42 protein-coding genes and 1 pseudogene are annotated in these 45,819 nt (G+C 61.0%); 10 read left to right on the plus strand and 33 right to left on the minus strand.

Features of this window, described 5'->3' with window-relative positions; translation table 11 throughout:
- From PM2_RS26445 to tssB, 13 genes are all read right to left on the minus strand, one after another.
- Window positions 1-184 (minus strand): hypothetical protein (locus PM2_RS26445; RefSeq protein WP_042132608.1); only part of this gene is annotated, 184 nt, incomplete at its 3' end.
- Window positions 177-1,109: a DUF4123 domain-containing protein gene (locus PM2_RS26450; RefSeq protein WP_028699982.1), complete on the minus strand. Its 933-nt coding sequence runs from the start codon at window positions 1,107-1,109 to the stop codon at window positions 177-179. The genes PM2_RS26450 and PM2_RS26445, both read right to left, overlap by 8 nt.
- Window positions 1,106-3,274 (minus strand): type VI secretion system Vgr family protein, encoded by a 2,169-nt coding sequence (locus PM2_RS26455; protein ID WP_028699983.1) that lies wholly within the window; start codon window positions 3,272-3,274, stop codon window positions 1,106-1,108. The genes PM2_RS26450 and PM2_RS26455 overlap by 4 nt, the downstream gene beginning before the upstream one ends.
- A 74-nt stretch (window positions 3,275-3,348) precedes the next feature.
- Window positions 3,349-3,864 (minus strand): Hcp family type VI secretion system effector, encoded by a 516-nt coding sequence (locus tag PM2_RS26460; protein ID WP_016714374.1) that lies wholly within the window; start codon window positions 3,862-3,864, stop codon window positions 3,349-3,351.
- Window positions 3,865-3,996: 132 nt separating this feature from the next.
- Entirely contained in the window at window positions 3,997-4,860 is an 864-nt protein-coding gene (gene icmH / locus PM2_RS26465) for a type IVB secretion system protein IcmH/DotU (RefSeq protein WP_016714373.1), read from the minus strand.
- A gap of 1 nt (window position 4,861) precedes the next feature.
- Entirely contained in the window at window positions 4,862-6,199 is a 1,338-nt protein-coding gene (tssK, locus tag PM2_RS26470) for a type VI secretion system baseplate subunit TssK (protein WP_016714372.1), read from the minus strand.
- A gap of 56 nt (window positions 6,200-6,255) precedes the next feature.
- A complete protein-coding gene (tssJ, locus tag PM2_RS26475) occupies window positions 6,256-7,056 on the minus strand; it encodes a type VI secretion system lipoprotein TssJ (RefSeq protein ID WP_028699984.1) in 801 nt (266 codons plus the stop codon).
- Window positions 7,053-7,622 carry an FHA domain-containing protein gene (locus tag PM2_RS26480; protein ID WP_028699985.1) on the minus strand — a complete coding sequence of 190 codons (570 nt, stop codon included), beginning with the start codon at window positions 7,620-7,622 and terminating at the stop codon, window positions 7,053-7,055. The genes tssJ and PM2_RS26480 overlap by 4 nt, the downstream gene beginning before the upstream one ends.
- Entirely contained in the window at window positions 7,619-8,635 is a 1,017-nt protein-coding gene (tssG, locus tag PM2_RS26485; RefSeq protein ID WP_016714369.1) for a type VI secretion system baseplate subunit TssG, read from the minus strand. The genes PM2_RS26480 and tssG overlap by 4 nt, the downstream gene beginning before the upstream one ends.
- Entirely contained in the window at window positions 8,599-10,365 is a 1,767-nt protein-coding gene (tssF, locus tag PM2_RS26490; RefSeq protein ID WP_016714368.1) for a type VI secretion system baseplate subunit TssF, read from the minus strand. Before tssF ends, tssG begins: the two co-directional genes overlap by 37 nt.
- A 3-nt stretch (window positions 10,366-10,368) precedes the next feature.
- A complete protein-coding gene (gene tssE, locus PM2_RS26495; RefSeq protein ID WP_016714367.1) occupies window positions 10,369-10,779 on the minus strand; it encodes a type VI secretion system baseplate subunit TssE in 411 nt (136 codons plus the stop codon).
- Window positions 10,776-12,266 carry a type VI secretion system contractile sheath large subunit gene (gene tssC, locus PM2_RS26500; RefSeq protein WP_016714366.1) on the minus strand — a complete coding sequence of 497 codons (1,491 nt, stop codon included), beginning with the start codon at window positions 12,264-12,266 and terminating at the stop codon, window positions 10,776-10,778. The genes tssE and tssC overlap by 4 nt, the downstream gene beginning before the upstream one ends.
- A 17-nt stretch (window positions 12,267-12,283) precedes the next feature.
- On the minus strand, window positions 12,284-12,787 hold the full coding sequence (gene tssB / locus PM2_RS26505; RefSeq protein WP_028699986.1) for a type VI secretion system contractile sheath small subunit: 504 nt from the start codon (window positions 12,785-12,787) through the stop codon (window positions 12,284-12,286).
- A gap of 327 nt (window positions 12,788-13,114) precedes the next feature.
- On the opposite strand from tssB, the gene vasI reads away from it, so the two are divergent.
- The 3 genes from vasI to tssM are packed head-to-tail and all read left to right on the plus strand — an operon-like array spanning window position 13,115 to window position 18,839.
- Window positions 13,115-13,765, plus strand: a complete 651-nt coding sequence (vasI, locus tag PM2_RS26510) for a type VI secretion system-associated protein VasI (RefSeq protein WP_028699987.1) — start codon at window positions 13,115-13,117, stop codon at window positions 13,763-13,765.
- A complete protein-coding gene (gene tssA / locus PM2_RS26515) occupies window positions 13,753-15,216 on the plus strand; it encodes a type VI secretion system protein TssA (protein ID WP_028699988.1) in 1,464 nt (487 codons plus the stop codon). Before vasI ends, tssA begins: the two co-directional genes overlap by 13 nt.
- Window positions 15,213-18,839: a type VI secretion system membrane subunit TssM gene (gene tssM / locus PM2_RS26520; protein WP_016714362.1), complete on the plus strand. Its 3,627-nt coding sequence runs from the start codon at window positions 15,213-15,215 to the stop codon at window positions 18,837-18,839. The genes tssA and tssM overlap by 4 nt, the downstream gene beginning before the upstream one ends.
- Window positions 18,840-18,857: 18 nt before the next feature.
- On the opposite strand, the gene PM2_RS26525 is transcribed toward tssM, so the two are convergent.
- Genes PM2_RS26525 through PM2_RS26540 form a run of 4 tightly spaced genes read right to left on the minus strand, consistent with a single transcriptional unit; the run spans window position 18,858 to window position 23,432 of the window.
- A complete protein-coding gene (locus tag PM2_RS26525) occupies window positions 18,858-20,540 on the minus strand; it encodes an FAD-dependent oxidoreductase (protein WP_028699989.1) in 1,683 nt (560 codons plus the stop codon).
- Between the two features lie 39 nt (window positions 20,541-20,579).
- Window positions 20,580-20,900 (minus strand): NIPSNAP family protein, encoded by a 321-nt coding sequence (locus tag PM2_RS26530; protein ID WP_025753224.1) that lies wholly within the window; start codon window positions 20,898-20,900, stop codon window positions 20,580-20,582.
- Entirely contained in the window at window positions 20,885-22,618 is a 1,734-nt protein-coding gene (locus tag PM2_RS26535) for an FAD-dependent oxidoreductase (RefSeq protein ID WP_028699990.1), read from the minus strand. The genes PM2_RS26530 and PM2_RS26535 overlap by 16 nt, the downstream gene beginning before the upstream one ends.
- Window positions 22,619-22,622: 4 nt before the next feature.
- Window positions 22,623-23,432, minus strand: coding sequence for a shikimate dehydrogenase family protein (locus tag PM2_RS26540; RefSeq protein WP_028699991.1), 810 nt, complete (start codon window positions 23,430-23,432; stop codon window positions 22,623-22,625).
- Between the two features lie 155 nt (window positions 23,433-23,587).
- Here PM2_RS26540 and PM2_RS26545 point away from each other — a divergent pair, with 155 nt between their 5' ends.
- Window positions 23,588-24,358 carry an IclR family transcriptional regulator gene (locus tag PM2_RS26545; protein WP_028699992.1) on the plus strand — a complete coding sequence of 257 codons (771 nt, stop codon included), beginning with the start codon at window positions 23,588-23,590 and terminating at the stop codon, window positions 24,356-24,358.
- A gap of 115 nt (window positions 24,359-24,473) precedes the next feature.
- On the opposite strand, the gene PM2_RS26550 is transcribed toward PM2_RS26545, so the two are convergent.
- From PM2_RS26550 to PM2_RS26585, 8 genes are all read right to left on the minus strand, one after another.
- Window positions 24,474-25,718, minus strand: a complete 1,245-nt coding sequence (locus PM2_RS26550; protein WP_028699993.1) for an OprD family porin — start codon at window positions 25,716-25,718, stop codon at window positions 24,474-24,476.
- 194 nt (window positions 25,719-25,912) lie between these two features.
- Complete coding sequence (locus PM2_RS26555) at window positions 25,913-26,956, minus strand: polyamine ABC transporter substrate-binding protein (RefSeq protein WP_019099336.1); 1,044 nt, start codon at window positions 26,954-26,956, stop codon at window positions 25,913-25,915.
- Entirely contained in the window at window positions 26,953-28,089 is a 1,137-nt protein-coding gene (locus PM2_RS26560; RefSeq protein ID WP_016714354.1) for an NAD(P)/FAD-dependent oxidoreductase, read from the minus strand. Before PM2_RS26560 ends, PM2_RS26555 begins: the two co-directional genes overlap by 4 nt.
- Window positions 28,086-29,444 carry an FAD/NAD(P)-dependent oxidoreductase gene (locus tag PM2_RS26565; RefSeq protein ID WP_016714353.1) on the minus strand — a complete coding sequence of 453 codons (1,359 nt, stop codon included), beginning with the start codon at window positions 29,442-29,444 and terminating at the stop codon, window positions 28,086-28,088. Before PM2_RS26565 ends, PM2_RS26560 begins: the two co-directional genes overlap by 4 nt.
- A complete protein-coding gene (locus tag PM2_RS26570) occupies window positions 29,441-29,731 on the minus strand; it encodes a (2Fe-2S)-binding protein (RefSeq protein ID WP_016714352.1) in 291 nt (96 codons plus the stop codon). Before PM2_RS26570 ends, PM2_RS26565 begins: the two co-directional genes overlap by 4 nt.
- 14 nt (window positions 29,732-29,745) lie before the next feature.
- Window positions 29,746-30,540, minus strand: coding sequence for an ABC transporter permease (locus PM2_RS26575; RefSeq protein WP_016714351.1), 795 nt, complete (start codon window positions 30,538-30,540; stop codon window positions 29,746-29,748).
- Window positions 30,541-30,544: 4 nt separating this feature from the next.
- Window positions 30,545-31,414 (minus strand): ABC transporter permease, encoded by an 870-nt coding sequence (locus PM2_RS26580; protein ID WP_016714350.1) that lies wholly within the window; start codon window positions 31,412-31,414, stop codon window positions 30,545-30,547.
- The gene (locus PM2_RS26585) at window positions 31,411-32,430 is read right to left on the minus strand and encodes an ABC transporter ATP-binding protein (RefSeq protein ID WP_016714349.1); all 1,020 of its coding nucleotides are present in this window, start codon (window positions 32,428-32,430) and stop codon (window positions 31,411-31,413) included. Before PM2_RS26585 ends, PM2_RS26580 begins: the two co-directional genes overlap by 4 nt.
- A 249-nt stretch (window positions 32,431-32,679) precedes the next feature.
- Between PM2_RS26585 and PM2_RS26590 the strand changes: the two genes are divergently transcribed.
- Window positions 32,680-33,507, plus strand: a complete 828-nt coding sequence (locus PM2_RS26590) for an IclR family transcriptional regulator (protein WP_028699994.1) — start codon at window positions 32,680-32,682, stop codon at window positions 33,505-33,507.
- 3 nt (window positions 33,508-33,510) lie between these two features.
- Here PM2_RS26590 and PM2_RS26595 read toward each other — a convergent pair whose 3' ends face one another.
- Window positions 33,511-35,364 (minus strand): ABC transporter ATP-binding protein, encoded by a 1,854-nt coding sequence (locus tag PM2_RS26595; protein ID WP_016714347.1) that lies wholly within the window; start codon window positions 35,362-35,364, stop codon window positions 33,511-33,513.
- Between the two features lie 470 nt (window positions 35,365-35,834).
- Here PM2_RS26595 and dapA point away from each other — a divergent pair, with 470 nt between their 5' ends.
- On the plus strand, window positions 35,835-36,701 hold the full coding sequence (dapA, locus tag PM2_RS26605) for a 4-hydroxy-tetrahydrodipicolinate synthase (RefSeq protein ID WP_016714345.1): 867 nt from the start codon (window positions 35,835-35,837) through the stop codon (window positions 36,699-36,701).
- A 23-nt stretch (window positions 36,702-36,724) separates the two neighbouring features.
- Window positions 36,725-37,518, plus strand: a pseudogene (locus PM2_RS31665) (transporter substrate-binding protein); the annotation flags it as partial.
- 35 nt (window positions 37,519-37,553) lie between these two features.
- Here the strand turns inward: PM2_RS31665 and PM2_RS26615 are convergent.
- The 4 genes from PM2_RS26615 to PM2_RS26630 form a co-directional block, all read right to left on the minus strand.
- A complete protein-coding gene (locus tag PM2_RS26615; RefSeq protein WP_016714343.1) occupies window positions 37,554-38,468 on the minus strand; it encodes an AraC family transcriptional regulator in 915 nt (304 codons plus the stop codon).
- Window positions 38,469-38,597: 129 nt separating this feature from the next.
- Window positions 38,598-38,921 carry a hypothetical protein gene (locus tag PM2_RS26620; RefSeq protein WP_028699996.1) on the minus strand — a complete coding sequence of 108 codons (324 nt, stop codon included), beginning with the start codon at window positions 38,919-38,921 and terminating at the stop codon, window positions 38,598-38,600.
- 247 nt (window positions 38,922-39,168) lie between these two features.
- Window positions 39,169-40,092 (minus strand): NADP-dependent oxidoreductase, encoded by a 924-nt coding sequence (locus tag PM2_RS26625; RefSeq protein ID WP_028699997.1) that lies wholly within the window; start codon window positions 40,090-40,092, stop codon window positions 39,169-39,171.
- Window positions 40,093-40,150: 58 nt separating this feature from the next.
- A complete protein-coding gene (locus PM2_RS26630; protein WP_016714340.1) occupies window positions 40,151-40,582 on the minus strand; it encodes a DoxX family protein in 432 nt (143 codons plus the stop codon).
- A gap of 295 nt (window positions 40,583-40,877) precedes the next feature.
- Here PM2_RS26630 and PM2_RS26635 point away from each other — a divergent pair, with 295 nt between their 5' ends.
- The 3 genes from PM2_RS26635 (at window position 40,878) to PM2_RS26645 (ending at window position 43,005) form a co-directional block, all read left to right on the plus strand.
- The gene (locus tag PM2_RS26635; protein ID WP_016714339.1) at window positions 40,878-41,615 is read left to right on the plus strand and encodes an SDR family oxidoreductase; all 738 of its coding nucleotides are present in this window, start codon (window positions 40,878-40,880) and stop codon (window positions 41,613-41,615) included.
- Window positions 41,616-41,642: 27 nt separating this feature from the next.
- Window positions 41,643-41,897, plus strand: a complete 255-nt coding sequence (locus PM2_RS26640; protein ID WP_016714338.1) for an Atu4866 domain-containing protein — start codon at window positions 41,643-41,645, stop codon at window positions 41,895-41,897.
- A gap of 208 nt (window positions 41,898-42,105) precedes the next feature.
- Window positions 42,106-43,005, plus strand: a complete 900-nt coding sequence (locus PM2_RS26645) for an AraC family transcriptional regulator (protein ID WP_016714337.1) — start codon at window positions 42,106-42,108, stop codon at window positions 43,003-43,005.
- Between the two features lie 17 nt (window positions 43,006-43,022).
- Here PM2_RS26645 and PM2_RS26650 read toward each other — a convergent pair whose 3' ends face one another.
- The 3 genes from PM2_RS26650 to PM2_RS26660 all read right to left on the minus strand — a co-directional run bounded on the left by PM2_RS26650 (window position 43,023) and on the right by PM2_RS26660 (window position 45,767).
- Window positions 43,023-43,580 (minus strand): flavin reductase family protein, encoded by a 558-nt coding sequence (locus PM2_RS26650; protein ID WP_016714336.1) that lies wholly within the window; start codon window positions 43,578-43,580, stop codon window positions 43,023-43,025.
- A gap of 79 nt (window positions 43,581-43,659) precedes the next feature.
- A complete protein-coding gene (locus tag PM2_RS26655) occupies window positions 43,660-44,421 on the minus strand; it encodes an SDR family NAD(P)-dependent oxidoreductase (RefSeq protein ID WP_016714335.1) in 762 nt (253 codons plus the stop codon).
- A 440-nt stretch (window positions 44,422-44,861) separates the two neighbouring features.
- On the minus strand, window positions 44,862-45,767 hold the full coding sequence (locus PM2_RS26660) for a LysR family transcriptional regulator (protein WP_028699998.1): 906 nt from the start codon (window positions 45,765-45,767) through the stop codon (window positions 44,862-44,864).
- Between the last annotated feature and the right edge of the window lie 52 nt (window positions 45,768-45,819).

The following is a 45,819-nucleotide window of genomic DNA, read 5'->3' on the forward strand; positions in this document are numbered from 1 at the left end:
GGAGGGTATAGGCGCAGTGCTGCAGCGGGGCGAAGCCTTGTTCCAGGTTGAAGCCTGAGTCGGCGTAACGGCAGGCGGGTGCGTCAGCGGTGCGCGGCACGATGGCATAGCGGATGGGCAGAATGGGGACGCGTGCGCTGCAGGCAGGGCCGGAGGTGGCGCTGCTGACACTGTTGTCATTCATGGTTGGATTCCTTGCTTTTGACCAAGGCGTGCAGTTCGTACAGTCGGCCCTGTGGAGACTCCTCGAGGTTGGTGTAGATCTTCCCGGCCTGGTCATCGGTCATGAGCCACATGTGCCTGGCAATCAGCCTGATGAATTCCCCAGCGACTTCCTCATCGCGAAAGTTGAGGGCTTTCAGTTGCGGCAGCAGGCTTTCAATCCATTGCCTGATGTCGGCCAATGTGTGGGTGGCGTGCTGTGGCAGGGTTACCACCTCGTGTGCCAGCGTGAGCACGAAGTGCTCGTGCATGCCTGCTTGCAGTCGCTCAAGTTCAGGCCTGCGAAGTGAGAGCGGGGCTTGCGAAAAGGAACGTGCATGTGTCGGGCTACGCTCAAGCGACTTCCACGCGTGAGCTGGCCCCCAGTTGACTCGCCAGGCCAGCGAAGTCACAGGCCCGAGCCATGCATCCCGATGGTCTTCATCCAGTGCATCCAGCCAGGCCGCCAGGTGGTCCGGGTTGAACTGGAAAGTGGCCAGCCCCTGATCCGGAAGCGAAATTTGCACAAGGCTGGTGAAATGGTCTGCCAACTGGGCAAGGTCAATCTCGGCATCCAGCGCAATCACGCCGCCAATAGGCATCCAGGTGGAGATTGCATGGGCAAGCAATTCTGGTGCATCTGACACGGCTACCAGCAACGGCCCGAAGTCATGGCGTTCGTCCAGAGCGCTGCGCCTCCACAACCACGCATGCTGGCTGTTCAGGCTGACATCATTGATAAGCTCAAGCACCGAAGGGGCATAGGCGGGTACCAGCTCACCATTGGCAAGTATTCGGGTTATAGGCCGGTAGGCCCAGTGCTCGATCACGCGGCTTTCGAGCAGCAGAAAGCGAGCGTTCTTCCCGAAGTGCTCACTCGGTTGTGAGATTGTGGTTGTTGTACTCATTGGCCTGGCCCTCGCATACAGCGGCAGTCGGGCATGGCGCAGGTGCCATCGGCGCGGCGCCCGCACTGGCGCTCCAGAGGTTTGCCGGTGACCGGCGTGCCGCTGATTGAAAAGGGGTTGGTTGCCCCGTCTGCAGACTTGAGCATCTGACCGTTGATGCGAATCGTCGGGCTGTCCAGCGTGATGCCTGTCTCGTCGATCCGGATGGCGCCCCCAGGGCCCTGGATGATCACCGCTTCCGCTGTGCGAAGCTCATAGCGGCGTGTACGCCTGCGGATTTCTCCACGGGCTTCAAGCTCGGCAAGCCCTTCGACCTGCTGATTGAGGTTACCGCCGATATGGGTGTGGTGATTGGCGGTGATCCGGTCGTGGCGGTGATTACCGATGGTTTCAACGCGGTCCTTGGCAATATTGATGGTCTGATTGCGACCTATATCGAGCGCGGCGTCCTGGCCAATGGTGACGCGTTCATCATTGCCAACCGTTTCCGTGCGGTCACGGCCAATCAGAATGGTTTCGTCGTTACTGACCTGTTCATGGCGATCATTGCCCACCTGTGTCGTCTCGTCGTGCTTGACCACATTGTTCTGGTCTTTCTGGGCATGGATGAACACCTCTTCCTGGCCCAGTTCATCTTCAAAACGCAGTTCATTGAAGCCATCACCCTTGTGGGTCTGGCTTTTGATGGTCATGCGGGTCTTGTGCCGGGGCAGGTCGTAAGGCGGTAGCTGGTCACCGCAGTAGGTGCGGCCGGTGATCATCGGCTGGTCAGGGTCGCCGTTGACGTAATGGATGATCACGTCCTGGCCGATACGCGGGATAGCCATCGAGCCCCAGCTACCCCCGGCCCAGCCTTGAGATACCCGTACCCAGCATGAACTGAACGCGTTGTCCTGGCTTTCGCGGTCCCAGGGGAAGCTGACCTTCACCCGGCCCCATTCATCGCAATAGATTTCCTCACCTGGCGGCCCGACAACGGTCGCCATGTGGGGGCCATCAACCCGTGGCCTGGGCAGCGGGGCAGGGCGCCATTCAGTTCGGCCTGGTACCAGTAGCGCCTTTTGTTCGTAGCGTGTGCCTTGATTGGCACCGGCCGATTCTTCCTGCAGGCTGGTGAACTGGCTGCCTTCGTGGGTGACCGTGCTTGCCCGCCAGAGCACATTCAGGTCTTCCCGGGGGTGGCCGGTCAGGGTGAAACTCAGGCCCGGTTGCAGGCGTACATCGTCGCCTCGGACTTCGGCAATGCGTACGTCATGGCGCAGGGCGGTGATGCGGTTTTCGGTGAACGGCTTACCGACGGCGTCGCGCTTGTAGCGGCCGGGGTAGTCGAAGCACTCATAGTCCGTGGACTGGTGTTCCAGATGGGGCCCCGAGGCCCGATGCTCCTGGCGATAGGCCGGGTGGGTGAAGGTGTAATCGCGCTGAACCTGGCGTGCGGTTCGCACGTGTTCGCTGTAGCGCAAGTGTTGCAGACAAGGGGTGTGTCGGGTGCCCCCGCTGTTGGCGTGGTACAGCACGGTGTAAGGCCTGGCAGGTTTGTTACCCTCGACGAAGCCTTCGTCCTCATCCTCGCCATGGGCTATGTCGCACTCGATATGCCCCAATGTGAGCAGTCGGTCGGTGATGATCAGTTTGTGCTGCTTTTCAGTGTGCTCAAACCGATAGACCATGCCTTCTTCAGCAGCGATGCGGGCAAAGAAGTCGAGATCGGTTTCGCCAGCCTGTACGCAGAATTCCCGAACGTGGTAGTCGAAGCCGGTGCCGAATTGATAGTGGACGATACCTTGACGCTTGAGCATCAGTTCGAGAATTTGCGGGGCGGTCTTGTGCTGGAAGATGCGCCAGTTCGAGCGCAGCCTGGCGCGGGCCAGTTGGGGCTCGACCAAGGCATGGTAATAGGTACGGCAGAAGCCACTCTCACCCTGGCTGAAGCGGCTGACCAGGCCATGTATGTACCGTACGGGGCGTTCACCCTGCCAGATGGTGAACAGCACCGGTTTGTCGAGCAGGTGGCCGAAGTCGATGTCGTGTTCGAAGCTGATCAGCTCCAGGGTCAACGTAAACGGTTGGCTGAGTGCTTCCTCGAGCTTGAATGACACCACTTCGAACTCAGCGTTTCCAACGAGGGGCTGGAAGCTGTATCGCAAGTCGGATTGGCTGGGCATAAGCAGTCCTTGTCCTTCGCCTGAGACTTCGAAGTGCCCAGGCAGACCATGGCTGCCCGGGCTTTTCCGTTAGATCAGGCGATCGGTTTACGCCAATCGTCAGAGCCTTCGGTACCTGCGGTCACATGTGTCCAGGAGATCTTGCGGTATGACATGGCCACTTCGACCAGCTGCGTGTAATTCTCGTTTTTCTGATTCTGGGCATGCGGAAGGACGGTATTGATGTCCACGATGGTGGCGTCCTCCAGCTTGGTGGTGAAGAAGTGCTCCTGCTTGCCTTCCACTGAGGTGCGATACCAGTTCACTTCAACGACCGGCAGCATTTCGCCGCTGGCCAGGGCCTGGTACATCAGTGGTGTGGCTTTGTTCAATGAACTGGTGAAAACGAAGGGCTTATGCACCCTTTGGCCGGCAGGCTGGCCACTTTGCGGATCGGTGGGGACGGTTACCTGGTGCTTGATTTCCTGCACCAGAATTTCGTCTTCATGGCCCTCGACGAACACATTGCCGACGGAGTCGGACGTGAATGCACCTGCGGTGATGTTGCCTTGGGTCTTGCCTTCGATCTTGATGTAAGCGGGTGTTGGCATGGCAGTTTCTCCTGCGTCCATGTGGATTAGCACGCACACCACAGGTGGCGTGGCCATCGAAAACGATGGGCTTTTCAATGAGGCAGATGCCTCGCTATTGGGGTGAATTCGGTGGGTGCATGTAGCATTCGCCTACTGCTGTAGGATGGCGTTGAGCGACTCCAGTACTTCGGTGGTAATCAGGTGCAGGCGGTAGCTGTAGATGCCGTAGGCCACTGCCATGGCGATGGCGGAAATCACCAAAGGGCTCCACCAGGGCCATTGCCGGTTCATGCGGAAGTTGCGTGGGGCCACATTGGTGTAGGGGTCGCAGACTTCTTCAGGGGTGGGGCCACGCAGTTCGCGGATGATCCCGTGCAGTTGGTGAATCAGTGCAGTGACGGTTTCTTCACCTTTCGGCGCCAGCGCATACTTTCCCCTCAGCCCAAGGCAAAGGGCGAAGTACATGAACTCCAGCACGTCCTGATAACGCTTGGGCTCCTGCATCAGGCGCGAGATCACGGTGAAGATCTTTTCTCCGCCCCAGGTCTCGTCGTGGAAGATGCTCAGCAAGGGTTCCTGGCTCCAGCAGCTGCTTTTGCCCCAGGGCCGCTCCATGACAGCTTCGTCGATGAACAGGCACAGGCCGTAGGTATACGCCAGCAGCTGAGCAGGCTCGTATCCGTGCTGGCGCATTTCTTCCTGAATGTTGTCGATCTGGTTGCGCACTTGCTGGTGCACATCTTTGATATTTGGCAATTCGTCCAGCGTACGCAGGCGTATGACTAAGCCAAACAGCGGTGATGCGGCATCCAGCATCAGGTTGGCGAACCCGCCCCGCAGTTGAAACTGCGGGTCGGCGGGATAGCCTTCGTAAACAGGCTCAGGCTTTTGCGCAGAGGCTTGTGCGTTGGCCGGCGCGGCCTGGTCGTCGGGTGCTGACGGTTTAAGGGATGTAGTCAGCTGACTGACTTCAGCGCTTGTTGCATCGGTGCGGGTGGTCGTGTCATCTGCCATATCACTGACTCCTGATCGCCCAGAACTGCAGTTCGAGGCCCGGGAATTCGCCCGCAATGTGGAGACCAAAGCCATTGGCCTCGGCCATGCACGCCCAGGCCGGGTCGCGCCTGTTCACTTCGAAGTAACTGAAGCCCGCGTGAAAAGGCAGGTCGCGCGGCGCCACCGGCAAAGGCAGCAAGGGGATGCCCGGCAGTTGCAGCGGCACCAGGTCGTACAGCGACTCCAGTGAGGTGATCTTGGCTTTCTGGATGAACATCTGGCGCAACACCTGCGGTGGCAGGTCGGCGCGCACGGCAAGGATGAAGTCGGCTTCGTCGATCAGACGGCGGTCTTCCAGCCTGGTCGTCATCACACCGAACGCTTCGTTCACCAGCGGCAGTGAAACGGCGCGCGGCTGCAGGACGGTGCTCAGGGCGCGGCGCAAGGTGTCTTCCAGCGGCTTGAACGAAGTACGCAGCGCCGTGTGGTGGTACGCGGGGTAATCTTGCGGGAGCCTGTTTTCGTCGGTGAACGTGACAAACTCGCCACAGGCCTGGCTCATGCACAGGTAAAGCTGCTCGGGATGCGTTTGCGCTTGCCGGGCCAGGTGCTGAAAGCACGGCCACCAGCGGTTCATGGCCTGCAGCAGGTTGAAGTCGCGAATGTCGGCGATACCGGACTGGCCCGAGGCGCCAATACGCTTGGCAAGGCCTCGCGCTCGCTCGCGCAGGGTGTTGGTCATTTCGTCTAGGAACCGCTGCAGTGCCGGCACCGCTCGCACCGACACGCTGGTGGGGTAGAAGGTTTCGTCCAGTTGCAGGCTGCCGTCGGGGCGCCGCTCCAGGATGCGTGCCATGGCCAGGCGTGTGTAGGCACTGCTGTCTTCAGCCTTGCGTTTTAGCTGCAGGTTGGGCATGGCAAGGTCTACCTGTACCAGGTCACCGTCCGCAGAATGGGTGTCCTTGATCTCCTGTGGCTGGGCGGTGTAGCGGAAGTTGGCGGCATTGTCGGGCCAGCTCACTTCGCAGCCGCCCTCGGTGCGCAGCGGCAGGCACAGATACACCTCGCTGTCCTTGCACGCGTCGTCGTCGATTTCCAGCGGTGGCGGCGGCGGCAGGTCGGCGGGGATGTCGAACACCGTGCCGTCCGGCATGACGCCCCGCGCCCGGGTGATGGCAATCTTGCCCAGGCTCAGGTACTCGTCGTTCAGCTGTAGCTCGCTAAAGCCGTAGAAGGCTGCGTTCAGGCTGGCAAGGCGCTGGTGGAGGGCTGCTTCACCCGCCCGGGCTGCTTGCTGGAAATGCTGTGGTTTTACGAACAGGCCTTCGGGCCAAAGAACGGGATTGCGTGAACTCATGGGCACTCCGTGTCAGCGTGAGTAAGCGGGAAGGGCAAAGGGGAGTAGACGTGTCATCAATCTTCTTCCTTGAGCACGATGTGCGTGTCGTTTACCAACACCGACAGCATGATCTGGCGGCCACGCGGCGGAATGCGCAGCACTTGCCGCCAGCTGGCGTCCTCAAGGCCTCGGTAGTCGGCAATCACCGCCACGAAACGGGTTTCGGCATGGATGGGTTCGAACGGGATGTACTTGAACTGGCCAGGGTGCAGTAGGTAATCGTCATCACGGATGTAGGTACTGCGCAGGGCTTTGGCCGGGTCCTGGTCCAGCAACTGGTACACGGTGTTACGCAGTAGCGAGTCGTCGCGCAGCTGCAGGATCTTGATGGCAATCGGCGTGGCGACGGGTTCCGAGGCCACGGTTGTGGTGTGCGGCAAGGTCAACGTTACGGTCGGGTCGTCGTAGCTGCCGGGGGTGCTCTCTTCCAGAGGAGAGCGAGCCGGTTCATCGTTGCCTTCCTCGTCCACCTCGACGGGGGACATGGCTGGAAACTGCTCTTGCAGGTACTCCAGTAGGGTCACGATCTTTTCCGTCAGTGCATAAGGGTCGCCCGCACTCAGGGTGACGGCGTAGGGGCTGGGCTCCAGGGTGCTGTGCTGTTCTTCGGCCGCTACCTCAAGGCTGTTCGGATTACCATTGAGGGTAGGGCTCGCGTTGATGCTGAACGCAACTTGGGTCGGGTGATCCTTCGGCGGCCCGATGGGCAACGTGTGGTCCATGGCAACTTGGCCCATCCTGCTTAACGAGGTGCAGCCGGCACCCCCGAACATTGCAACCAGCAGGGCCGCGACCAGCAACGGTTGGCGGGTCATGGGCGGTCTCCGGCAATCAGCCGCAGCAGCGGGTTCGACGGGGAAGCCTCTGACTCAGCGGCTGCATCCAGCGCTGCCAAGGGATCGTTGCCCATGGTGGGCTCGAAGGCCGAGCAGATCTCGGCAGCCGGTTGCGTAGCAGAGGGTTCGATCGGCCAAGAGGCTGCTGTTTCTTCGGCGATCAGGCGGTCGAGTACCCTCTGATCCGGATAGAACATGTCCTCTAGCGAACGCGTGGCGGCGGGGTCCTGGGCGTACTGAACCTGTAGCCGATAAGCACCCACCCGAAGCTGGTCGCCTTCAAGCAGGCGTCTGGGTGGGTATGCACCCAGGCTGGTGGCGCTGCCATTCAGATAGGTGCGCTGGCAGTGATCGATCACACAGAAGCTGCCTTCTATCCAACGGATTTCGCAGTGGATGGGCGCAACGCTCTGATTAGGATCGTCGAGCTGCCAGCTTGTCTGTCCGCTGCCAATGGTTCCGCCCTTGCAATCGAATCGGTGCCTGGCGATAACGCCATGTCGCAGTTGGTCCAGGTTGATGATGCTCACGGTCAATGTGTTCATGAGCGCCCCCTGAACCGTACAACGGGACTGATCTGGCCATGCCGGTCGTCGATGAAGCTGGTCCAGCCCAGGTAGGCGCCCTGGCTGCGGCGCAAGCAGAAGGGTGACAGCGCGTTCTGCTTCAGGCGCAGCTCCAGGTCGTAGGCAAGGCCGTCACGCAGCAGAACGTCGATCAATGCACGCAAACGGCCGAAGTTGATGCCGCTGGGTAGCAGGTCCCGCAGTTGCGCCTGGTCGAGTTCGCTGATCACGATGGTGAACTTGCTGCTGCGTGTGCGTGTACGGCTGCCGATCATGAACGTGCTGCCCAGCTGGCCGTTGGCGCGCCCCAGGCTTACGCGTTGCCCGGCCGCAGTGGGTACCGAGCGGGTTTCAAATTCGCGGATCTGCACATGCTTGAGGTCGAAGCAGTGCGCAATGATGCCGGCCACGGTGCCTGGCGCACGGCTGCGGCTGGCGATGACCCCGGCAAAACTGAGCAGGCGGCTCCAGGGCAGTGCCGTATCCCCTCGCAGTTGCTTGTCGTTAAGCCCCAGCAGGGCAAAAACGTACTGCGAGAACCCGTCACGGGCACCCGGCTGGAAGCGGATGTAGTACCGGTATTTGCGCCAGCTGCGGTGCAACAGGCTGAGCAGGTAGTGGTTGAAAAAGTCGAAGAATGCCGGCCGTACACCGATGCCTTGCGCATGTTCATAGGCCACCTGCTCCAGGTAATAGGTGGGCAATGGTGAATCGGTACCGTGTAACCCGAGGAACGTGGCAACGACCCGGTAGCGCGCCTCTTCGTGGGGCATGCGTTGAGCTTTGTAAACGTCCGATACGGGAAAGGTCAGCCGTGGGTCACAGGCCAGGCGCACGCGCAACCGGGTTGCCTCGTCAGGCCAACGGGGTTCCAGATCGTCGCCATGCAGCCCATGCAGCCGCTCCAGCAACTGGAAGAAGTTGTACTGGTGCGCCTCGGCGAGCAGTCTGTCGGCTAGATCAGCGGTTGTTTGCCGGTCTGTATTGGCCATGTGTAGTGCTCGTTGTTGGTGATGTTGATCACTTCCAGCTGATGGAAGGAATTGATGCTGGCGTACAAGGCAAAGAAGTGGGCAAGCACGCAACTGAACAGGTACAGGTCGCCTTCGCAGAGGAAGGCGGCCTGGTCCAGCTTCAGCCGAGTGTGCAGGCCGCGAATGGGTTGCCCCTTGATTAGCCAGTCCATGGGCTGTGTATGAATATCGCGCATGCCGTCCAGGCGCTTCTGGGTGGTACGCGCCTGCTGAATGTCGTGCAGGGCGACGAAGTCGTAGGCGCGGATCACCGCTTTGAGCGGCTCGACCGAGAGCAGGGACAGGTAGTTGAGCGACATGTTGGAAATCAATGCCCATTGCAACTGGCCGTCCAGCACCGGGCGACAAGGGCGGGTGGGCTTGCAGATGTTGGTGTAGGTGGCCAGTGGCGGCGTAAATTCGGTACGCGCGTTGATGTCACCAATGCCCAACGCCAGCGGCAGGTCTCGATTGGTGCATGTCAGGTCGATGGACGCGGTTTCCAGCTCGCCGATATAGCTGTTGGCATCGGCACGGACGAAGGCGATGCGGTGCGTGACGCCATCGCCGCGCAGGCACGCCTCCAACTGGTAGCGGTAGTACAGCGCAGTGCGTCCTTGAACGTGCTCGATTTCATGGGCGAACGATTCAAAGGGACGGAAAGTTCGCAGGTGCTCACCGACACTCCCGTCGGTCGTCGTGCGGGTGCTGATGACCTGGTCGACACTGAAAATTTCGTAACTGTACGGCTCCGCTCCCTTGGGTTTCAGTGGGACCAAGGCGTCCTCGCTGGACAAGTCGATGGGCTCGGCACTGTGCTGGAACAAGTTGACTGCAGGGGCGCAGAACAAACTGAAATCTGCGTTGCTGACACGCAGTGTGTCGGGTAGCTGGCGCGTGAAGTGAAACTCGAGGCTTACCGTCAGGCTGTCATGCGCTGGCCAGGCTTTATCCAGCCCGGTAACGCTGAAAAAGTGGAAGCGCTGGGGGAAGACAAAGTACTCCTGCAGGATCCGGTAGCCATCAAAGACGTTCTGCGGGTAGGGCAGCAAGGCTTCGTCGGGGCTAAATCCCGGGAAGGAGATGCTGCCGGCCGGCAGCCGACGAACTTCACCCTTGACGATCACGTTGATGTGCTTGAGGTATTGAGAAACCCACAGGTACAACGTGCGGGCGGTGTGAATATCGCCACTGAGGTAAAAGTCGAGGCTGGAGCAGCCCAGGCTGTTCAGTGGCCGCTCGACCAGTGCCTGCAGGCCGATGCGGATCGTCGCGTTTTCGAGTGTCTGGGTTGCACTCACCGTGTCGATCTTGAACGGATGAATGTTCACCGCAGTGCACGTGCGGAACTCGCAGGCTACGCCGTCCACGGGTTCCGAGCACAACCTCGATCCCTTCGGAATGTGCTGTGACTGACTGAGGGACTGCTTGACCGGGGTGAACTGGATGATCGTCGCGCTGGGCAGGGGCCGCAGGTAATTGGGCCACAGCAACTGCAGCATGGGGTGAGTCAGCTCCGGTAGGTCGTCTTCCAGTTTGAGCCGCAGTTTGGCCGTCAGGAATGCAAAGGCTTCCATCAGGCGTTCGACATCGGGGTCACAGGCACCTGTGCCAAGCAGTCTTGCAAGTTGCGGGTTGTCCTTGGCGAAGTCGCTCCCCAGTTCGTGCAGGTAACGCAGCTCTTCGCTGAAACGGTCTTTCAGTGACATCGGTCACCTCACTCGGGTGTAGCGGTTGTGCCCGTTGACCAGCAGCTCGAGTTGCAGCTGCTCTGCGTGGTTGTTGACCTGCACCTGGCAATCGAGCCTGAAATGCAGCTCCAGCGGGGCATGGGTATCGGGCACTGCCTTGAGCGTGCGTATCTGGATACGTGGTTCGAAGCGCTGGAGGGTGCGGCGAATATCCGCGCTCACTTGTACGAGCAAGTCGCCGCGGTTCACGTCATGCCCGTTGAAGTCACGCAAGCCCAGCTCAGGACTGCTCTGAGAGCAACCCTGGCGGGCGTTGAGCAGCGTTTCGAGATGGCGCTTGATGGTGGCGAACGTGTGCGCAGCGCTTTCCTGTCGAGTGGCCTGCGGACGGGTACTCTGATCCACCGTCAAGCGTTCAAAAAAACCACTCATTGCGTATCGAGCCGCCCGACCAGAGAGATCTCGAAGTTCGCGCCCATGTACTTGAAGTGCGGACGCACGGCGATCGAAACCTGGTACCAGCCTGGGTCACCGGCAACATCCGAGACCTCAATACGGGCGGCACGTAGCGGCCGGCGGCTGCGAACGTCGGCAGACGGGTTTTCCTGGTCGGCGACATACTGCTTGATCCACTTGTTCAGCTCGGACTCAAGGTCTCGGCGTTCCTTCCAGCTGCCGATCTGTTCGCGTTGCAGCACTTTGATGTAGTGGGCCAGGCGGTTGACGATGAACAGGTAGGGCAGCTGGGTTCCCAGCTTGTAGTTGGTCTGTGCCTGCAGCCCTTCGGGGGTTTTAGGGAAGTTCTTGGGTTTTTGCACCGAGTTGGCTGAGAAGAACGCTGCATTGTCACTGTCTTTACGCATGGTCAGGGCGATGAAGCCCTCTTCGGCGAGCTCGAACTCCTTGCGATCGGAAATCAGCACCTCGGTAGGAATCTTGGCCTGCAATTGCCCCAGTGACTCGTACAGGTGGACTGGCAGGTCTTCGACCGCACCACCCGATTGCGGGCCGATGATGTTCGGGCACCAGCGGTAGCGGGCGAAGCTGTCGTTGATGCAACTGGCCAGCAGGAAGGCGGAATTGCCCCACAGGTAGTGGTCATGCCGCCCGGCGATGTCTTCGTTGTAATTGAAGCTCTCGATTGGCTTTTCTTGCGGGTGGTAGGCGGAGCGCAGCATGAAGCGCGGTCCGGTCAGCGCGACATGACGGGCGTCTTCACTTTCGCGAAAAGCGCGCCACTTGGCATGACGTGGGCCGGCGAAGAGGTCTTTTATTTCCTTGAGGTTGGGCAACTCTTCAAAGCTGCTCAAGTTGAAGAACTCGGGGGAAGGTGCGGCCAGGAAGGGCGCGTGGGACATGGCACCTACGGAGGCCATGTAACTCAAAAGTTTGATGTCCGCAGAGGCGGGGCCAAAGTTGTAGTTACCTACCATGGCCGCAACCGGCTCTCCCCCGAACTGGCCGTACCCGGCGGTGTAAACATGTTTGTAGAGGCCGCTGCAGGTAATGTCTGCTGCATTTTCGAAGTCGTCGAGCAAGTCCTCTTTGCTGATGTGCAAAATTTCGAGCTTGATGTTCTCCCTGAAGTTCGTGCGGTCGACCAGAAGTTTCAGGCTACGCCATGAGGATTCAAGCCGCTGGAACTCGGGTTGGTGCAAAATGGCGTCCATCTGTTTGCCGAGAACCCGGTCAACCTCTGCAATCATCTGATCGACCCGGTGCTTGTTGATCAGTTGATCCGGGTCGTTGCTTTTGAGGATTTCGGCGATGAAGGCAGATACGCCCTGCCTGGCAACCTGATAGCCCTCCTGCGTAGGTACCAGTTTGGTTTCTGCCATGATCTGGTCGAGCAAAGTGCCATTGCCCAATGTGTCTATGGTTGCGTCTGTGGTGACGGTGGTGGTGTTTGGCTTAGGCATGGGGACGCTCCGTTGTCTCAGTCTTTTTCTGGCGCTTCAGGTACCAGGTCCAGTTCTAGTGCGAGCTGTTTACGGGCTTGCTCGTTGTTCAGCAGGTGTTGCAGTTGCTTGCGGAAGGCCGGGACGTTGCCAAGCGGGCCTTTCAGGGCAACCAGCGCTTCGCGCAGTTCCAGCAGCTTGTTCAGCTCGGGTACCTGCCGCGCGATACGGTCCGGCCCGAAATCGTTGATGGACCTGAACTGCAGATGGACCGCCAGCTCGGCATCCGGGGCTGCACTGAGCACGGAAGGCACAGATACCGCCAGGCTCACGTTGGCGTCGTTCAACACGCTGTTGAACGTGTGTTTGTCGACACGCATCACCTGGCGGTCCTCGAGCGCGCGATCTTCATCCAGGCCGAAGTCGCCCAGTACCAGCATTTTGTGGGGCAGCTCCACCTCAGCTTGCTCATCGCTCGTAGCGGGGACGTATTTGATATTGACGCGTTCTTTAGGCGCGACAGAACCCGTATTTCTAGACATCGGTACGTAACTCCCTGTTGGTTTGTAGGATGTTTAATTTTGGGCTTTGTTTAATGTGGTGTTGCTCTTGTAGGAAGTTTCTTACATATGTTTATCTGGCTGGGTGAGTTTCCTTGCTTCTATAAAAACCATGCAGGGTGAAGTGCTGTTTGGTCGAGCGTGAAGATGTAAGTAAATATTTGTTTGTGTGCAGTCGTCGCTGTGTATTAGTCTCCATTCGGTTTTGTTTTGGCTGGCTGTTTCTTTGCCTGTGGGTCGATATGTTTTTGTAGGAAAGTGGACGCGATCATATAGGGCGTTTGTACTGTTTTTGGAGAGTGGATCAGGATGATTAACCGTTCTGTATATGGCGCCGGTTTCTCGTTGCTGCTTTGTTTGCAGCCAGTACTGGCAGGCCCCACGCGGGACTGTTCACGGATTGTGTCGAACGTCGAGCGACTGGCCTGTTTCGATCAGGCTGCGAACACGCCGGCATACACGACAGAACGGCAGTGGTCTGCACCAGAGCAGCAGGCCCCGAGCGTGCTGCGCGTGATGGCAAATGAAGCGGCGCGGGCGCCGGATGACCTGACGTTTCACATCGGTAGCCGAACCGGTGACGGTGCCGGCGTTTCAGCGCTCGTGATATCAGCGCCTGCCATCGCATCGGGTAACGAACCCGCTTACCTGGCGATCAGTTGCATCCAGGCCATCTCCCGGTTGCAACTGATTGCCAAACGCCCGATCGAGGCAAGCTGGGTCAAGGTACGGCTGACAGGGCAGGGCTGGTCTACCCGTGAAACACCCTGGCAGGTGATGGAGAACGGGCAAGTAATCGATGCCGGCCGGGGCTTGCCGGCGATCGAGCAGATCAGGAAGCTGATTGGCGCCCATCGCATCGAAGTCTTGAGTGAGCACAGCGAGCTCGACGGGTTGATCTTCGATGCACAAGGGCTGACCCCGTTGATCAGCCAGGCGCGAAGCACATGCCGGTGGTAGCGCAGGTGTCAGAGGGCAAGCTCACGCGACTGCTGGCGCCGATCGATCCGGCAGTACCGGCTGGGCTGTTCGATGTCGAGGACGAAACCTACCAGGCGATCGACCAGGAGATGGTCAAGCTGGGCGGGCTGCAGGAGGCGATGATCGACTGGGTTTACATCGAAGAGGCGTCCTGTCAGTACCTGAGCCAGCAATGCAAGCACCTGCGAATCGTCGCGCACTTGAGTGCCGCCTGGTTACGCAACCGCTGCTGGGAGCGTTGGGGCGATACTTTGGCGTTGCTGGCCGGCATGATCGAGTGCTATTGGGAACCCGCCCACCCCAAGCCAGGGCCGAAAGGCTTCCTGACCAAGCGCAAGCTGGTCGGGCTGGTGATCAACCGCTTGACCGAGTCGCTGCCGCGTCTCGACCGTTTCACTTATACCCCTGCCCATGCAGCAGCAGCGCAGGCGGCGTTGAAACACCTACAACAACAGCACGCAGCACAGCTGGAGATTGCTGTTCTCGACGGGTTGGAGCGCCTGCTGTGCAAACACATTGAACGTGTCAGCGGTGCCGGCGAGGCTGCCGTGCCCAAGGCGCCCGCTGCAAGCGTGAAGCCTGCGCCGCTGGCCGATGTCATCGCCGCGCCCATGCCGCGTGTGTCGATGGGCAGTGAACGTGAGACACGACGGGCCATACTGGCCATGGCCGAACTCATCAACCAGCAGGATCCTTACGACCCAACCGGCTACCAGTTACGGCGTTTCGGGTTGTGGGCACACATTCAGGCGGCGCCTCCGGCCAGGCAAGGCACCCGCACGGAATTGATGGCGGTGCCACTGGATATCACGCGGGTCTATGAAGAGGCCATTGCCAGCACAGCGATAGACCCCGCCTTGCTTCAGCGCATCGAAAAAAGCGTGGCGGCGTGCCCCTACTGGATTCGTGGCAGCTTTCTGGCTGCAACCGTCGCCACGCGGCTGGCGATGAGCGATGTGGCTGAGGCCATCCGTTGCGCGACCGCCCGGTTTGTACAGCGCATGCCGGCACTTCAGCAGCTGTGCTTCAGCGACGGATTGGTATTTGTCGATGACCAATGCCTGGCGTGGCTCAAGGGCGCGCAAGGGCCTTCTGGCCAAGCGGCCCCTCCCCATGCGTTTGGTGGCCTGCACGAGGAACTGGCCGGCCAGCTGGACAGCGGCGGCGTAGAGCCCGTGCTGCTGAGGCTGCAAGCGCTGCAAGCGGACCTCGGTACCCCTCGAGACCGCTGCCATACCACCATGATCGCAGCCGATTTGCTGGCCGCACGGGGCGTGTCCTGGTTGGCCCAGGACTTGTGCGCCGGCGTTGCCCGAACGATGCAGCAAACCACCGCCAGTGCGTGGGAGCCAGAGGTATTCCAGCGGCTTCAGCAGTACGCAGCCCCTCCAACGCTGGCTGATCAACACAAGGACCAGGAGCCTCGATGAATCATATATGGAAGCAATTCAAAGCTTGGGGCTTGCCGTGGGTAACGCGCATTGGCCTGGCGTTGCCGCTGTTACTTGGGTTGGCGGCCACGCTGCTCCTGGTCGCCATCTGGTGGCTCGGCCCGCAATGGACGTGGCGTGAGCAACAGCCATTGGCCAGTGTGGCGCACCGCAGCGTCGCAAGTCTGGTACTCATGCTCGTGCCGCTAATAGGTTGGCTGGTGGTGCTGCGTACACGCTTTCGCCGATTGCAAGCGGAGCGAAGGCAGGCACGGGCTGCCGAACAGGATCGCGCGCTGCCGTTGGTGCAGGCGCAAGAGAAGGCGCTGAGCCAGGGGCTTGACCGGTACCTTGACAATGCCGGTGGGCCCCGCGCCTTGTACCGGCTGCCCTGGTACCTGGTGATGGGGGATGAACAGGCCGGTAAAACCAGCTTCATCGACTGCACCGATCAGCGTTTTACCCTGACACGTATCGATCAGGTCCAGGCACAAGGGCGACAGACTGAAGCGCTGGCCTATCCGGTGGGCTGGTGGGTCAGCGACGATGCTGTGCTCATCGACCCACCCGGTGCGTTCATCCGTCAGCAGCCAGCGGCCGGCTCGGCAGCCGACGCTCACGCCGAATCAGCGCCCTCCTGTGTGCCGGGGGCCCAGGCCAGGTTGTGGGACCACCTGTTGGGCTGGCTACTGCGAAATCGCAGCCAGCGAGCGCTTAACGGCGTGGTGCTGGTCGTCGACTTGCCGGCACTGCTGCATGGCACGCCTGAGCAGCGCGTTGCGCTGGCCCACAGGTTGCGCACCCGCCTGTACGAAGTGAGCAGCCACCTGGGATCGCGCTTGCCGCTCTACGTGGTACTGAGCAAATTCGATTTGCTGGACGGCTTCGATCAGTTCTACGGCAAGCTTTCGGCCGCCAGGCGCGAAAACCTGTTGGGGTTTACCTTCAAACTGGATGCGGTTGACGCGTTCGACGTCTGGCTGGATGAGTATGACGAGCACTACGGTCGGTTTCTCGGCACGTTGCAGGAGCAGCTCATCGATCAACTGGATGTACTGGTGAAGGCTCCACCGTGTGGGCGCCTGTTTTCGCTGTATGGGCAGCTGGTCGGGTTGCGCCCCATACTGCTGGCATTTCTGCGCGAAACCCTGGTGAGTGACCGTTACTCCACGCCCGCCCTGGTACGCGGTGTGTATTGGTCGTCTGTGATACAGCAAGGCGACATGCGCAATGCCTTTGTCCGTGAAGCCGCCCAGCCCTACAAGACGAAACTTCCGTTGCGTGAGGGCAAGGCACAAGGCAAGGCATTGGCCTACTTCATTCAGCAAGCCTTCAGACGGGTCATCTATCAGGAGGCCGGCCTGGCGGGCGACAACGTTCGGGTGGCGCGCAGCAAGCGTCAACTGCTGTGGGTCGGCTCGGGCGTGGGCATCCTTGCGTTCAGCATCGCCCTGGCAAGCTGGCAACGCTATTTCGACATCAATGGGTCCAAGGCCGCTAGCGTGCTCGCCAAAAGCCAGGAGTACAGCCATCACCAGGTCGATCAGCGCCTTGACCCGACCGGGCGCAACCTGTTGGCGCCGCTTGACCAGATCCGCGATGCGGTGGCGGTGTTTGGTGACTATCGCGTGGCATGGCCAGGGGTTGCCGATCTTGGCCTTTATCAAGGGCGAAACATTGGCCCCACGGTTGACGAAGCGTACCTCAGCTTATTGTCCAGGCGCTTTTTGCCGGCCTTGGCCAGCGGCGTGATCGATGCCATGAACGCAGCACCACCGGGCAGTGAGCAACAAATGGCGGCGCTCAGGGTTTACCGGATGATCGAGGACCGCCACAGTCGCCGGCCCGAATGGGTGGAAGACTGGATGGCGCGCCAATGGCAAAAGGCGTTTCCTGGCCAGGGGCAGTTGCAGCGAGACCTCATGCACCATTTGAAATACGCCCTGGCCTACGCTGACACCGATTTGCCGCAGTACCGTGAGCGTGTCAGCGAAGTGCAGCAGGCATTGCGTAAATTGCCTTTGCCACAGCGGGTTTATGAGGGGCTGAAGCAACAGGCTCACGAGCAATTGCACACCGGCCTGAACCTGCGTCACCAGGTAGGCCCTGCATTCGATGTCGTTTATCAGCCTTCTTTCGGGGCCAGGCAAGGGGAGGAGGATGTGCAGCTGCCCCCCATGCTCACAGCCAAAGGCTTCAGGGAGTACTTTGAACCGCGCAGCCAGCGGTTCGCTGAAATGGCGATGGTCGATCAGTGGGCGCTCGGGGAGCGCGCCCAGCTCGATTATTCGAGCGTTGATCGAGAGGCGCTAACCGAACGGCTGCACAACCTTTACAGCGCCGATTACGTAGACAGCTGGCGTCGCGCCTTGAACGCCTTCACCGTGGCGGACTTCCGTGATCTGGACCATGGTGTCACCGTTCTGGAACAGTTGACTGGCCCGGCAGCACCGTTGCAGCGGCTGCTGCATACGGTCAGGGATAACACGTCGCTTGCGTCACCGGCTGTTGTCGAGGCACCGGGCGAGGTTGGTTCGTTGCTGCCAGTAACGGGCAAGCCCGAGCAACAGCAAGCACAGGCCATCCAGCGGGCTTTTGCAGGCCTGGGCGCCATGTTGCTGGTGACAGGAGACAAACCGAGCTACTACGACGAAACCCTGGGTGCCGTATCGGCTGTGCTGGACTATGCCAAGGCCGTACAGGACAGCCCGGACCGCGGCAAGGCTGCGCTGCAAGCCGTGCATCAGCGCTTCTCGATGACCGGGCAGGACCCGATTGGCACCCTGCAACGTGTTGCCACAGGTTTGCCGGAACCGATCAACCACCAGGTCAGAAAGCTTGCCGACCAGACAGCCAAAGTGCTGAACGTTGAAGCACTGCGCGAACTGGAGCGACGTTGGGATGCTGAGGTGTACAGCTTCTTCCAGCAACGTCTGGCAGGCCGCTACCCCTTTGTGGTGAGGGCACCTGATGCTTCACTGGATGACTTCGAAGCATTCTTTGGGCCCAAAGGGCGCTTGAAGCAGTTTGATGATCAGTATCTCAAGGTCTTCCTCAAGGACAACCTTGAGGCGTTGCAGTTTGGCCAGCACGGGCATTCCCTGATTCGCCCCGACGTGATCGAGCAGCTAGAGCTGGCCGAACGGATTCGCGAAACCTTCTTCGATCAGCGCGGCAAATTGAGTGTGCAGTTCAGTATCGAACCGTTGGGGCTCAGTGCGAACCAGCGTACCAGCCTGCTGGACCTGGATGGCCAGTTGATCTCCTACACCCATGGGCCTACCCAGATAACCGGTATCGTCTGGCCCAATACCATGGGGCAGCAGGTACGCAGCAACCTGACTTTACTCAGGCAGAACGGCAATAGCAGCAGCCTCGAATACCGTGGCCCTTGGTCGATGTTCCGCTTGCTCAGCCGCGGCTCGCTCAATGGGCGCACGGCGACCAGCGTGGACCTGAGCTTCAGGACGGGCGACGGTGTAATGCGCTATCGGTTGAATGCTGAAAAGGCCTTCAACCCCATTACCCAGCAACCGTTCAAAGGTTTCCGCTTGCCACGCGGGTTAATGCAACAGCCAACCAAGGTTGCTCAAACGGGGCAACCGCATGAACAGCCTTTATGACACCATGTCTCGCTTAGGTCATGCCGAGCCCAAGCCGCTCAACAGCCTGCCGGCCAGATACCCAAAGGTCATCCCCGGCCCAAGGGTAATGCCACCGCTTGGGTAGTGCCCACCCATCACGCTGTGCATGTCGTTGCCCACCGCAAACAGCCCGGGTATCGGCTGCCCTGCGCGGTCCAGCACACGGGCCGAGGCGTCGGTGCCCAGGCCGGCGAAGGTGCCCAGGCTGCCCGGCAGTAGCTTCACGGCGTGAAACGGCCCATGCAGCAAGGGCCGCAGCGACGGGTTGGGGGCTTGCAACGGTTCGCCCTGAGCCCGGTTGTAGGCCGATGCGCCACGCTGGAATACGGGGTCCTCACCTTGGGCTGCATGCCGGTTGAAGTCGTGCACCGTGCGCTGCAGCTGCGCGGCATCGATCCCGCAGCGCTGCGCCAGTTCCGCCAGGCTGGCGCTACTGTGCAAGTAGCCACGGCGTTGATAGAAGCGGGTAGAGAACGGAAAGGGCTTGGCCCAGCCAATGCCATAGCGGCGTTGTGCTGCGTGGTCGCAGATCAGCCAGGCTTCAGGTGCTTCGCCGTGCGGTGTAGCGGCGAACAGTGCGTTCATGAAGTCATGGTAGCAATCGGCCTCGTTGACGAAGCGTCGGCCATCGCGACGTACCGCGATGAAGCCAGGTTTGGCGCGGTCGATCAGGTGCGGGAAATGGCCGAAACCGCCATCGCCGCATGGCACCTTCGATACAGGCGTCCAGGCGCCAGCCTGGGCCAGTGCCGTACTGACCAGGCCACCGGCTTGTTCACCCAACCGCAGGCCGTCGCCGCTGTTTTCCCTGGGTGCAGCGGAGTAGTGCTGGTCACCCTGCGGCGCATGCGGCATCAGTTGCGCGATGCGCTGGCGATCATGCGGGAAGCCACCGCAGGCCAATACCACGCCACGGCGTGCCTGGATGACCTGGCCGTCGGCAAACAGTGCGCCACTGACTCGGCCTTCGCCCAGCAGGTGGCTGGCCGGTTTGTCGGTCAGCAGTGTCACATCAAGGTCGAGGGCGCTGCGTAGCAGGCGCGCCACCAGCGCATTGCCATTGACCAACTGCTGGCCGCGACGATGCAGCAGCAGGTCTCGCCCATGGCGCAGCAGGCGCTTGCTGACATGCAGCGCCGCCTTGGCCGAGCGTGTGGCGTTGAAGAAGGCGGCCATGTCGGTGCCACCGGCAATGCCCATGCCGGCCAGGCTGACGATGTCCAGCGGTGGGCGTAATGTGTGCAGCCAAGGACCGAGCTGGCGCCCGTCGTAAGGCAGGGCACACAGTGAGCGCCCTCCGTATGCACTGCCATCGCCTTCACGCATGTCGGGCATGCGGCTGCCGCTCTGGAACTGTACCGCCGTGTGCTGCTGGAAAAACGCCACCATTTCCGGGCCATGGCGCAGGAACGCACGTTGACGCGTGTCCAGTTCGCGGGTGTGGGTTTGCGCACGCAGGTAGCGCTCTGGGGCATCGTCGGCTTCGACGATGCCTTCAGCGATGGCCAGCGGGTTACGCGGTATCCACAACCAGCCCCCAGACCAGGCGCTGGTGCCGCCCAGCTGGCGGGCTTTTTCCGCAACGATCACATGCAGGCCGTGATGCGCGGCGGTTACGGCGGCAGCCAGGCCCGAAGCGCCGGAGCCAATGACGAGTACGTCACATTCGAGGGGGTGCATGAAGGGGTCCGCTCAGGCGTTGGTAGAGGGTGGCGCGCTTTACTGCAGCGGCGAAAAACCGGTGGGCCGCAGCAGCCGCGATTGCAGGCGCACAACGGCCCCGAGCTCGCGGTTAAGCCGCGAAAACGCTGCCCAGCGCGGGTCCGCTGCCATGGCTGTGCGCCGTGCGATGCGATCGTCGAGGCTGGCATAGCCCCAGATGTGCACCACCTGGTTGACGTCGCCGAACTCGCTGGTGAAAAAGCCGACCAGGTTACCCAGGTGTTCGCTTTGAACGTCCAGCGCATGGCTTTGGTACAGGGCTAGCCAGTCGGCCATTTTCAGTGGGTCGAGGGTGTAGGTTCTCAGTTCGTAGTACATGCCGGGGTCTCCGTGTGGGTGGCCGGCGCCTGCAGGCGCGCGGTGATGTGGTTGGCAGCGAGCCAGCCGAAGGTGAGGGCAGGGCCCAGGGTGATGCCGGGGCCGGGGTAGGTGCCCTTCATCAGTGAGTTCATGTCGTTGCCGACCGCATACAGCCCGGCAATTGGCTGGCCGCTACGGTCAAGCACATTGGCATCGGCGTTGGTCACCAGGCCACGGGCCGACCCGAGGTCGCCGGTGTGAATGCGGATGGCGTAGAACGGCCCGTTGCTCAACGGCGCCAGGCAGGGGTTGGGCGTGTGTTGCGGGTCGCCCATGTAGCGGTTGTAGCTGTTGCCGCCTTTGCCGAACGCACGGTCGATGCCATTGCGGGCATCCGTGTTGAACTGCTCGAGGGTTTGCGCGAACACTTTGGGCTCTACGCCAATGGCCTGGGCCAGGGCTTGCGGTGTCGCGGCCCGGTACAGGTAGCCGGCGTCGATCAACGCCTGGTTGTTCACAGGCTTCGGCCGCGCCAGGCCGAGCCCATAGCGGTTCATCGCCTCGGCATCGCACACCAGCCAGCAGCTGGCAATGCCGTTGGCGAACATGGTCTGCACGAAGTGGTGGTAGGAGTCGGACTCGTTGACGAAGCGCCGCCCGGTCGGGTCTACCGCAATCACGCCAGGCTTGGCGCGGTCGGTGACCAAATGCGGGAAGCGCTCCCGCTGGCCACCGGGATGGCGCCGTTCGGAAACCGGCGCCCAGAAGAAGTTGGCCGCCAGGCCTTCGCCCTCGGCGGCCGACACCGCCTGACCAAGGCGCAGGGCGGCACCGTCGTTGAAGGGGGGCGACATGGTCAGGTGCGGCGCCTCTTGGGCGGGGCGGTAGCTGGCGGCCAGTGCGCCTGCAGCGAACCCGCCCATGGCGCACACCACACCGCCACGTGCCATTACCCGCTGACGCCGGCCCTCGTGCAGTACAACCACGCCGGTCACCACGCCGTGCTCGACAATCAGCTCTTCGGCTTCGCTGCGCAACCACAGTTGCGTGCCATGGGCGAAGGCACTGGTGGCCAGGCGGGCGATCAATGCGTTGCCGGTGGTAAGCCGAGTGCCACGCGGGTGCCTTAGGCGGTCCCGCGCGTAGCGCACTATCAGTTTCAGGCAATGCCACAGCGAGCCGGGCGAGCGGCGAATACTGAGAAAATGCTGGATATCCACGCGGTTGACCATCATGCCGCCGAACAGCAGCATGCCGGGCGGTGGCATCTGCAGGTCCTTGAAGCGCTGGCCAAGGTGCTTGCCGTCGTACTCGACCATTTCCAGTGCCCGGCCGAACTGCGTGGCGCCGGGTGCATCCGGGTAATAATCGGGTGAGTGCGGGCGTAAGGCATAGCGCAGTTCGGTGTGGCGCTCCAGCCAACGCAGTGCCTGGTGCCCATGCTCGATGAAGGCGTCGCCCAGCATGGGGTCGTAGCCATCACCGATGACGTGTTTGAGGTAGGTGCGCATGGCCTCGGGGGAGTCCTTGGCACCCGCGTCCCGGGCCTGATCGGTGCCGTACAGCCATACCGCACCGCCGGAAATCGCCGAGGTGCCGCCAAAGCGTTCGGCCTTTTCCACGACCAGCACCTTCAGCCCGCGGCAGGCCGCCGTGGCCGCCGCAGCCAAGCCGCCGGCGCCACTGCCCAGTACCACCAGGTCAACGCTGTGTTGTGTGTGTTCAAGGGTCGCCATGGCTTCAGATCTCCAGCGGCGTCACGCCCATGAAGGCGCCAAGGTGGCCGAGTTGGGCGTAGGCCATTTCCGGGCCCGTCTGGATCGGGCAGCCGACTTGCCGTGCGCGGTTCAGCAGTGGGGTGATTTCGGGCGAAGTGACCACGTCGGCCACCAAGGTGTCGGGTTGCAGGGTAGCCAGCAGGGCGGCGGGCAGTGGCAGCTCTGCGCTTGTGCCCATGCCGACCGGGGAGGCGTTGGCCACCAGGTCGAAGTCTTCCAGCCCACTGAACTGTGTGCTCACCGTAAGCCCAGGGAAGGCATTGCCGAGCAGTTCGCACACCGCCTCCATGCGCGTTGTGCTGGGGTCGCTGAGGGTAATGCTGGCAATGCCTGCCTCGCCCAGCGCATAGGCGATGGCACTGCCAACACCGCCGCAACCGATCACCAATGCCCGCTTGCCCGTCGCTTTAAAGCCATGTTTGCGCGCAGCGCCCAGGAAGCCGGCGCCGTCGACGTTGTCGCCCAGCAGGCGCCCGTCGCGCTCGCGGCGTATCACATTGACCGACCCCAGTGCCGCCGCACGTTCGCTCAGGCTATCCAGGCGGTTGGCCAGGGCCTGCTTGTACGGCACGGTGACCACGCAGCCGCGCAGGTTTTGCCAGCCGCGCAGGGTGCCGGCAAAGCTGTCCAGCGCCGCCTGGTGCAGGTCGATGGGCAGCATGGCGAGGTTGCAGTTGTTGTGGGTGAACCAGGTGTTGAAGTTTTCCGGGGACTTCACCTGGGCGATGGGCGAACCGACGATGGCGACCAGTTCAGTGGAACCACGAATCATGCTGACCTCCTTATTGGCGTTGTTATGACGGCAAGCGTGAAGCAGCGGGGTGCGGGCAACAATGCGCTAATCGGTGGTTTAGTGCGATAATCGCAATCATGTTCCGGTTATCGCGTTAATCGGCTGTTTTTTCTCCCCACTTGCGAGCTGAAGGCATGAACACCCCCGCTATTCATCCCCGTGACCTGATTGCCGGCTTGCAGAAAGGCCTGGCCCTGATGCAGCTGTTCAGCGCCGAGCAGCCACGCCTGAGCGTGCCGCAGGCAGCCAGGCTGTCTGGCCTTACGCCCAGCGCCACCCGGCGCTTTTTGCTGACTTTGGTGCATGAGGGCTTTGCCGAAACCGACAGCCGCGAGTACTGGCTGACGCCCAAGGCGTTGCGCCTTGGCCAGGCGTATGTCGACTCGGCGCAACTGCCGCGCATGCTGCGGCCGATCGTCGAGCAGGTGGCGCGGCAGACCCAGGAGCATGTATCAGTGGGCACCCGCGATGGCGACGAGATCATCCACCTGGTGCGCAGCCGTTACAGCCATGTGGCGTCGTTGTCGATCAGGCCTGGTTCGCGGGTGCCGATGTATTGCACGGCGGGGGGACGGATATGGCTGGCTTGGCTGGATGAAAGCGAGCGGGATGACTACTTTGCACGCAACCCGCTGCGGGCACTGACGCCTTACACACAGACTGACCGTGGGCTGCTGGAGGCGGAATTGCTGCGGGTGCAAACGCAGGGCTTCTGTATTGTCGACCAGGAATATGAGATGGGTATGCGTGTGTTGGGGGTACCGCTGCTGGATCGGGCCGGGCAGTTGAAAGCAACGCTCACCATCACGACCCATGCTTCGCGCCTGAGCGTGGATGAAATTCGGTTGCGGTATGTGCCGACACTGTATGAGGCGCAGGCGTTGTTGCGGCCAGTTCTGGATTGAGGGGAATGTGTCGCAGCTGATGTCGGAGCAGTAATTGGGGCCGCTTTGCGGCCCATCGCCGGCAAGCCAGCTCCCACATTGACCGCACAATCCTGAACAGCTGCGCACTGAGTCGTCAGAACATGTTGAGCGGGTACTCGGTAATCACCCGCACTTCATCAATCTGGCCACCACGCTCCGAGCTACGGTAGCTGGCCTGCCGCACCCGGAACGACAAGTCCTTGGCTACGCCGGCCTGCACCACATAGCGTACTTCAACGTCACGCTCCCAGGCCTTGCCATCGAGGTCGCCGCCGGTGCCGCTCTTGAAGTCGGAGCCTTTCACATAGCGGGTCATGAAGTTCAGCCCTGGTGCGCCATAAGCGGCCATGTTCAGGTCGTATCGGGCCTGCCAGGACTTTTCGTTCTCGTAGTCGAAGTCCGAGTACTGCACCGAGTTGGCAAAGTTGTAGACCGCGTTGCCGTCTGGCCCGTACACGTAGTCGCCGGTGCCGGACACCTTCTGGTAGGCCAGGGTGAAGGCATGAGCGCCCAGCGTCCAGGTCCCCCCCAGGCTCCAGATGCGGTTGTCCAGGTCGCCACTGCGGGCTTGGCCGATGCTTTGCGTGTCGTAGGCGTTGAAGTCGAACTTAAGCGATTGGCCGGAACCCAGCGACAACAGGTAGCGGGTGTTCACGTAGTACTTGCGAAAGTGCTCGGCAGTTTTGGCGTAGTACAGGCTGCTGGAGAGCCGCTCATTGAACGTGTACACCCCGCCCAGGTAGTCCACGGCGGTCATGCGCCCGCTGTCGCGGGATGACTGGTTGCGGTTGGTCAGGCCGGTGAAGTGCCCCGCGTCCAACTGCAGATTGCGGATTTCCTTGCTGGTGAGCGAGAAGCCGTCGACGGTTTCCGGCAGCAGGCGGCTGTCGGAGGTGGCCAGCACAGGCACAGCCATGACCTGCGTGCCGTATTTGAGCACGGTGTTGGACGCGCGCATTTTCAGCACTGCGCCGGCTTTGCTCATGTCTTGCTTGGCGCCATGGCTGTCCTGCTCCAGCAAGCCCGTACCGCCCCCCGTGCGGCCGTCACCCGTGTCGAGCTTGAAGGCGTACTGGCCGATCAGGTCGATGCCAAAGCCGACGGTGCCTTGGGTGAAGCCGGACTGAAAGGTACCGATAAAGCCTTGGGCCCATTCCTCGCCGTAGTTTTGCCGTGCGCCGCTGGCGCGGTTGTCACGCTGCATGTACATGTTGCGTGCCTTGACAGACAGCTTGCTGCCTTCGATGAAACCTGCCGATTCGGACTGCTCGCTGGCCTGCAGCAAGGGGCTGGCAGACGCCAGCAACAGGGCGGTGACGCCGAGTGTGTTGATGCTCATTTCATGCTCCGTTTGCTTGTTCTAGTTAGATGGCAGCGTGATGCAAGGGGTGCCTGAGCCGTTTTGCAGGCGTGCAGAAGCCCTGTCCGCGCCTGTGCAGGGCGGAGCATTCGTACGTTTACAGATGGCTCAAGCGGGTGGTGCGCCCGCTGGCCGGCACCTGAGGTGCCGGCAGCGGGCCAGGTGGCCTCGGCCTATCGCTCGATCTGGCGATTCCAGCGGGCGTTCCATTCCGGACGTTGGGTGTTGACCTGGTCCCAGTCGATGGTAACGGCCGTTTGCAGGTAGGTCTGCATGGCCTCGACCTGGCCACGGGTCTTGTCGCTGGTCGGGGTGTTGGGGTTGGACGGGATCTGGTCACCCAGTTCCAGAGCCGGAGCCTGCGCTTCGGGGCTCAGCAGGAATTCGGCGAGCTTTTGCGCAAGCTCCGGCTGGTCGTTGTTGGCGGTGACGCATTCGGCCTGGTTGAGCACCACGGCGCCTTCCTTGGGCGCTGCGTACTCCACCGGGATGCCTTTGAGCTTCAGTGCCGTCACTTGGGTGGGGGTGAGCGGGAACAGTGCGGCTTCGTCGGTTTGCACCATTTCCGAGAGCTTGGCCGAGTTGGGGATGTACTCCAGCACGTTCGGGCCAACGTTCTGCTTCCAGGCAGCGAAGCCCGGGTTGACGTCGGTATCGGTGCCGCCGTGCAGGCGGTTGTACATCAGAAAACCGTGCAGGCCGAAGGTGGACGAGGCCATCGACTGGAACACCACCTTGTCTTTGAAGCGCGGGTCGGCCAGGTCATTCCACGAGGTGGGTGCGGCCCAGCCCTTTTCCTTGAACAGGCGGCTGTTGTAGGCCAGGCCGGTTACCCCCAGGCTGACGGCGGCGGCCTTGTCCTTGATCAGGGCCTTTTCCGGCAGCTGGGCCAGGGTCGGATTGGGCTTGAGCGTGCTGCACAGCCCCATGCCAATGGCGCGGTACATGATGCCGTCATCCAGCACCATCACATGGATCGACGGCTTGTTCGGCGTAGCTTGGACCTTGGCCAGGATGTCGGCCGACGTGCCGGGCACGATCACCACCTTTACATCGTTGGCCTTCTCGAACCGGGGCAGGATGTTGTCGCTGAACAGCCGTTCCATGGTGCCACCGTTCATGCCCAGGTACAGCGTGGGTTGGGCCATGGCGGGCAGGCAGGCGAACAGGCCGGGCACGGTGCAGAACAGGGCGAGCAAACGTTGCTTGTGCGTCATGACAGGTTTTCCTTGTGGTGGTGGTTGGGCTGAAAACGGTGGATGGAAAAGGCCGCGAGGCTGATGGCGGGTGTGCCCTGCAGGATGCATTGCGCCAGTGCTTCACCCGCCGCCGGGCCAATCTGGAAACCCGCGCCGGCAAAGCCGAAGCCGTGCAGCAGGCCGGGTCGTTGCAGGCTGGGGCCAAGCACCGGTTCGTCGTCGGGCAGGTAGCCTTCGGTGCCGCTCCAGGTGCGGATGGCTTGGGCACCGGCCAGGGCCGGGTACAGCTCGGTGGCGTTGCGCAATATGTCGAGCACGGCGGCCTGGCCCGGGCGTGCGGTGGTCGGGGTCAGGGCAAAGCCGCGCCCGCCGCCGAGCACGCAGTTGCCACGCGCTACCTGGCGGGCGTAGATACCGCCGCCTTCTACCCCGGTGCTGGCGGTCATGAACAGCGGCAGCGGCTCGGTGACCAGCATGGCCGGGTGGGCGGCGGTGAGTGGCACCGGTTCGCCGAACTGTTCGGCCAGTTGGGCCGACCAGGCGCCGGCGCAGTTCAACAGCCAGGGTGCCTTGAAGCACTGGCCGTTGCTGGTGTGTACGCTGAAGCGCTGGCCGTCGTGGTCCACATCAAGCACTTTGCACTGCTCGTGCACCTCGGCACCGCTGTGCCGGGCTGCCTGGGCGAACGCCGGCGATACAAGGCGAGGGTTGGCGTGGCCATCCTCGGGGCAATACGAGGCACCGACGGCGATGTCGCCCACCCAGGGAAAGCGTTGGCGCAGCTCGCGGCGTTCCAGCAGTTGCAGGCGCAGGTCAAAGGCCTGGGTACGGCGTGCATAGGCCTTCAGGGCATCGAAATCGGTTTCGCTGCGGGCCAGCTTCAGGTGGCCGCTGCGGGCGTACTCGCCGTCGATGCCGATCCATTCGCGCAGCTGCCCCCAAATGGCATGGGCGCGCATCGACAACGGCAGCTGAGCCAGCGAGCGTCCCTGACGGCGCACGCCACCGTAGTTCACCCCGCTGGAATGCGAGCCGCAGAAGTCGCGCTCCAGCAGCGCCACGTGCTGGCCAGCACGGGCCAGGGTCAAGGCAGCGCTGCTGCCGACGATGCCGCCACCGACGATGATGGCGTCCACTTCAAGCAGCCTCATGGCTTTATCTCCAGACCAAAGGGCAGCGGCTTGACCGGTGCCTGGCCGCGCAAGCGCCCGACCTGATCAATGGGCCGACCGCTTTCGCAGGCAATCAGCTCGGCGGCAGCGGCGCCGCACACACGGCCTTGACAGCGGCCCATGCCAACCCGGCACATGGCCTTGACCCGGTTGATTTCCCAGTGCCCGGCGCGCACGGTAGCGCGGATTTCCCCGGCGCTGACCTGCTCGCAACGGCACACGGTCAGCAGGTCGGAGGCTTGGCTGGCCCATTGTTCGGGGAACGGGAAGGCTTGCTCCAGGCCCTGACGAAAGCGCTGCAACGTGGCCAAGCGCTTTTCCAGCTGTCGCTGGCGTTGCGGGTTGCCACGCTTGCCGAGATCGGCCAGCAGCGTCAGGGCTGCCAGTTCGCCGGTCATTTCCGCACCATCGGCACCCAGGATGCCGGCACCGTCGCCCGCCAGGTACACGCCGGGGCTGCTGGCGCGGCCCTGGGGGTCACGTACCGGTAGCCAAGCGCGGTTGAGGGTGTTCCAGGCAAACTCGCAGCCCAGCAGGTCGGCCAGCTGGGTTTCGCTGCGCAGGGCGTGGGCGAAGGCCACGGCGTCGCAGGGCAGCTGATACTGCTGACCGTTGAGTGACCAGCGAACGCCGCTGGCGCGTTGTTCGCCGTCAATGCCGAGCAGGGTTACTCCCTGGTGCACCGGTATGCCTTTGCGGGCAAGCCATGCGCGGTAGTAAAGGCCTTTGGCAAAGGTGCCCGGCTGCAGCAGCAGGCGTGGCAGGGCACGTACCTGGGCGCTGAACGGCGAGGTGTCGAGCACTGCGCTGACCGTGGCGCCGGCCCTGGCGTACTGATAGGCCACCAGGTACAACAGCGGCCCACTGCCTGCCAGCACCACCCGCTCGCCGATGGCGCAGCCCTGGAACTTAAGGGCAATCTGTGCGGCGCCCAAGGTATAGACCCCAGGCAAGGTCCAGCCGGGGATCGGCAACACGCGGTCGGTGGCGCCGGTGGCGACAATCACCCGGTCGAACGCCAGGCGGTCGGCCAACTCGCCCTGTTGCAAGGTGTCCAGCACCTGCTGCTCGGCGTTCCACACCAAGGTATCCGGGCGGTAGTCGAGTTGCCCGCGCAGTTGCTCAAGGGTGGTATGCACGGCTTGTGCCTTGCCGGCCTCGAAACCGTACAACGCCTTGGCCGACCGGCGAAAGTTGGCTGGCTGCTGGCGGTAGATCTGCCCACCGCCGCGACTGGCTTCGTCCAGCAGCACCGGGCGCATGCCGTGGTCCACCAGGGTTTGCGCGGCGCGGATGCCGGCGGGGCCGGCACCGATGATCACGATTGCAGTCATGGACGGCGCCCCGGGTCGCGGGTGATGCACTGGCCGGCTTCCAGAAAGGTCGAGCAGGCGCGCACCCGGCGCCCATCCTGCAGGCGTACCCAACAGTCCTGGCAGGCACCCATCAGGCAGAAACCGGCGCGCGGCTCGGCGCTGAAGTCGCTGCCGCGCAGGTGCGTGGCATTGGTCAGGATAGCGGTCAGCAGGGTGTCGCCGTTCATGCCCTGGGCTGGCTGGCCGTCGAGCAAAAAGGGCAGCGGCTCGCGGTCGTGCTCGGCCACGCGCTTGAACAGGGGCATAGGGGCATTCCTTGTCATTGCTTGCCCACCAGTACGCGGTCCAGGCCGTAAACCCGGTCCAGGGCGACCATGGTCAGGGCGGTGACGGCGATCACCAGTGCCGAAACGGCGGCCATCATCGGGTCGATCGATTCGGTGGCGTACACGTACATGCGCACGGGCAGAGTCTGCGTGGCGGGTGAGGTGACGAAGATCGACAGCGTGACTTCGTCGAAGCTGTTGATGAACGCCAGCAGCCAGCCACCGGCCACCCCCGGCAAGATCATCGGCAGGGTCACTTTGCAGAACAGCGTGACGCGGCCTGCGCCCAGGCTCTGTGCGGCCTGCTCGGCGCTGCGGTCGATGCCAATGGCGGCAGCCAGCACCAGGCGCAGCACGTAGGGTGTAATGACCACCACATGGGCGAACACCAGCCAGGCGAAGCTGCCATTGACCCCAAGCAAGGCGAACAGCCGCAGCAGGGCTACACCCAGCACCAGGTGCGGGATGATGATGGGTGACAGCAGCAGCCCGTTGACAAAGCCCTGGCCCGGGAAGCTGTAGCGGGTCAGCGCCAGGCCAGCGGGTACGGCGATCAGGGTGGCCAGCGAGGCCGCCAGGGCGGCGAGTTTCAGGCTGTTGTAGAACGCGTCAAGGAAGTCGGCGCGCTCGAACACGGCGCTGAACCAGCGCAGCGAGAAGCCGGCGGTGGGCAGGCTCAGGGTGTTTTCCGGGGTGAATGCCACCAGGCACACCACCACCAGCGGGGCGAGCATGAACAGCATCACCAGGGCGTGAAAAGACAGGGCCAGCGGGCCGTTACGGGTCATGGGTTCAAACTCCAAGTGCGCGTTTGTAGCGGCGTTCCACCAGCCGGTTCCAGCTGAGCATCACCAGCAGGTTGATCAGCAGCAGGGCGACCGCGATGGTGGCGCCCATCGGCCAGTTCAGTTCGGCCAGGTACTGGTCGTAAATCATGGTGGCGACCATCTTCAGTCGGCGCCCGCCCAGCAGCCCGGGGATGGCGAACGAGCTGGCCGCCAGGCCGAACACGATCAGCGTGCCCGACAGCACGCCCGGCATGATCTGTGGCAGCACGATGCGGCGGAACACCGTCCACTGGCTGGCGCCCAGCGACAGTGCAGCCTGTTCGGCGGCCGGGTCGAGCTTCTGCAACGAGGTCCAGACCGGGATGATCATGAACGGCAGCATCACGTGGACCAGGCCGATGATCACCGCGAACGGGGTGTACAACAGCTTTATCGGCTGCCCACCGAGGGCGCTGATGCCTTGGTTGATCAGGCCGTCAGAGCCCAGCAGCAGGCTCCAGCCGAAGGCGCGCACCACCACCGAAATCAGCAGCGGGGTCAGCACCAGGATCAGAAAGATCGAGCGCCACGGCGCGCCCATGCGGCTAAGCACCATGGCCTCGGGGATGCCGATCAGCACGCACAGCAAGGTGACCAGGGCGCTGATCCAGAAGGTGCGAAAGAAAATCTCGTAGTAATAGGTGTCGGTCACCAGGCTCAGGTAATGGCTGAGGGTGTATTGGCCGGCCTGGATGCCGCTGCTGTAGTCGAACGCGTTGAACGACAGCAGCACGGTCAACCCCAGCGGCATTACCAGCAAGGCCAGGAACAACAGCAGGGCCGGGCTGCTCAGGCCGTAGCCCCAGGCGTTGTTGCGCAGTTTTGCCGTACTCATGCCGCCACCTCGGCCGCGTTCAGCACCCGCAGCAGGGCATCGTTCCAGTCCAGGCCAACCGGCGCACCTTCGTCCAGCGGCGCGCTGCCATCGTTGGCGCGGACCACGGCCAGGTTGCCCAGGGCAGTATCAACGCGGTATAGCCACTGGCTGCCGAGGAAGTAGCGGCAGCTGATGCGCCCTGACAGTTTGCCGCTGCCCGCCGGGCCGAGGCTGATCTTTTCCGGGCGCAGGCTGAGGGTCAGCGGCCCCTGGGGCGCTGCCTGCGGTTGGCCGCCAGAGCCGGTGACGCCACGCAGGCGGTTGGCCTTGCCGACAAAGTCGGAAATGAACGGCGTGCCCGGGTGTTCGTAGAGGCGGTAAGGGTCATCGACCTGGGTGATGCGCCCGGCTTCCATCACCACCACCCGGTCGCTGATCGACAAGGCTTCGGCCTGGTCGTGGGTGACCATCAACGTGGTAATGCCGACTTCATTCTGGATACGGCAGATCTCGAACTGCATTTCTTCACGCAGGTGTGCGTCCAGGTTGGACAGCGGCTCGTCCAGCAGCAGCACGGGCGGTTCAATCACCAGCGCGCGTGCCAGTGCTACACGCTGGCGCTGGCCGCCGGACAATTCCCGTGGGTAGCGGTCGGCATGCTTGTCCAGGCGCACCAGCGCCAGCGCCTGGTCCACGCGGCGGGCGATGTCGGCATTGCCTACCTTGCGCATGCGCAGGCCAAAGGCAACGTTGTCGCGCACGGTCATGTGCGGGAACAGCGCGTAGCTCTGGAACACCACGCCCAGGCCGCGGCTGGCTGGTTTGGCGTGGGTGATGTCGCGGCCATCGAGCACGATGCGGCCACTGGTGACCTCGACGAAGCCGGCAATCATCTGCAGGGTGGTGGTCTTGCCGCAGCCGGAAGGGCCGAGCAGGGAGACAAACTCGCCTTTTTCGATGGCCAGTGACGAACTGGCCACGGCCTCCGTGGCGCCATAGCGCTTGCAGAGTTTGTCGATCAACAGAAAGGTCATGGCTGTGCTCCATCGCAAACGGAACCGGGATAAACCGGCAGTTTCAGGGTGGGCAGAGCGCCAGCGGCGAAAAGCAATGCTTTTACGGACGTTGGCGCTCGCTTCTGTGGCGGCGGCCGATGTTGTGATATCGCCCTATGGACCGGAGAGTAGGGCAATGATTAGGATGGCGACAAAGGGTAATTTCACTGAGTGATAGCTATTTTGAAATTATTCCACTCAATGAAATTTGATAGGGTTTAGCGAAAAATGGATTCCGATGAACGAAATGGTCAAGCCAGGGAAGTGGGTGTCAGTGCCGTGTCGCGTTTGTTCGCCGTGTTGCGTGCGCTGGGTGATTGCGGTGGCGAGGGCGAGAAGGTCAGCCAGCTGGCCCAGCGGGTTGGCCTGGCACAGCCCACCACACACCGGTTACTGCGCAGCCTGATCGAAGAGGGCATGGTCGACCAGTGTGCGACCAGCAAGCGCTACCGCCTGAGCCTGGATTTCTTTGCCCTGGCGGCCAAGGCCGGGCAGGTCGGCAATTTGCGCGATGTGGTGCGCCCCAGCCTGCTGCGGCTTTCTGCTTCGCTGGGGGATTCGCTGTTTCTGCTGGCGCGTTCGGGGTTTGACGCGGTGTGCCTGGACCGCAGCGAAGGGCCTTACCCGATCCGCACCTTTACCGGCGACATCGGCGGCCGTGTGGCCTTGGGCGTGGGGCAGGGCAGCCTGGCCATTCTGGCTTTCCTGCCTGAGGAGGAGCGTGACGAGGTGATCCGTTATAACCTGCCGCGGCTCAAGGATTTTCACCATTACGACGAAGTGCTGCTGCGTGCCGAAATCGACAATGTGCGCAGCCTGGGGTATGCCGGGCGCAACACCGGGGTACTCGACGGCATGGCCGGCCTGGCAGTGCCAATTCTGGACCGTAATGGTCATGCGGTGGCGGCCTTGAGCGTGGCGACCATCAGCGACCGCCTTGGGCCTAACCGCATGCCGACTGTGGTGGCCTTGCTCAAGCGGGAGGCGGCGGCGATCGGCGAACGGGTCAACCCGTTCGACCCGGTGCTGCGCCGCCCCTCGCATGTGTTTGGCTAAGGCCTATTCCACCGCCTCGGCCACACCTTGGTCCTCACCCAGGAACCCGCCGCTCTGGTGTTGCCACAGCCGGGCATAGGTGCCCTTTTTCGCCAGCAACTCAGCGTGGGTACCTTGCTCGATGATGCGGCCTTCATCCATCACGATCAGCCGGTCCATGGCCGCAATCGTCGACAGCCGGTGGGCGATGGCGATGACGGTCTTGCCTTGCATCATTTCATCCAGGCTTTCCTGAATGGCCACTTCCACCTCCGAGTCCAGAGCGCTGGTGGCTTCGTCCAGCAGCAGGATCGGCGCGTTCTTCAGCATCACCCGGGCAATGGCAATGCGCTGGCGCTGGCCGCCGGACAGCTTGATACCGCGTTCACCCACCAAGGTGTCGTAGCCACTGCGGCCTTGGCGGTCACTGAGCTGGCTGATGAACCCATCGGCCTGGGCATTGGCCGCCGCAGCGCGGATCTGCGCTTCGGTGGCATCCGGGCGGCCGTAGGCGATGTTGTCGCGGATCGAGCGGTGTAGCAGCGAGGTGTCCTGAGTGACCATGCCGATGGCGCTGCGCAGGCTGTCCTGGGTGACCTTGGCGACGTCCTGCCCATCAATGCGGATGACACCGCTGTCCACGTCATAGAAGCGCAGCAGCAAGTTGATCAAGGTGGATTTGCCTGCGCCTGAGCGGCCGACCAGCCCGACCTTTTCGCCTGGGCGAATGTGCAGGCTCAGGTCGTTCAGGACCTGGCGCTCGCCGTTGTAGTTGAAGCTGACCTTGTCGAACGTTACTGCGCCGCCCTGAGTCACCAGTTCGCCTGCATCGGTTGCATCCTGCACCTTGGGGCCGTGGGTGAGGGTGGCCATGCCGTCCTGCACGGTGCCGATGCTCTCGAACAACGAGGTCATCTGCCACATGATCCAGTGCGACATCCCGTTGATACGCAGGGCCATGGCGGTGATTGCCGCGACTGCACCGGTGCCGACCTGGCCTTGGTGCCACAGCCACAGCGCATAGCCGCCGGAGCCGAAGATCAAGCCCACCACCAGCGCCTGGTTGACGATTTCGAACTGGCTGACCAAGCGCATCTGGCGAAAGCCGGTCTGCTTGAAGTCCTCCATGGCCGCACGGGCGAAGTGCGCTTCGCGCCTGGAGTGCGAGAACAGCTTTACCGTCGTGATGTTGGTGTAGGCATCGGAAACCCGCCCAGTCATCGACGACCGCGCGTTGGCCTGTTCCTGCCCGACCTTGCCCAGGCGCGGCACGAAGTACAGCATCGCCAGCCCGAACAGAGCCAGCCAGGCAATGAACGGCAGCATCAGCTTCAGGGCAAAACCACCCGCCAGGGCAATGATTGCAATGAAGTACACGCCGATACCGGGCAGTATTTCGATGACGGTGAACAGCACCTCGCGTACCGCCAAGGCTGTCTGCATCACCTTGGTGGTGACCCGGCCCGAAAACTCGTCAGAGAAGAACGACAAGCTCTGGCGCAGCATCAGCCGGTGAAAGTCCCAGCGCAACCGCAGCGGCAAGTTGATCGCCAGCACTTGGTGTTGAACCATGGTACGCATTGCCACCAGCCCGATGCTGGCCACCAGGACGATACCGATGCCCCACAACACACGGCTTTCCTCAGCACCTACGGCACCCCCGGCCTGCCAGTTCGAGAGCAGGTCGACCACTTGGCCGAGGAAGGCAAACAGCCAGGCTTCGTAAACCGATACCCCGGCACTGAGCAGGGCCAGGGCAAGAATGTAGCCGCGGGCGCCCCGGGTGCAGGCCCACATGAAGCGCAGCAGGCCCACCGGGGGTGGCGGCACTTCGTCAGGGGGGAAGGGGTCGAGCCAGCGTTCAAAAACACGAAACATGTGGGTCTCCGCAAATCAGGTTTTGCTTACCGGGTAACCATACCGCACATCCAGGCATTCGCCTGCTGGCATAACCTTTTCTCATCAAGTCATCGCCCGAAATGTCGCTGTATGCACGGTGAACGAAAGTTCAGGCTTCTGCACTGAGCCGGCTTCGAGCTTTGCGACGCTGCAGCAAGGTCGAGGGTTGACACCTCGCGTGTCGCTCCACCATTATCCAGCCTAATCCACGCAGCGGGCTTTCCCCCATGTCCATGTCCAACCACGCCATCTTCGCTTCGGGCTTCATTGCCCAGGCAGGCGCGTGCGTTGCCGTTGCCAAGAAATCCAAGAAACAGCCGCTCATCTGACCGAGGCGCGCTGTCTCGTCAGGTGGGCTGACGAGACAGAAGGCGCTAGGTATCCCTGCCAGACCACTTCGACTCTTCACCCTCTGACGCTGACTTTCGGTCAACATCAGGAGTTTTTGCATGTCGAATTTCCGTGGTATCTGGATCGCCCTCGTCACGCCAATGCGCGCCAATGAAATCGACTTTGCCGCCTTGGAAAAACTGGTGAAGAAGCTGCTCGAGGACGGCGTGGCCGGTTTTGTGGTGTGCGGTACCACGGGCGAGGCGGCGGCACTGTCCAAGGCCGAGCAACTGGCAGTGCTGGATGCGGTGCTGGCCTGGGTGGAGCCGGGCAGGGTGGTGATGGGCCTGTCGGGTTACAACCTGCGTGAGCTGCTAGCGTTTCAGGCTGAAGTCCAGCAGCGTGACATTGGCGGGTTGCTAGTCCCTGCACCGTGCTACATCCGCCCTTCGCAGGCCGGTCTCGAAGCCTTCTTCGCCACTGTGGCCGATGCCGCCCGCGTGCCAGTGATCGTGTACGACATTCCCTATCGCACGGGCGTGCGCATCGAGCGTGAAACCCTGCGCCGAATCGTGCGTCACCCGCGCATTGCAGCCGTCAAGGATTGTAGCGGCGACAGCGAGACCACCCTGGCCCTGATCGAGGGTGGCCATGCCCAGGTGCTGGCGGGTGAAGACCTGCAGATCTTCAACAACCTGTGCCTGGGTGGTGCTGGGGCTATTTCAGCCTCCGCGCACGTGCGTGCCGACCTGTATGTGCGCATGCTGCAGCAGGTCGACAGCGGTGACTGGGTGGCTGCGCGCGGCACGTTCTACCAGTTGCTGCCCTGGATCAAGCTGGCTTTTACCGAGCCCAACCCGGCGGTGGTGAAGGCAGCGTTGCAGTTGCAAAACCTGATGGCAGACGAGCTGCGCGAACCGATGCAAGCGTGCACGGATACGACCCGGGACAGGCTGCAACGCGTGCTGGGCTCACTCGGCGCCTAAAGAGGCAGCGGCTGTTGCCGGGCATGGATCTGGTGATTTTCCCGGAGTACAGCCTGCTGGGCATCATGTACGCCCCGGCAGAAATGATGGAAACCGCCGTGGCCGTACCCGGCGTGGAAACCGAAGTGTTCGCCCAGGCCTGCCGCAAGGCCAATGTCTGGGGCGTGTTCTCGCTGACCGGCGTGCGCCTGATGCTCGGCTGCTACATGTCGCATACCCGTAAAGCCGTGATGCCGGTGGTCGAGCGCGCTGATGGCTTGCTGTTCTATCCCACGCCTTAAGAGGGTTTCGAGTACTCGCCCAACATCGTCTATGGCGGGCCGACACCTAACCAGAACAGCGCGCCGCTGGCGGCCTACCTGACCCGTCATTATGGTGCCAGGGTCGCCTTCGTCGGCTCGGACTACATCTACCCCCGGGAAAGCAACCACGTCATGCGCCATCTGTACAAGCAGCATGGCGGCGAAGTGGTGGAGGAGGCTTACATGCCACTGTACCCCTCGGCCGATGACCTGGCCCAGGTGGTGGAGCGGGTGGTTCGCTCTGCTCCGGATGTGGTGTTCTCGACCGTGGTCGGTACGGGTACGGCAAGTTTCTATCAGGCATTGGCGCAGCGTTACGGTAATGGTCCTCGGCCGCCCATTGCCAGCCTGACTACCAGTGAGGCCGAAATCGCCGAGATGGGCGCCAAGGTGGCAACATCGTCGTGGCGCCGTATTTCACCAGCGTCGACTCGTCACAAACCCACGCGTTCGTCAGCGCGTGTCGGGCGTTTTTCCCGGCTGATGTGCGCATCACCTTCTGCTCGGCGGCCGCCATCAGGGTTGTTTTAGCCAAGCCTTCAGCAGCACCTTACCCGAGAGACCGAAGCTTCGCGATATCTCGGCTCGGTGGGGCCCCAAACATCCGGCTGTATTCACGGCTGAACTGTGACGGACTTTCATAGCCCACCTTGAATCCGGCTGTAGAAACATCCAGACCCTCTGAGATCATCAACCTGCGTGCATGCTGCAGGCGAAGTTGTTTTTGATACTGCAAAGGACTCATTGCGGTGACAGCCTTGAATCGGTGGTGAAGCGTCGAGTTACTCAAATTGGCATAGCTCGCTAGCTCATCAATATGCAATGGTTGTGCATAATTGTTGTTCAGCCACTCAATGGCCCGAGTAACGCGATGGGTCTGGCTATCGGTTATGGCTATCTCATGTAAACGCTGACCCTGCTGGCCTTTGAGCAGCCGGTAGAAAATTTCTCTTAGTGCTAGCGGCGCCAACGCTGGGATATCCGATGGCACATCCAATAGACGTACCAATCGCAGCATTGCATCGAGCAACGAGCTATCGATCTTATCCAGATATAGCCCTCGGTGGGGCTGTTGGCTCGGCACGCCGATAGGACTGACGTCTGCGATCAGCTGAGCGATTTCTGCCGGATCGATATCCAGGCGGATGCAGAAATAGGGCTTCTCTGAGGATGCCTCTGTCACTTGACCCGCTAAAGGTAGGGTTACCGAGACGACCAGATAGTTCAAAGGGTCGTAGACATAGCTTTCTTCCCACAACTGCACCTGTTTACGGCCCTGCACAACGATGCATAGCCCCGGTTTATGGACAGTATGGATCACATCGGTTGGAGTATCACTGCGTATGAAATGCAGCGGAGCAATTCCCGTCTGAAACACGCCATAGGTGGGAGCATAACGATGCATGGTTGATGCTAGCTCGGCCCTCAGACGCGTCAGCTCTTCGTCCCTATCATCCACTGCCATTACCTCCCATTAGACTGGTTCTATTGCAGAGAATAAATTGGTCCGCAGCCTTTTGGGTAGATGCTAATAGACACCCTTCAAATGCAAGAGCCCGGCGGGCCGGGCTCTCGGTAGGATGGGCTATATGCGTCAGGCATAGGTGGCACGATCCGCATCGACTTTAGCCACTCTACGGGCATTAAGACGTTCCGCACCATCTTCAGCCACACGGCGGTCATTCAGGCGATCAGCACCGTCCTCAGCTACACGGCGGTCATTCAGGCGATCGGCACCGCCCTCGGCCACGCGGCGGTAATTGAGACGATCTCCACCCCCCTCGACAACAAGGGGTGCCATCACTTCTTTGCAGGTCTGATGGGTCCAACTGCCAATCTCTTTGGCTGGCAGTGCCATCGAACTTGCACTGAGAGCAGATAAGGCAATTCCAATCATCATGGTATGTACAGTTTTCATGACAGCGACTCCGTAATTTGCGATGGATTCGTTGCCGGTTGTCAGTGCAAAGCGTGACGTGGATTCCTGTTTGTTGCAGGCTCGGTCGCTCTGATGGCCGGCGGCAGAAGCGGGTTCGCTTTCTGCTTGGGCTCAGATTACGGCGGCGGTGAGCAGGCCGTTATTTGGTTCCTGCGAGGCTTTTGCATATTCCTGCGCCGGGCCGCCTTCCGGCAGATTCACCCGAGCGCAGCGCCTTCGAGATTAATCACCGATTCACATCGAACACCAGTTTGCCGCGAATATGTCCTCCCCGGCTTAGCATCAAAGCCTCAGCCGCGCTGGAAAGCGGAACGACCTCAACCTCGGCGTGTAGCTTCTTCTCAGCAAACAATTTCGCTATCTCCGCTAACTGGCGCCCGTCCGACCGGGTTGCGAAATTTTTGCTGACTACGCCGTACTCACGTGCTTTCTGCGCGTTGGGTGTGCTGACAGGCGAGACTAACGCCCCACCGCGTTTGATCACCGTCCAGGAGCGATCCTGAGTGTCTCCGCCGACCAGATCAATGACGGTATCGACATTGCTGACGAGGTTCTCGAACTGTTGTGCGGTGTAATCAATGAACTGATGGGCGCCGAGTGATCGGAGGTAGTCTCGGTTTCTGGCCGAGCCTGTTGCCACTACATGAGCGCCGGCCAGCCGTGCTAACTGGACCGCGAAACTACCCACCCCTCCTGCTGCACCGTGAATCACAACAGTCTGGCCTGGCTTGATTTCGGCGTGTTCGTGCAGCGCCTGCCAAGCAGTAAGCGCTGCGGCAGGAATTCCACCGGCGTGAAGAAGTGACAACCCATCGGGTTTGTGCGCAAGCTTGTCGGGCGTTGCAAGAGCCTGGGTGGCGTAACCACCGCCTATTCCAATGAATCCGAACACCTCATCACCCAGGGCGTATTCGTGAATATTCTTTCCAACTGCTGCAATGGTGCCGGCAACCTCTACACCCGGCGTGTAGGGGAAGGACATTGGGATGAACTCCTTCATGGCCCCCGAGAGAATCTTCCAGTCAATCGGATTGATTCCGCTGCCGGCAACGTCAATGAGAACCTGGTCATCGTTGGGCACCAGCTCTTCAAGCTCTATCAGCTCAAGCCGTTCAATCTGACCGTACTCTGCCACTTGGATAGCTTTCATGAACTTCCCCGTCTGTAGGTAATGGGTTATCAAGTCGATGTTTGGCAGGGCGCGTCAGTTACTGGCGACGCGCGTCCAAGCTGAAGCGTCCTGCGCCGTAGGCCACGATCTGCAGCAAACCGCCGGCCATCGCGATGTTCTTGAAGAAGTGAATGAATTGGTTCTGATCGGCCAGAGCACTGTGGAAGATCACCGCAGTGAGGACACTGAAAAGCGCCAACCCTGCTGCGACAACACGGGTTTTATACCCGGCGATCAGAGCTACACCGCCGGCTATTTCCACGAGAATGGCAAGCGTCAGCGCTAAGGAAGGAAACGGCAGACCAACTGAACTGATGTAGCCGATCATCATGGCCGGCGCGCCTACCTTGGATACGCCTGAGAGGATGAAGATCGCGCTCAGAAAAATGCGACCTACTAGTGCGGCGGCACCAGCTGTTGCAGCCGAAGGATGAGAGGCTGAGCTTGAAATGGTGATGGCGTGAGGCATGGCATACGTTCCTTGGTGTAAGCATTCCGGAATGGAACGCTGGTATGAGTAAGTCTGGAACAGCCTCACATAGCTGAATAGTCGCTTAATTTCGTGGTTTACGTTCGATGAGATAGATAAGCATGTTTGCTTTTTGCCCGCTGGCATCGCATGAACTCCAACGCCGACCACTTGCGCAGGATCGTGCATGTTGACCGCAGGAATCGGATAACCCAGCCCAGCCAAGGCTTCTTACTCTTGCTTCACCACCTGCCTGTCGGCGGTGGCCCCTCAAGCCAGAAACAGGAGTACGAAAATGCACGGCATCGAACAAAAAGTCATCGTGATCACCGGCGCCAGCAGTGGTATCGGCGAAGCAACAGCCCGCCTGCTTGCCAGCAAAGGCGCTCGCGTGGTCCTGGGCGCCCGCCGCACCGATCGCCTGGAAACTCTGGCCAGGGAGATTCGTTCAGCAGGCGGTATCGCTGATGTCCAGGCGCTGGATGTCACCAACCTTGATGACATGCAGTCCTTTATCGACTTCGCTGTCGAACTGCACGGACGCGTCGACGTGCTGATCAACAATGCCGGCGTCATGCCGCTTTCGAAACTCGAAGCGCTCAAGGTAGATGAGTGGAATCGGATGATCGATGTGAACATTCGCGGCGTCCTGCACGGCATTGCCGCAACGCTGCCGCTCATGCAAGAACAGCGCGCCGGTCAGATCATCAATATTGCCTCGATTGGAGCCTACGCGGTAAGCCCGACCGCTGCGGTGTACTGCGCCACCAAATATGCCGTACGAGCCATTTCCGAGGGCTTGCGCCAGGAGGTGGGCGGTAACATCCGGGTCACCGTCATTGCCCCAGGCGTCACCGAGTCCGAACTGGCCGACAGCATTTCCGATGAGGGCGGGCGTGCCGAGATGCGCGAGTTCCGCAAGATCGCGATTCCAGCCTCGGCGATTGCCCGGGCGATCGCCTACGCCGTAGAACAGCCTGCGGATGTCGATGTCAGCGAACTGATCGTGCGTCCAACCGCAAGTCCATTCTGAACGTCCGGTCGACAGCGAGGAAATGCCATGGGTGAACCACTTGGAGATCAGGATAAATACGTTGGCATGTGGGTGACGGCTGACGGTCGCATTCGCCATGAGCTCCTGCCTGGCGGCCGCTATGACGAAGCCCGCGGAGGGCAACAAAGCGCGTACCAAGGTCGATACTGGCTAGAGGGTGATCACATCGAGTATGTGGATGACACCGGATTTACTGCCGACGGGGAGTTTCGAAGCAACGTGCTGTATCACGCAGGGATGATTCTCTATCCCGAGCGTTGAGGGGCCGGCCGGAATGGAGACATTCCGGCTTTTTTTTCGACTTTTACCTTTCAGAACACGCATCCAGAGCGGATTCTTTACATCCCCTACGGGGCCGCGAACGGCCTTGACTGTTGAAAGCCTAGGCTTGAACTTCAAGTCCACCCTGTGAGACCAATGCCCGAGATGGCTCGTTTGTGTCGGCGTACTAACTGAGGTGACGATTCCCATGGATGTCATAGAGCGGACTTCAGCCCATGGCCTGGAGGCTTACATTCGGGGTGAGCGGCTTGCCGCCTCGGACGTTCTGGCCGATAGGGATATGTTGGTGCAGATCTTTAACCGGGAGCGTAAGGAAGAGAGCTTTATCGTGCCCGCCGTAGCTGAGCCCTTGCTCGTGTGGATCATCTCCGGTAATGCTGCCGTTCAGGAGCGTGAGCTTGACGGCGACTGGCAATGTAGCCAAGTGTCCAAAGGTGATTTCTTCTTGACTACCTCGGCACAACCTTACGAGATGCGCTGGAACGTAGATGGTGTAGAACCATTTGAGGTCATGCATATCTACCTCGGCATCCCGCTTTTGGAAAAAGCCATCCATGAGGTCTTGGGCGGGTCTGTGGAAGCGGTTCGACTAAGTGAAGTCTCGGGCGGGCGTGACGATGGGTTGTCCGTTCTACTGGAGCAAGTTCGCCTGGAACTGACGGGGCACAGGGCTAGCCCTCTTTATCTTCAGGGGTTGGCCCAGTGCATCGCCATTCACCTTGCCCGCAGCTACCTGGACAGCTCAGCGGACGATATCGTGCGCCGCAATGCATTGCCTGCTTACAAGCTGCGCCGTGTGCTGTCGGCAATGGAGGCGAATCTGGCTGATGAATTCAATCTCGGGCACTTGGCCGAAATAGCTGGGATGAGCGAGTACCATTTCAGCCGGATGTTCAAAAAAGCCGCTGGTTATTCCCCGTCGCAGTTCTTTATCAGACTGAGGATGGCAAGAGCCCGGCAGCTCCTAATCGAAACGGATCGGAGCGTGATCGATATAGGCTTGGAGATCGGATACAGCAGCCCAAGCCATTTTTCTCAGGTGTTCAAACGTGAGGTTGGCGTCACGCCCACTCAATACCGTAAATAGTGAGTAGTCCACGCCAGTCAGAGGTTCTGGGGACGGAATTGCTGGCGAAAGTCCAAGATTTCCCCCGCCACCATGAATTGACCGCCTCCCCTGTAGTGCAGCGTTCTAGGCTGCTCCACCGAGCGATCTACATGCGCTTTGACCACTTGCCAGATGAACAGACCGTACTCGTCGATCAGCTTCGAGTCATACAGCTGGCATTCGAAACTGGCATAGCACTCGGCTATCAGCGGCGCTTCAACCTGCGTCGCAGCTGTCGGGGTAAGACCGAATTGGCCAAACTTGTCCACAGCACTGCCCGTATTGTTGCCCACCGCGACGACTTGGTCCGCCAGCTCTAGGGTGGGTACGTTGATCACGCATTGCTGGCTGTTGCGGATCAGTTCGTAGCTATGGTTCCCCGACCAGATGTAGCAGCCCAAAAGGGCTGGATCGAATTGCATCATCATGTGCCAGCCCATGGTCATGATGTTACTTTCGCCGTTCCAGGCTGAGGTCACGAGCACTATGGGCCCGGTTTCCAGATGCTGGCGAACGTTGATGAGGGGGAAGTCGGATTTTCGAAGTGCGGTCATGACGGCTCCGTTGAATAGGTCTGGTAGCAAGAAAACGCGTTGTGCTGCCAATGCAGCACAACGCGGACAAGGCGAAGGATTAACCTACCGGGACGCTCATGCCGCCATCGGCCATGACCACCGAACCGACAATGAAGCTGGCGCGCTCGGAAGCCAGGAAAGAGACAATCTCGGCGATCTCTTCCGGTGCTGCAGCTCGACCGATCGGCGCGGACTTGCCATGCTCTTGCAGGAACCCACGACCGTCTTCCATAAAGTGGTTCAACAGGTTGGTAACCACATCTCCCACGCCAATGGCATTGACCCGAATGCCATGCTCAATCGCTTCCAGCGCCTGGGTACGCGTCAACTGTGCTAAGGCGCCTTTGGACGCGGTATAGGCCGCGATACCGGGAAATGCGAAGTAGGACGCGTACGAGGCGATGTTCACGATCGCGCCACTCTTGTTCTTCATCATCTCCTTCATCGCCTCTCGGGAGTGGAGAAACGCCCCTGTCACGTTAGTTTGCATCTGCCATTCCCAATCTTCGCGGGTCATTTCGACGAGGGGCTTGTACAAGATGCGACCGGCGTTATTGACCAGGACGTCCAGCTGGCCAAACTTCTCTACCGCCAACGCCACCGCTTGCTCGGCAGAGCCGTCAACGGTGATATCGGCGACGAAAGGAACCAGGCCGGGACGCTCAAGTGCGTTGACTTTCGGGTCGATATCCTCGGCAATGACTTTCGCTCCACGGCTGTGAAGGAGCTCGGCGATGGCCTTGCCGATGCCGCTGGCCGCGCCGGTTACCAGCACCACTTTGCCTGCCACTTCGTTTGGGGTTGGGATGAAGTCAGTCATTTTGATGTCTCCAAGTCAGGAATTGGTTGTCACTTTCGACGGTGCCAATTTCTCTCTTTTGGACATTCGACTCCTTGGCGACCTTGCTTTGCCTGTCGGAGTTTTGCTTCTTTCATGCACTCGGCAGCGTGCTAGCCCGGCATCATCACGGGGGAGTCCACGGTGTAAGCCGCCTGGGCAGGATCGAAGTACTCACGAATATGCGTCAGCTTACCCTCACAAACGCTAACTTCATGGTTCTCAACAAACGTTTCGAAATGTTGTTTGAGAAGCTCGGCGGCTGAATACATAGGTTCACCTCGTGGTACCGGAGTCTTGCGACTATTGAGGCCCAGGCACCGCAGCGCGCGGATCTGGTCTATGAGCAACAGCCTAACAGGGGCCTAGCTGGCTAAAAACCAGAAGAATATCGAAGGGTTTATTCTGCTTATTTGACAACGCTAGAGAGCTTCGGCTTGCTGGCCGAAGCGTTTGATGAGCCATAGACCAGCCGGCCCAGGCGGTGAGTCAGTCCGGTAGATAACGTCAAACGCGTAAGAGCCGCCTCTGCAATCGGGTAGATCGAGATGGACAAGATGTCCCGCATTGAGGTCCGCCTGGACCATAGGTAAGGGCATGTTGCCCCAGCCAATGCCTTCCTTGAGTAGCATGTGTTTTGCGCCTAAGTCCGCGAGCCGCCATGTACGGGGGCTCACTACGGCAAAATCTCTGTCCCCGGTAAGCGTTGATCGGTCTGACAACACCAATTGGATGTGATTTCTTGCCGCTCCAGGGTCGTTGCGGCCGGCGAGGGCAAGTGGGTGCGCCGGGGCTGCAACGGGTACCAACTCAACACTGCCTACGCCGACACGCTCAAGGCCATCCCTCCCCAGGTCAAGGGGGCCACTGATCCCAATGCCAGCTTTTTTCTCAAGTACTAGTTGGGTGACCGCACCGAGCGCTTCCATGTGTAGATGCAAAGCCACGGTGGGAAATACCTGTCTAAAAGTCCTGAGCGCATCGACCACCCGCTCCGCTGGCAGCATTACATCCAGAGCAAGATGCACCTCTGCTTCGAGACCGTGCAACAGTCCAGACACCTTCGATCGCAGTCCGTTGACCCCGTTGATGATCGTTCGTGCTTCGGCCAACACTGTACGTCCAGCCTCTGTCAGCTTTGGTTTACGTGTCGTCTTGCGGTCAAAAAGTGATACCCCAAGCTGCATCTCGAGATTGGAAATGGAATAGCTCACCACGGACGTTGCACGATGCAGTTTCCTTGCAGCACCGGCAAAGCTTCCCACCTCTACGACCGTCAGGAGAACTTTCAGCTGGTCTAGAGTTGGTGTGCCAGAATCTGAGATCATTTTTACCAGCTCGGGCATATTGGATTAAGACATGCTATTTGGGGTGCATCAT

This window comes from Pseudomonas monteilii NBRC 103158 = DSM 14164 (assembly GCF_000730605.1).
Lineage (GTDB): Bacteria > Pseudomonadota > Gammaproteobacteria > Pseudomonadales > Pseudomonadaceae > Aquipseudomonas > Aquipseudomonas monteilii.

What these genes read in the sequence shown, in the direction of transcription:
- tssA (WP_028699988.1), top strand. Translation starts at nt 13,753, where the DNA reads ATGCCGGTGGTAGCGCAGGTGTCAGAGGGCAAGCTCACGCGACTGCTG.
- PM2_RS26650 (WP_016714336.1), bottom strand. Translation starts at nt 43,580, where the DNA reads ATGACCGCACTTCGAAAATCCGACTTCCCCCTCATCAACGTTCGCCAG.
- tssC (WP_016714366.1), bottom strand. Translation starts at nt 12,266, where the DNA reads ATGCCTAAGCCAAACACCACCACCGTCACCACAGACGCAACCATAGAC.
- PM2_RS26450 (WP_028699982.1), bottom strand. Translation starts at nt 1,109, where the DNA reads ATGAGTACAACAACCACAATCTCACAACCGAGTGAGCACTTCGGGAAG.
- PM2_RS26565 (WP_016714353.1), bottom strand. Translation starts at nt 29,444, where the DNA reads ATGACTGCAATCGTGATCATCGGTGCCGGCCCCGCCGGCATCCGCGCC.
- PM2_RS26560 (WP_016714354.1), bottom strand. Translation starts at nt 28,089, where the DNA reads ATGAGGCTGCTTGAAGTGGACGCCATCATCGTCGGTGGCGGCATCGTC.
- PM2_RS26535 (WP_028699990.1), bottom strand. Translation starts at nt 22,618, where the DNA reads ATGGCGACCCTTGAACACACACAACACAGCGTTGACCTGGTGGTACTG.
- PM2_RS26635 (WP_016714339.1), top strand. Translation starts at nt 40,878, where the DNA reads ATGCACGGCATCGAACAAAAAGTCATCGTGATCACCGGCGCCAGCAGT.
- PM2_RS26550 (WP_028699993.1), bottom strand. Translation starts at nt 25,718, where the DNA reads ATGAGCATCAACACACTCGGCGTCACCGCCCTGTTGCTGGCGTCTGCC.
- PM2_RS26480 (WP_028699985.1), bottom strand. Translation starts at nt 7,622, where the DNA reads ATGAACACATTGACCGTGAGCATCATCAACCTGGACCAACTGCGACAT.
- PM2_RS26570 (WP_016714352.1), bottom strand. Translation starts at nt 29,731, where the DNA reads ATGCCCCTGTTCAAGCGCGTGGCCGAGCACGACCGCGAGCCGCTGCCC.
- icmH (WP_016714373.1), bottom strand. Translation starts at nt 4,860, where the DNA reads ATGGCAGATGACACGACCACCCGCACCGATGCAACAAGCGCTGAAGTC.
- tssK (WP_016714372.1), bottom strand. Translation starts at nt 6,199, where the DNA reads ATGAGTTCACGCAATCCCGTTCTTTGGCCCGAAGGCCTGTTCGTAAAA.
- PM2_RS26555 (WP_019099336.1), bottom strand. Translation starts at nt 26,956, where the DNA reads ATGACGCACAAGCAACGTTTGCTCGCCCTGTTCTGCACCGTGCCCGGC.
- PM2_RS26620 (WP_028699996.1), bottom strand. Translation starts at nt 38,921, where the DNA reads ATGAAAACTGTACATACCATGATGATTGGAATTGCCTTATCTGCTCTC.
- tssB (WP_028699986.1), bottom strand. Translation starts at nt 12,787, where the DNA reads ATGTCTAGAAATACGGGTTCTGTCGCGCCTAAAGAACGCGTCAATATC.
- tssE (WP_016714367.1), bottom strand. Translation starts at nt 10,779, where the DNA reads ATGAGTGGTTTTTTTGAACGCTTGACGGTGGATCAGAGTACCCGTCCG.
- PM2_RS26545 (WP_028699992.1), top strand. Translation starts at nt 23,588, where the DNA reads ATGAACACCCCCGCTATTCATCCCCGTGACCTGATTGCCGGCTTGCAG.
- PM2_RS26460 (WP_016714374.1), bottom strand. Translation starts at nt 3,864, where the DNA reads ATGCCAACACCCGCTTACATCAAGATCGAAGGCAAGACCCAAGGCAAC.
- PM2_RS26630 (WP_016714340.1), bottom strand. Translation starts at nt 40,582, where the DNA reads ATGCCTCACGCCATCACCATTTCAAGCTCAGCCTCTCATCCTTCGGCT.
- PM2_RS26640 (WP_016714338.1), top strand. Translation starts at nt 41,643, where the DNA reads ATGGGTGAACCACTTGGAGATCAGGATAAATACGTTGGCATGTGGGTG.
- PM2_RS26455 (WP_028699983.1), bottom strand. Translation starts at nt 3,274, where the DNA reads ATGCCCAGCCAATCCGACTTGCGATACAGCTTCCAGCCCCTCGTTGGA.
- PM2_RS26525 (WP_028699989.1), bottom strand. Translation starts at nt 20,540, where the DNA reads ATGCACCCCCTCGAATGTGACGTACTCGTCATTGGCTCCGGCGCTTCG.
- PM2_RS26595 (WP_016714347.1), bottom strand. Translation starts at nt 35,364, where the DNA reads ATGTTTCGTGTTTTTGAACGCTGGCTCGACCCCTTCCCCCCTGACGAA.
- tssG (WP_016714369.1), bottom strand. Translation starts at nt 8,635, where the DNA reads ATGGCCAATACAGACCGGCAAACAACCGCTGATCTAGCCGACAGACTG.
- PM2_RS26585 (WP_016714349.1), bottom strand. Translation starts at nt 32,430, where the DNA reads ATGACCTTTCTGTTGATCGACAAACTCTGCAAGCGCTATGGCGCCACG.
- PM2_RS26625 (WP_028699997.1), bottom strand. Translation starts at nt 40,092, where the DNA reads ATGAAAGCTATCCAAGTGGCAGAGTACGGTCAGATTGAACGGCTTGAG.
- dapA (WP_016714345.1), top strand. Translation starts at nt 35,835, where the DNA reads ATGTCGAATTTCCGTGGTATCTGGATCGCCCTCGTCACGCCAATGCGC.
- PM2_RS26645 (WP_016714337.1), top strand. Translation starts at nt 42,106, where the DNA reads ATGGATGTCATAGAGCGGACTTCAGCCCATGGCCTGGAGGCTTACATT.
- PM2_RS26655 (WP_016714335.1), bottom strand. Translation starts at nt 44,421, where the DNA reads ATGACTGACTTCATCCCAACCCCAAACGAAGTGGCAGGCAAAGTGGTG.
- tssJ (WP_028699984.1), bottom strand. Translation starts at nt 7,056, where the DNA reads ATGACCCGCCAACCGTTGCTGGTCGCGGCCCTGCTGGTTGCAATGTTC.
- vasI (WP_028699987.1), top strand. Translation starts at nt 13,115, where the DNA reads ATGATTAACCGTTCTGTATATGGCGCCGGTTTCTCGTTGCTGCTTTGT.
- PM2_RS26530 (WP_025753224.1), bottom strand. Translation starts at nt 20,900, where the DNA reads ATGTACTACGAACTGAGAACCTACACCCTCGACCCACTGAAAATGGCC.
- PM2_RS26575 (WP_016714351.1), bottom strand. Translation starts at nt 30,540, where the DNA reads ATGACCCGTAACGGCCCGCTGGCCCTGTCTTTTCACGCCCTGGTGATG.
- PM2_RS26615 (WP_016714343.1), bottom strand. Translation starts at nt 38,468, where the DNA reads ATGGCAGTGGATGATAGGGACGAAGAGCTGACGCGTCTGAGGGCCGAG.
- PM2_RS26590 (WP_028699994.1), top strand. Translation starts at nt 32,680, where the DNA reads ATGGATTCCGATGAACGAAATGGTCAAGCCAGGGAAGTGGGTGTCAGT.
- PM2_RS26580 (WP_016714350.1), bottom strand. Translation starts at nt 31,414, where the DNA reads ATGAGTACGGCAAAACTGCGCAACAACGCCTGGGGCTACGGCCTGAGC.
- PM2_RS26660 (WP_028699998.1), bottom strand. Translation starts at nt 45,767, where the DNA reads ATGATCTCAGATTCTGGCACACCAACTCTAGACCAGCTGAAAGTTCTC.
- PM2_RS26540 (WP_028699991.1), bottom strand. Translation starts at nt 23,432, where the DNA reads ATGATTCGTGGTTCCACTGAACTGGTCGCCATCGTCGGTTCGCCCATC.
- tssM (WP_016714362.1), top strand. Translation starts at nt 15,213, where the DNA reads ATGAATCATATATGGAAGCAATTCAAAGCTTGGGGCTTGCCGTGGGTA.
- tssF (WP_016714368.1), bottom strand. Translation starts at nt 10,365, where the DNA reads ATGTCACTGAAAGACCGTTTCAGCGAAGAGCTGCGTTACCTGCACGAA.